This is a genomic window from Ruminobacter sp. RM87, from assembly GCF_000701925.1.
GTDB classification, from domain to species: Bacteria; Pseudomonadota; Gammaproteobacteria; order Enterobacterales; family Succinivibrionaceae; genus Ruminobacter; species Ruminobacter amylophilus.
In genome coordinates, this window is sequence record NZ_JNKD01000009.1 from 1 (window position 1) to 57,671 (window position 57,671).

General features: G+C 36.7%; 49 protein-coding genes and 1 tRNA gene (1 of these 50 running past the window's edge). 19 read left to right on the forward strand and 31 right to left on the reverse strand.

The window, feature by feature from the left end; genetic code table 11:
- Positions 1–519: 519 nt before the first annotated feature.
- The 5 genes from dnaA to T489_RS0103710 all read left to right on the forward strand — a co-directional run bounded on the left by dnaA (position 520) and on the right by T489_RS0103710 (position 7,498).
- Complete coding sequence (dnaA, locus tag T489_RS0103690) at positions 520–2,277, forward strand: chromosomal replication initiator protein DnaA (protein ID WP_031578696.1); 1,758 nt, start codon at positions 520–522, stop codon at positions 2,275–2,277.
- A gap of 26 nt (positions 2,278–2,303) precedes the next feature.
- The gene (dnaN, locus tag T489_RS0103695; RefSeq protein WP_031578697.1) at positions 2,304–3,509 is read left to right on the forward strand and encodes a DNA polymerase III subunit beta; all 1,206 of its coding nucleotides are present in this window, start codon (positions 2,304–2,306) and stop codon (positions 3,507–3,509) included.
- Between the two features lie 101 nt (positions 3,510–3,610).
- Positions 3,611–4,717: a DNA replication/repair protein RecF gene (recF, locus tag T489_RS0103700; protein ID WP_084155390.1), complete on the forward strand. Its 1,107-nt coding sequence runs from the start codon at positions 3,611–3,613 to the stop codon at positions 4,715–4,717.
- Positions 4,718–5,339: 622 nt separating this feature from the next.
- Positions 5,340–6,641: a glucose-1-phosphate adenylyltransferase gene (gene glgC, locus T489_RS0103705; RefSeq protein ID WP_031578699.1), complete on the forward strand. Its 1,302-nt coding sequence runs from the start codon at positions 5,340–5,342 to the stop codon at positions 6,639–6,641.
- 779 nt (positions 6,642–7,420) lie between these two features.
- Positions 7,421–7,498: transfer RNA gene (locus T489_RS0103710), tRNA-Val, on the forward strand.
- Positions 7,499–7,526: 28 nt separating this feature from the next.
- On the opposite strand, the gene hemW is transcribed toward T489_RS0103710, so the two are convergent.
- From hemW to T489_RS0103730, 4 genes are all read right to left on the reverse strand, one after another.
- Positions 7,527–8,669: a radical SAM family heme chaperone HemW gene (gene hemW / locus T489_RS0103715; protein ID WP_031578700.1), complete on the reverse strand. Its 1,143-nt coding sequence runs from the start codon at positions 8,667–8,669 to the stop codon at positions 7,527–7,529.
- Positions 8,670–8,671: 2 nt separating this feature from the next.
- Positions 8,672–9,286, reverse strand: coding sequence for an RdgB/HAM1 family non-canonical purine NTP pyrophosphatase (gene rdgB / locus T489_RS0103720; RefSeq protein ID WP_031578701.1), 615 nt, complete (start codon positions 9,284–9,286; stop codon positions 8,672–8,674).
- 166 nt (positions 9,287–9,452) lie between these two features.
- Complete coding sequence (locus T489_RS0103725) at positions 9,453–12,704, reverse strand: efflux RND transporter permease subunit (RefSeq protein WP_031578702.1); 3,252 nt, start codon at positions 12,702–12,704, stop codon at positions 9,453–9,455.
- Between the two features lie 17 nt (positions 12,705–12,721).
- Positions 12,722–13,852 carry an efflux RND transporter periplasmic adaptor subunit gene (locus tag T489_RS0103730; protein WP_031578703.1) on the reverse strand — a complete coding sequence of 377 codons (1,131 nt, stop codon included), beginning with the start codon at positions 13,850–13,852 and terminating at the stop codon, positions 12,722–12,724.
- A gap of 320 nt (positions 13,853–14,172) precedes the next feature.
- On the opposite strand from T489_RS0103730, the gene T489_RS0103735 reads away from it, so the two are divergent.
- Entirely contained in the window at positions 14,173–14,793 is a 621-nt protein-coding gene (locus tag T489_RS0103735) for a TetR family transcriptional regulator (protein WP_031578704.1), read from the forward strand.
- A 321-nt stretch (positions 14,794–15,114) separates the two neighbouring features.
- Positions 15,115–16,158: an OmpA family protein gene (locus tag T489_RS0103740; RefSeq protein WP_031578705.1), complete on the forward strand. Its 1,044-nt coding sequence runs from the start codon at positions 15,115–15,117 to the stop codon at positions 16,156–16,158.
- Between the two features lie 140 nt (positions 16,159–16,298).
- Here the strand turns inward: T489_RS0103740 and gyrB are convergent, their stop codons facing one another.
- Positions 16,299–18,731, reverse strand: coding sequence for a DNA topoisomerase (ATP-hydrolyzing) subunit B (gene gyrB / locus T489_RS0103745; protein WP_031578706.1), 2,433 nt, complete (start codon positions 18,729–18,731; stop codon positions 16,299–16,301).
- A 200-nt stretch (positions 18,732–18,931) separates the two neighbouring features.
- On the opposite strand from gyrB, the gene T489_RS0103750 reads away from it, so the two are divergent.
- Positions 18,932–19,912, forward strand: coding sequence for an agmatine deiminase family protein (locus T489_RS0103750; RefSeq protein WP_031578707.1), 981 nt, complete (start codon positions 18,932–18,934; stop codon positions 19,910–19,912).
- 53 nt (positions 19,913–19,965) lie between these two features.
- Here T489_RS0103750 and T489_RS0103755 read toward each other — a convergent pair whose 3' ends face one another.
- The 12 genes from T489_RS0103755 to glnA all read right to left on the reverse strand — a co-directional run bounded on the left by T489_RS0103755 (position 19,966) and on the right by glnA (position 32,159).
- A complete protein-coding gene (locus T489_RS0103755; protein ID WP_031578708.1) occupies positions 19,966–21,021 on the reverse strand; it encodes a CobW family GTP-binding protein in 1,056 nt (351 codons plus the stop codon).
- Complete coding sequence (locus T489_RS0103760) at positions 21,014–21,694, reverse strand: hypothetical protein (protein ID WP_031578709.1); 681 nt, start codon at positions 21,692–21,694, stop codon at positions 21,014–21,016. Before T489_RS0103760 ends, T489_RS0103755 begins: the two co-directional genes overlap by 8 nt.
- A gap of 2 nt (positions 21,695–21,696) precedes the next feature.
- On the reverse strand, positions 21,697–21,936 hold the full coding sequence (locus tag T489_RS0103765; RefSeq protein ID WP_031578710.1) for a hypothetical protein: 240 nt from the start codon (positions 21,934–21,936) through the stop codon (positions 21,697–21,699).
- Positions 21,933–22,892, reverse strand: a complete 960-nt coding sequence (locus tag T489_RS0103770) for an alpha/beta fold hydrolase (RefSeq protein WP_031578711.1) — start codon at positions 22,890–22,892, stop codon at positions 21,933–21,935. The genes T489_RS0103765 and T489_RS0103770 overlap by 4 nt, the downstream gene beginning before the upstream one ends.
- Positions 22,893–22,900: 8 nt before the next feature.
- On the reverse strand, positions 22,901–25,039 hold the full coding sequence (gene spoT / locus T489_RS0103775) for a bifunctional GTP diphosphokinase/guanosine-3',5'-bis pyrophosphate 3'-pyrophosphohydrolase (RefSeq protein WP_031578712.1): 2,139 nt from the start codon (positions 25,037–25,039) through the stop codon (positions 22,901–22,903).
- A 188-nt stretch (positions 25,040–25,227) separates the two neighbouring features.
- Entirely contained in the window at positions 25,228–25,515 is a 288-nt protein-coding gene (gene rpoZ, locus T489_RS0103780; RefSeq protein ID WP_031578713.1) for a DNA-directed RNA polymerase subunit omega, read from the reverse strand.
- A 153-nt stretch (positions 25,516–25,668) separates the two neighbouring features.
- Positions 25,669–26,310 (reverse strand): guanylate kinase, encoded by a 642-nt coding sequence (gene gmk / locus T489_RS0103785; protein WP_031578714.1) that lies wholly within the window; start codon positions 26,308–26,310, stop codon positions 25,669–25,671.
- Positions 26,307–27,008 (reverse strand): ribosome biogenesis GTP-binding protein YihA/YsxC, encoded by a 702-nt coding sequence (yihA, locus tag T489_RS0103790; protein ID WP_031578715.1) that lies wholly within the window; start codon positions 27,006–27,008, stop codon positions 26,307–26,309. The genes gmk and yihA overlap by 4 nt, the downstream gene beginning before the upstream one ends.
- 446 nt (positions 27,009–27,454) lie before the next feature.
- Positions 27,455–28,900, reverse strand: coding sequence for a nitrogen regulation protein NR(I) (gene glnG, locus T489_RS0103795; RefSeq protein WP_031578717.1), 1,446 nt, complete (start codon positions 28,898–28,900; stop codon positions 27,455–27,457).
- Positions 28,901–28,902: 2 nt separating this feature from the next.
- A complete protein-coding gene (glnL, locus tag T489_RS0103800) occupies positions 28,903–29,970 on the reverse strand; it encodes a nitrogen regulation protein NR(II) (protein WP_031578718.1) in 1,068 nt (355 codons plus the stop codon).
- A gap of 83 nt (positions 29,971–30,053) precedes the next feature.
- On the reverse strand, positions 30,054–30,563 hold the full coding sequence (locus tag T489_RS0103805) for a DUF4124 domain-containing protein (protein ID WP_198020410.1): 510 nt from the start codon (positions 30,561–30,563) through the stop codon (positions 30,054–30,056).
- Positions 30,564–30,734: 171 nt separating this feature from the next.
- Positions 30,735–32,159: a glutamate--ammonia ligase gene (glnA, locus tag T489_RS0103810; RefSeq protein WP_031578720.1), complete on the reverse strand. Its 1,425-nt coding sequence runs from the start codon at positions 32,157–32,159 to the stop codon at positions 30,735–30,737.
- Between the two features lie 476 nt (positions 32,160–32,635).
- Here glnA and cysS point away from each other — a divergent pair, with 476 nt between their 5' ends.
- On the forward strand, positions 32,636–34,018 hold the full coding sequence (gene cysS / locus T489_RS0103815) for a cysteine--tRNA ligase (RefSeq protein ID WP_031578721.1): 1,383 nt from the start codon (positions 32,636–32,638) through the stop codon (positions 34,016–34,018).
- Between the two features lie 81 nt (positions 34,019–34,099).
- Here cysS and T489_RS0103820 read toward each other — a convergent pair whose 3' ends face one another.
- Complete coding sequence (locus tag T489_RS0103820; RefSeq protein WP_031578722.1) at positions 34,100–34,978, reverse strand: YicC/YloC family endoribonuclease; 879 nt, start codon at positions 34,976–34,978, stop codon at positions 34,100–34,102.
- Positions 34,979–35,076: 98 nt separating this feature from the next.
- Between T489_RS0103820 and pyrE the strand changes: the two genes are divergently transcribed.
- Positions 35,077–35,721: an orotate phosphoribosyltransferase gene (pyrE, locus tag T489_RS0103825; RefSeq protein ID WP_031578723.1), complete on the forward strand. Its 645-nt coding sequence runs from the start codon at positions 35,077–35,079 to the stop codon at positions 35,719–35,721.
- A 90-nt stretch (positions 35,722–35,811) separates the two neighbouring features.
- Here the strand turns inward: pyrE and T489_RS0103830 are convergent, their stop codons facing one another.
- Together T489_RS0103830 and coaBC are read right to left on the reverse strand one after the other, a co-directional pair.
- Complete coding sequence (locus T489_RS0103830; RefSeq protein ID WP_051621764.1) at positions 35,812–36,693, reverse strand: mechanosensitive ion channel family protein; 882 nt, start codon at positions 36,691–36,693, stop codon at positions 35,812–35,814.
- Between the two features lie 149 nt (positions 36,694–36,842).
- Positions 36,843–38,063 (reverse strand): bifunctional phosphopantothenoylcysteine decarboxylase/phosphopantothenate--cysteine ligase CoaBC, encoded by a 1,221-nt coding sequence (coaBC, locus tag T489_RS0103835; RefSeq protein WP_031578725.1) that lies wholly within the window; start codon positions 38,061–38,063, stop codon positions 36,843–36,845.
- Between the two features lie 415 nt (positions 38,064–38,478).
- Between coaBC and rpmB the strand changes: the two genes are divergently transcribed.
- The 3 genes from rpmB (at position 38,479) to mutM (ending at position 39,802) form a co-directional block, all read left to right on the forward strand.
- Positions 38,479–38,715, forward strand: a complete 237-nt coding sequence (gene rpmB / locus T489_RS0103840; protein ID WP_031578726.1) for a 50S ribosomal protein L28 — start codon at positions 38,479–38,481, stop codon at positions 38,713–38,715.
- A gap of 15 nt (positions 38,716–38,730) precedes the next feature.
- Complete coding sequence (gene rpmG, locus T489_RS0103845) at positions 38,731–38,901, forward strand: 50S ribosomal protein L33 (protein ID WP_031578727.1); 171 nt, start codon at positions 38,731–38,733, stop codon at positions 38,899–38,901.
- Positions 38,902–38,974: 73 nt separating this feature from the next.
- Positions 38,975–39,802, forward strand: coding sequence for a bifunctional DNA-formamidopyrimidine glycosylase/DNA-(apurinic or apyrimidinic site) lyase (gene mutM, locus T489_RS0103850; protein ID WP_031578728.1), 828 nt, complete (start codon positions 38,975–38,977; stop codon positions 39,800–39,802).
- Positions 39,803–39,870: 68 nt separating this feature from the next.
- Here mutM and coaD read toward each other — a convergent pair whose 3' ends face one another.
- The gene (coaD, locus tag T489_RS0103855) at positions 39,871–40,329 is read right to left on the reverse strand and encodes a pantetheine-phosphate adenylyltransferase (RefSeq protein WP_031578729.1); all 459 of its coding nucleotides are present in this window, start codon (positions 40,327–40,329) and stop codon (positions 39,871–39,873) included.
- Positions 40,330–40,337: 8 nt separating this feature from the next.
- Positions 40,338–41,237, reverse strand: a complete 900-nt coding sequence (locus T489_RS0103860) for a glycosyltransferase family 9 protein (RefSeq protein WP_198020411.1) — start codon at positions 41,235–41,237, stop codon at positions 40,338–40,340.
- A gap of 446 nt (positions 41,238–41,683) precedes the next feature.
- On the opposite strand from T489_RS0103860, the gene T489_RS0103865 reads away from it, so the two are divergent.
- Entirely contained in the window at positions 41,684–42,445 is a 762-nt protein-coding gene (locus T489_RS0103865; protein WP_051621765.1) for a 3-deoxy-D-manno-octulosonic acid kinase, read from the forward strand.
- A 74-nt stretch (positions 42,446–42,519) separates the two neighbouring features.
- On the opposite strand, the gene T489_RS0103870 is transcribed toward T489_RS0103865, so the two are convergent.
- Positions 42,520–43,788, reverse strand: a complete 1,269-nt coding sequence (locus T489_RS0103870) for a 3-deoxy-D-manno-octulosonic acid transferase (RefSeq protein ID WP_084155392.1) — start codon at positions 43,786–43,788, stop codon at positions 42,520–42,522.
- Positions 43,770–44,813, reverse strand: a complete 1,044-nt coding sequence (waaF, locus tag T489_RS0103875) for a lipopolysaccharide heptosyltransferase II (protein WP_031578733.1) — start codon at positions 44,811–44,813, stop codon at positions 43,770–43,772. Before waaF ends, T489_RS0103870 begins: the two co-directional genes overlap by 19 nt.
- Before the next feature lie 92 nt (positions 44,814–44,905).
- Between waaF and T489_RS14100 the strand changes: the two genes are divergently transcribed.
- Entirely contained in the window at positions 44,906–45,535 is a 630-nt protein-coding gene (locus T489_RS14100; RefSeq protein ID WP_051621766.1) for a rhomboid family intramembrane serine protease, read from the forward strand.
- Positions 45,536–45,541: 6 nt separating this feature from the next.
- Here the strand turns inward: T489_RS14100 and plsB are convergent, their stop codons facing one another.
- Positions 45,542–48,031 carry a glycerol-3-phosphate 1-O-acyltransferase PlsB gene (plsB, locus tag T489_RS0103885; RefSeq protein ID WP_031578735.1) on the reverse strand — a complete coding sequence of 830 codons (2,490 nt, stop codon included), beginning with the start codon at positions 48,029–48,031 and terminating at the stop codon, positions 45,542–45,544.
- Positions 48,032–48,212: 181 nt separating this feature from the next.
- On the opposite strand from plsB, the gene T489_RS0103890 reads away from it, so the two are divergent.
- From T489_RS0103890 to rraA, 3 genes are read left to right on the forward strand one after another with little or no spacing between them, the layout of a single operon-like run.
- Positions 48,213–49,133, forward strand: coding sequence for a cation diffusion facilitator family transporter (locus T489_RS0103890; protein WP_051621767.1), 921 nt, complete (start codon positions 48,213–48,215; stop codon positions 49,131–49,133).
- A gap of 17 nt (positions 49,134–49,150) precedes the next feature.
- Positions 49,151–49,924 (forward strand): serine O-acetyltransferase, encoded by a 774-nt coding sequence (gene cysE, locus T489_RS0103895; protein WP_031578737.1) that lies wholly within the window; start codon positions 49,151–49,153, stop codon positions 49,922–49,924.
- Positions 49,925–49,942: 18 nt separating this feature from the next.
- Positions 49,943–50,431, forward strand: a complete 489-nt coding sequence (gene rraA / locus T489_RS0103900; RefSeq protein ID WP_031578738.1) for a ribonuclease E activity regulator RraA — start codon at positions 49,943–49,945, stop codon at positions 50,429–50,431.
- A 3-nt stretch (positions 50,432–50,434) separates the two neighbouring features.
- On the opposite strand, the gene T489_RS0103905 is transcribed toward rraA, so the two are convergent.
- The 6 genes from T489_RS0103905 to T489_RS0103930 all read right to left on the reverse strand — a co-directional run bounded on the left by T489_RS0103905 (position 50,435) and on the right by T489_RS0103930 (position 57,438).
- Entirely contained in the window at positions 50,435–50,671 is a 237-nt protein-coding gene (locus T489_RS0103905; RefSeq protein ID WP_031578739.1) for a hypothetical protein, read from the reverse strand.
- Positions 50,672–50,688: 17 nt separating this feature from the next.
- Entirely contained in the window at positions 50,689–52,032 is a 1,344-nt protein-coding gene (hslU, locus tag T489_RS0103910) for an ATP-dependent protease ATPase subunit HslU (protein ID WP_031578740.1), read from the reverse strand.
- Positions 52,033–52,069: 37 nt separating this feature from the next.
- A complete protein-coding gene (gene hslV, locus T489_RS0103915) occupies positions 52,070–52,594 on the reverse strand; it encodes an ATP-dependent protease subunit HslV (RefSeq protein WP_031578741.1) in 525 nt (174 codons plus the stop codon).
- Positions 52,595–52,611: 17 nt separating this feature from the next.
- Positions 52,612–53,298: an SPOR domain-containing protein gene (locus T489_RS0103920; protein WP_157608049.1), complete on the reverse strand. Its 687-nt coding sequence runs from the start codon at positions 53,296–53,298 to the stop codon at positions 52,612–52,614.
- Between the two features lie 92 nt (positions 53,299–53,390).
- Positions 53,391–55,130: an arginine--tRNA ligase gene (argS, locus tag T489_RS0103925; protein WP_031578743.1), complete on the reverse strand. Its 1,740-nt coding sequence runs from the start codon at positions 55,128–55,130 to the stop codon at positions 53,391–53,393.
- Between the two features lie 109 nt (positions 55,131–55,239).
- Positions 55,240–57,438, reverse strand: a complete 2,199-nt coding sequence (locus T489_RS0103930; protein WP_031578745.1) for a primosomal protein N' — start codon at positions 57,436–57,438, stop codon at positions 55,240–55,242.
- 160 nt (positions 57,439–57,598) lie between these two features.
- On the opposite strand from T489_RS0103930, the gene rpmE reads away from it, so the two are divergent.
- Positions 57,599–57,671 carry the 5' end (the start) of a 50S ribosomal protein L31 gene (gene rpmE, locus T489_RS0103935; protein ID WP_031578746.1) on the forward strand. Its footprint extends 143 nt past the window's final position, so the window shows 73 of its 216 coding nt (coding positions 1–73); the start codon lies at positions 57,599–57,601; its stop codon lies beyond the right edge, outside the window.

Below are 57,671 nucleotides of genomic sequence, written 5' to 3' on the forward strand. Positions count from 1 at the left end.
AATTACCGATTCAAATAACTGGTATTTTTAAAAGTGAATCACGATGGCAAATTCTTTAGTAATTTTAAAAGTTCTCACAATGATTTGGCGAAAAACTCGAAAGTCAGGTTATATAGAGTTAGCATTTAGTAGTCAAGCTAGAAAGTTTAAGAAAATCACATTTTTGCATCAACTTAAACGATTGTTAATTACGTTATAGCTACCTCGATTTGTGTATAAGTAGTTTTGTGTTGTGTATATATATGGATGGATAACCATTAATTCTGAATAAATAATATGTATTTATACAAACTTGATAAAATTCAATTATTCAATAGCATACGATCACAAATAGAAATAAATGCAAAGAAGAAAATGATTTTAGTATGTTTTTGGGAAAAATTGTGCGTAAGTTACTTGTTATTCAGGTATAAATTTAGCGTTCAAACTGTGGATAAGTTACTTGTGTTGTTGTATAATCCCATACTGCTTTTTTAAGTAACTTTAGCTGAAATTGCACATTATTAAAGAGGTTGTATCTTGGCTAGTCTTGAACTTTGGGAAAATGTAAAAAGATACTTGTTTTCCCTGCCTTTGAACAGGTCACTGGCAAAATTAAAAATTTTTCTGAGAACTGCAAACGTAGTTATTCAAGATAATACTTTTTCAATTCTTGTACCAAATAGAATGATAAAGGGATTATTAGTAAATGAATTTATGGATTCTATCGTGGAAGCTGTACGTTATGTTTCCAACAAGAATTACAATGTTGCCATTGAAGTTCAGTCTGAATTTAGCGTTAATAAGAGTGTTAATTTAAATTCTCCTGTACGCGTGGGAGGCAATATTGTTAATAACATGTCTCGTCAAGTTCCTGAACCTCAGGTAGAGAACAGAGCTCATTCATATCAGGATAATCAGTTCAACAACTCTGGAATGAGACTGAGTCAAAATGTCGGTGGAACGTACGCCAATAACAGAATTCTGGAAAGTGAAGTTTATCAGAATAATTATCAGCAAATAAAACCAAGGGGAAACTATTCTGATTTGCAAGAATTGAATGCCTCAGAGATACTTCCTCATAATGTCATTGAACAGAACGCAAATTGTGCTCCTGAAAATAATGTAAATGATATATATCCATTGGAAAACAACAGTCTGTATGAAAATAGTTCTGTCGATTTTGATCAGACCGAGTCATACTCCATGGATGATTTCAAGAATAATATATTCTATAAATCTGTAAACATTCAAAAGGACAAGAATTTTGATAACTTTGTTGAAGGTCCAACAAATCAGAATTTATGCACAAATGGTAAACTTGTTGCTAAAGATCCAGGTAATTCGCAACGTAATCCTTTCTTCATATGGGGGGATTCAGGTTTAGGAAAGACTCATATTCTTAATGCTATAGCCAATGAAGTTGCCAGTAGACATCCTGAAAAGAAGATAATTTTAGTAACATTAGACAGGTTTTATCAGGATTTTCTGCGCGCTGTGAATGATTATAAAAGAGGTGGAATAAATTCAGCTACCTACAACAACTACAAGTCTTTTTACAGAAGTGCAGATGTTTTTTTCATAGATGATATTCAACAGTTAGAAAATACTGTAGGACTTACCAAGGATTTTATTACATTGTTTGATGAAATCGTATGTTCTAATGTTCAGCTTATATTTGCAGCAAGTCAGCATCCTGCTAATTTCAGAAAACTGGATAGTCGCATCAGAAACAGAATTTCATCAGGTGTAGTTATAAAAGTTGAACCTCCTGATAAAGATACAAGAGAGAGAATCATTGTTGAAAAGATTAAAGAAATGAATCTCTCATTTGATAATCAGAGTATTGTTTTCCTTGCGAATAAATTCCAAACAAATATACGAGTTCTTGAAGGTCATATAAAAACTATAGGAGCTTATGTAACTGGTACTGCCGGAAAAATACAGACGGTTACTGTTGATGTTGTAAAGGAAGCATTGAAAGATTCACTAAATGCCCATGCAAAGCTTCAGACTGTAGATAATATTAAACAGGTTGTAGCTGAATATTATGGAATTACTGTTAAAGATATTGATTCTTCAGCAAGACCAAAATCAATTGCTTACGCTAGAATGATGGCTATGGCATTGGCCAGAGAATTAACAAAGGCAAGTTACCCTAGTTTAGGAAAACAATTTGGCAATAAAGATCATTCAACTGTTATTAACGCATGGAATAAAGTTAATAAAATGATTGCAGAGAACGACCCTCAGTACAGAGAAGACTGGGAGAATCTGAAATTACAGTTAACAGAGTAAAAAATTAACAAAAGGAAGAAGTAATAATGTTTAAGTGTAGCATTGGAAGAGAAGATTTATTAAAGCCTTTAGGACATATTTCTGGTGTGGCCGGAAATACTGCTAATAATCCTATTACTTCTAACGTTTTGCTTGAAATTTTGCCGAACGACGGAACCGTTATTAAAGATGCAAAATATAAGTTACGCATGGTTTGTACAGATACAGAAATCCAAATGTCTACTGAAGTAGGTTTATTCTGTGATGATATAAAGGAAGGGAAAACTACAGTAAATGTAAAAATTCTTCTCGAAATACTGAAGAAATTGCCTGACGGAGCTTATGTTAATTTTGTTGATGACGGTACTGATGACAAATTACTTCTATCCTCAGGCAAGTTCAAGTCAAATATGGTTACCATAGACGCAGAATACTTTCCAGCAATAGAGTGTCTTGATCCTTTATATGAATTAAAGATTGAATTAAACGAACTGTTGAATGTTATGAAGACAACAAAGTTCTCCATGGCTGCAGAGAGTTATCGTGTATTTTTGAAAGGAATGAGATTTGCTGTAGTAGGCTCAGACAATATGGGACTTGATATAATTACTGCTGATGGTCATAGAATGAGTTTACAGAAGGGGAGATTGGTTGAACCTTGTAATATACCTGTTACTGTCGATGACAATGGTTTTATTTTCCCTAAGAAAGGTGTCGATCAGTTAATTTCCATGATGTCTACTATGAAGGAATCTGTTGAAGATGATACAGTAGTGACGCTCAAGATTAACAAGAATAGCCTCCAGACTACAGTAAATGGAATCTCATTATTAAGCATTCTGATAGATGCTAAATATCCAGATATTACTTCTATTTTACCTAACAACTGTAATCGTGTTCTTGTTGTTGACAGAAAACTATTCCAAGACACAGTTATGCGTGTTTCTATTATGAGTAATTCACTAAATAAAGCTGTTGAAATGGTTATTAATAATGGCCTCTTTACTATAAAAGCAAAGAATTCAAACCATGAAGAAGCTAAGGATGATATTGATTACGTGAGTTATACCGGTGATAACTTTGAAATTGCATTTAACTCTGAATATTTAAATAATATCTGCAGTGTAATATCAACTTCAAAGATGAAGATTTCATTATCAAAATCTTCCAATAATCTTCTTATTGAACCTATGGCTGATGAGAATGAAGAACAAAGTTATGCCAAGTATATTGTAAGTAGAATTATTGTTTAATATCCTTTTTTAATATATGTTTTTAAAGATGTTGGTTGTTTGTATTTTTGAGCAGCTGACATCTTTTGTTTTTATATATTCAAATTTAAAATCACAATGATATGTTTATACGTAAAGTAAAATTAACAAACTTCAGAAATTTTATATCAACCTCGATAATGGTGGGGAAGGGGGTTAATTTTTTTTACGGCGAAAATGGTTCCGGTAAAACATCCATCTTGGAAGCTATTAATTATATTTCACAGGCAAGGTCTTTTAGGGCTAATAAAAATTCCACAATCATAAATCATGAGGCTAAGGAGTTTGTTTTATTTTCTGAGTTATTTAAAGAATCAAAAGATTTTGTTTCTCGTTTGGGAATAGTAAGGAATTATTTAGGAGATATAAAAGTTAATTTTAATGGTGTCCCATTAAATAGAGTGGCTGATTTGGCCAATAACGTCTGTATACAAGCAATTGTTCCAAACGGATTATCGTTGCTTGAAGCAGGGCCTGCTATTAGGCGTAGTTTCATAGATTGGGGATGCTTTTATCATTTTAATGATTTTTCGGAAATAAGTTCTGACTTCAGAAAAATTATTAGACAGCGAAACATTCTATTAGCCAATAAATCTTCTAAAGATTACCTTGAATATTGGAACAATTGCTTTGCTGAGATATCTCAAAGAGTGACTGAAAAAAGAGTTGAATATTTAACTATATTTAATAATTATGCAAATGATATTACAAGTAGGTTTTTACCAAATATAAAAATCTCATTGGAATTAGTTCCGGGACATAAGTTAGGAATTTCTGATTTTTTATCTCAACTATCATCTCATTCAGGTCGTGAATATGCAATGGGTTATTCGTTATTCGGACCTCAAAAAGCAGATTTGTGTATTAAAGTAAACAACAAACCTTCACTCGACATTCTATCAAGAGGGCAGCAAAAGCTATTAGTTATTGCATTAAAGTTTGCTCAGGGAATAGTTTATCAGAATCTAATGAATACCAATTGTGTTTATATAATCGATGATATAGCCTCTGAACTCGATACGAATAGTCTGTATAAAGTTTATGAGCTTGTAGATGAGCTTTCAGATAATAACCAATTTTTTATTACTAGTTTAGATAAAGATCATCAGAAGTTTACATCAAAATTTCATAATGAAATAAAAATGTTTCACGTGGAACATAATGATATTCATGAAAGTGATTTGGTGTGAAAAATTCAACTTTTTTGCAGTAATTATTAAATTAGGGATAGTCAATAAAATACTTTATTTAATTTTTTTTAATTTAATGATTTTACGTTTAAAACAGATGTTGTGATGCAATAATCTCTTTTTTTATTTGCTTTCTTGATAGTTTATTCTTTTTTTAGATTAGGCTGTATTTACCTAATTTTCCAGGTATCTGTGTTATATCTTAGCTGTGATTATTATTTTGAAAAAATAGATACACCAATTGCAGCAGATATGGGATTACGGATAGTTAAGGATCTATTTACTCATAAGAACTTACCATTCATTTTATGATAAATAGGTTGAGTTGAAATTTCTATAATGGAATGATTTTAAATCCGGTTATACCCTTAGCTAGAATTAATATTTCACGTGAAACAATTGTTGAAGCATAATTAGGTAACATATAAGTCTGCAGATAGGGGAGGGGAGTATATTAGTGTAATGTGAGAAATTGAAATAGGTAGAATTAAAAATAATTTAATGATCTGTTTTTGAGTGTTGCTTTGTAAAATTGTACTAAAATACTTTTCATAATAGAAGCGTGAATTTAGCATATAAATATTAAAATTTGGCAGGGAATTATTATTAAAGAGGATTATCTATGGGGACATCCGGAAGGGTATCAAATCAGCTTTTAGCAGTGAAGAAGACAACCGCATTGATACTTGCTGGCGGTAGGGGATCTCGTTTGCGAGAGTTAACTGATATTAGGGCAAAGCCTGCTGTTCATTTTGGAGGTAAGTTTCGTATTATTGATTTTGCGTTATCTAACTGTTTGAATTCTGGTATAAGAAAGATGGGGATAATGACTCAATATAAATCTAATTCTCTTCTTAGTCATATTCAAGATGGCTGGTCCTTTCTTAATAATAACCATATGGGCGAGTTTGTTAGGGTTTTACCTGCACAGCAAAGAATTGATGAAGTTCATTGGTATCAGGGAACTGCTGATGCCGTGTATCAGAACATAGATATTCTACAATCTTATAATAATGAATATGTACTGATTTTGTCGGGTGACCATGTATATAAGATGGACTATTCTCTTATGCTCATGGATCATATTAAGAGTATTTGTCCTTGCTCAATTGCCTGCATTGAAGTTCCAAGAAACGAGGCTACTGCATTTGGATGCATGCAGGTTGATGATAATAATATGATAGTTGATTTTATAGAAAAACCAAAAGATCCTCCATCAATACCAGGCAATTCAGACAAATCACTTATCTCAATGGGAATATATATGTTTGAAGCTTCTTTCCTATATAATCTATTGGAAGAAGATCATAATGATCCGAATTCATCTCATGATTTTGGTAAGGATATTATTCCTAAAATTGTAAAACAAGGAATCGTTCATGCTCATAATTATTCCTTAAGCTGTGTTAGAAATCAGTCTAAGGAACAGATTTGCTATTGGCGTGATGTCGGAACCGTAGATAGTTTTTGGAGTGCAAATCTTGATTTAACAGATGAATCTCCGGATTTGGATATATATGATGAAAATTGGCCAATATGGACAAAAGCCTCCCAATTACCACCAGTAAAATTTATTAAAGATTCCTTGGGCAATAGATCTGTAAATGTAAATTCAGTAATATCCGTTGGATGTGTAGTATATGGTTCTGAAATATTAAACTCCGTGCTTTTCGATTCTGTTACCGTTGAACAGGAAAATCTTCTTGAGCAGGTAGTAATATTTCCATCGGTAATTATTCATAAAGGGTGTCGTATACGAAAAGCTATAATTGAACGTGGATGTGAAATACCTGAAGGCATGCAAATTGGCTATGACTTAGAAGAGGACAGAAAGTTCTTTTACGTATCTCCTAAAGGTGTGGTTTTAGTAGATATGAATATGCTTAAGAAATATAAAGAACATTTTTCTACATCAAAAATTTAATAAATAAAAAAACAGGCATTATGTTTCACGTGAAACAATAGGTGTCGTTAACTGAAGTTTGTAAAAATTCAAAAGGTCTGAAATTGTCATTTCAGACCTTTGTTAATATGTCATTATTAATGACATGGTATTATCTAACTTCTAAAAAGGAATGATATTTTATTTTTAGAAGTTGTTACACTTTTATCTCATAATTTTAAATTTATTCGTATAAAGTCATTGCTGCAATGTCTGTCATATAGTTTATGAAATTCACTCTATGCATTTTTATTTTTCTTACTTCATACAACAAAAAGTAGTTAGGTATCGAGGACTAATCTGTGGTATAACTGATGTTAGTTACTATTCTTTGTTCTTGATTAAGAGTAAAACAGTAGATATCAAAATTTAAGAATCTCGTTTAACTCAACGTAAGTTAACTCATGGTACTTATCATCTGAATATTTCTAACTTAAGTGTCACGTAGGAGTGATATCAATACTGCTAAGGTTTAATCATTGGGTAATTACATGCTGATAGCAAATTACAATCATTCCAGATAGAAATGTATTATCTTTTTGTTAGCTTCGGTAGGTATCTTATTGATTTAAAAAGAAGAGTGAATAATTAAATTGAACATTATGTTAAATTCTAAAATAGGGAACAATGTTCCACGTGAAACAAATAAATTAGAGCAATAATTGTTCTACATTAGAACAATAAGAGTTTTTAATTATAATTATTCAAATTAATTGTTGAATTTTAAAAATAATAGTGTAAGATAAAACTGTTATTTCAATGCGTCTTTAGCTCAGCTTGGTTAGAGCATCACCTTGACATGGTGGGGGTCGTTGGTTCGAGTCCAATAAGACGCACCATTTCTTCATCAGACTTTCAAAAGTTATTTCATAAAAAATCTTCAAGCATTTGATTGATAAATAATTGACCTTTTTCTGTTATTGTGATTTTATCTTTTTCAATTGTTACAAGATTATCTTCAGAATATTTTTCGAATAGATACCTAATATTGTTAAATGACAAACCTGTGTAGTTTTCGTATTCATTTATGGATAGAGGAGTGAATAATCTTAATCTGTTAAGAAAATATTCAAATGGTATATTCTGCTCAGGAATTATTTCATTGGATAAATATATCTCCTGAGGTTGATTTTCTAATAGATTGTTTATATATGTGCAGGTATTCTCAATCCTGGATTGTCTGCGTATTTTATTGTTTATAGTCAATTTACTGTGAGCACCGGCACCAGCTCCCAAATAATCACCAAAAGTCCAATAATTAACATTATGCTTACATTGATATTCTTTCTGAGCAAATGCACTGACCTCGTAGTGATGATAACCGCTAGATTTTAGTAAATCATAACCTTCGATGTAAATTGAATCAATAACATCCTCATCAGGAAGAGAAGGTATACTTTCAGCATAAGCGGTTCCTTCTTCTATGGTAAGCTGATACCATGATATGTGTCTAGGGTTAAGGGATATTAATTCTTTTAAATCATTTATCGCATCAGCATATGTTTGTCCAGGTAGAGAATGCATTAAATCCAAATTAAAGTTGTCATAGTATTTGCTTACGGTTTCCGCTACCTTGATAGCTTCTTTTCGTGTATGAATGCGATGAAGTATTTTTAGAAATTTATCGTTAAGACTTTGGATGCCAATACTGAGTCTGTTTATTCCGATTTCTCGATAATTTCGAATATCGTCAGATGATACGGTACCTGGATTTGCTTCCATACTGATCTCAGCATCAGCGGAAATAGTAAACAATTTATTTACTGCATTTAAAATCTGATCAATTTTCTTGGGTGAGAAAAGGGTGGGGGTGCCTCCGCCTATATAAATTGTTTCAACTAATCTATTGCTAGTTAGTTCTGAGTATAAACTGAGTTCATGAATCAAAGCTTCAACGTATTTATCTACAATTTCTTTTGAAGATATTTTTTCTGAAAAGAAATCACAGTACGGACACTTTCGTATACAGAATGGAATGTGTATGTATAAACCCAGTTTAGGAATGATCATATCTATGCACCAAATTTCTTTAAAAGAACGTCAAGCATATCATGCATTGCCTGACCTCGATGGCTCAATTTATTTTTTAGTTCAGGAGATATTTCAGCTGCAGTTTGTCCTAGTAGAGGTATAAGGAAAGAAGGATCATATCCAAAACCATTTTTACCTTTTTTTTCTAAAATGATTTTTCCTTCCCATGATCTCTGGCAGATTACAGGGGTAGGATCAAATTCATTTTTCATAAAGACCAAAACGCACCAGTATCTTGCCGTTCTTTGATTTTCTGGAAAAGCAGAAACTTCCTCAATTAGTTTATTTAGATTTTCCTCATCTGTTGCATGTTCACCACTGTATCTTGAAGAATATACACCTGGTCTTCCGTTAAGACAGTCAACTTCAATTCCAGAGTCGTCAGCGATAGCAGGAAGACCTGAGTATTTTGCTGCATTCCGTGCTTTAATTATCGCATTCTCTACAAAGGTAGTTCCGGTTTCTTCTGGAGTAGGAACGTTGAATCTGCTCTGCGGAATTATTTCAATATCAGTCAATTCCAACATTTTATTGAATTCTGCACACTTGGCTTTGTTTCCTGTTGCCAATACAATTTGTTTTCCTAAAGTACTCAATTTATTTCTCTTTAAATTATTCTACGTAGTCACTCTTGTATTCATTATCAAAGAATACTATTTGCGATTAGTATACGCATAAAAGATAGTAATTTCTATAAAAAAGGGAATCACCATATGTAGTGATTCCCTTTTACCAATCTAATTCAGACTATAGATGTTTAATTTAAACAGCTTCAGTTTCAGAAGTTTCTGAAATCTTTTTTCTTGGCTTGTATTTAGTAAAGTATCTCATTACCAATACAAAGAAAATTGGAACGAAGAATACGGCTAAAACTGTTGCTGACAGCATACCACCTATAACGCAGATACCTATTTCATTACGACCTGCAGCACCGGCACCTGTACTTATTGCTAAAGGCAGAACACCAAGTATAAATGCAAATGATGTCATGAGAATAGGGCGCAAACGTATGCGGGATGCTTCTACCACTGCGTCTGTCAGACGATGTCCTTTATCATATAATTCTTTGGCGAATTCTACGATAAGAATAGCATTCTTTGCTGATAAACCGATAGTGGTTAATAAACCAACTTGGAAATAAACATCGTTCTCAAGAGGCTGGCTCCAAGGAATTAAGAATGGGAACATCTGAGTCAGGAAGGCTGCACCAACGGCACCAACCACACCTAAAGGTACAACAAGCATTACAGCGAATGGGATGCTCCAGCTTTCATAGAGAGCTGCCAGACATAAGAATACAAACAGTAGTGAGATGGAGTAAAGGGTTAAGGAATTTGAGCTAGCCTGTCTTTCCTGGAATGATACACCGTTCCAGGCTATGCTGTATCCAGGAGCTATTTCTTCAACCAGCTTTGTCATCTGATCCATTGCCTGTCCGGTAGATATTCCGTTGGCTGCTTCACCCTGAATTTCAACTGCTGATACGCCGTTGAATCTTTCAAGTCTTGGTGAACCGAAATCCCAGGAAGACTTTGCAAATGATGAGAAAGGAACCAGCTTACCTGAATTGTTCCTTACGTACCATTTCTGGAGATCTTCTTCGCTCATACGTGAAGAAGCTTCAGACTGTAAGTAAACCTTTTTAATACGGTTTCTATCCATGAAGTCGTCTACATATGAAGAACCCCAGGCTGCAGATAAGGTATGGTTGATACTGAGAATAGATAATCCCTGAGACATTGCTCTAGGGTAGTCAACATCAATTTTCAGCATAGGAGTGTCATCCATACCATTGGCTCTCACTCTGGTTAAGAGTTTTGCTGATTCACCTTCAGTGGTTGCTCTAACAATCTTTTGTCTTACGTCCATTAATGCCTGATGACCATTCTGTGACTGGTCCTGAATGAACATATCGAAACCAGCAGCGGTACCTAATTCAGGTATTGCTGGCAGGTTGAACGCAAAAACAAGACCTTCACGAATTTCCATAAGTCTAGGAAATGCTCGTTGAACAATCTGTCTTACATGCTGATCGTTACGTTTTCTTTCTTTCCAGTCTTTGAGTTTTATAAAAGCCATACCAGCGTTCTGGCCACTACCTGCGAAAGAGAAACCTACAATACCCATTATGGATTCAACATTTTCTTTTTCTTCGTCAATAAAATAATCTGATAACTGGTTGATTACTTCTCTGGTTCTTTCCATTGTCGCTCCGGCAGGTAACTGAACCATTGCCATCAGAACGCCTTGATCTTCTTCAGGGACGAATGATGTTGGAATGCGAACAAACATGGATACAGTTGCAATACAGATTGCTATATAAAGAATAACATACAGGTAGAGCGACTTAACAACTATACGAACGCATTTAACATAAAGATCTGTTGAGAATAGGAAAATTTTATTAAAGATGCTGAAGAAATTATTAAGAATTACTTTGTTTAAAAAATTTCCGATAGCATCTTTCAATTTAAGAAGAACACCTGTAAATCCTTTATATTCAGGTTTTGCTGTTTCATCTTTTAGAATTGTGGCGCAGAGTGCGGGTGTTAATGTTAAAGCTGAAAATACAGACAGAACCATTGCTGAAACAATAGTTATTGAGAACTGTCTGTAAATAACACCTGTAGAACCACCAAAGAAAGCCATTGGAATAAACACTGCTGAAAGCACCAGAGCAATACCAACGAGAGCACCGGTAATCTGATCCATTGATTTCTGGGTAGCTTTATACGGATTCAACCCTTCGTTGTGCATAATACGTTCGACGTTTTCAACCACAACTATCGCGTCGTCAACTAACAGACCTATAGCAAGAACGACACCAAACATGGTTAGGGTGTTAATTGAGAATCCTAATACAGACATTATTGCAAATGTACCGAGCAATACAACAGGAACAGTTATGGTTGGAATGATGGTTGCTCTGATATTCTGCAAGAATACATACATAACCAGGAATACTAAAATAATAGCTTCAAACAAAGTATGCATTACTTCGTTTATGGATATTTTTATGAATGGTGTTGTGTCGTAAGGATAAACGATTTCGTAACCTGCAGGCATGTATTGTTTCAGTCTTTCAACTTCTTTTACAACTCTTTCTGCTGTTCCGATTGCATTAGCACCTGAGGCTAGACGAATACCGATACCAGTTGTAGGCTGTCTGTTATATTCACCTGCAAACTGATAATTTTCAGTACCGATTTCAACAGTGGCCACATCCTGAAGCTTAACAAAAGAACCATCTTCGTTCATGCGAATTATGATATTTCTGAATTCTTCAGGAGAGGTTAATCTTGATTGACCTCTGATGGTATAGTTATACACCTGACCAGGAACTGCAGGGGCATTACCTAAAGAACCATAGGTAACCTGAGCATTCTGTTGCTGGATGGCTGATTCTATTTCAGAAATTGTAACGTTGTACTTGTTTAACTTATCAGGAGAAACCCAAATACGTAAAGCGTATTCCGCACCGAAAACTGTAATATCACCTACACCTTCCAAGCGGCTTAGAGGTTCTTTCATTACAGAGTGTGCGTAGTCAGAAAGGTCATATTCCTTAATAGAAGGATCTTTGGAAATCAGACCAACAACCATAAGGAACGCATCAGTACTTTTTTTAACATCAATACCATTTTGCTGAACAACTGTAGGGAGCTGTGAGGTACACTGATTAAGTTTGTTCTGTACCTGAACTTGTGCAATATCTGGATTGGTGCCTGGTTCAAATGTAATTTTTATTTCTGATGAACCGTAACCATCGGATGATGAACTCATATACATGTATCCATCAAGACCGATCATGTTCTGTTCTATGATTTTGGTTATGGTATTTTCAACTGTTTCAGCATTTGCACCAGGGTAGTTAGAGCGTATTGTAACAGTCGGAGGGGCAATAGTAGGATACTGCGAAACAGGTAATGTATTGATGGATAGAATACCTGCAAGCATAATTACTATTGCCAGCACCCATGCAAAGATGGGGCGATCAATAAAAAAGCGAGCCATTTGGAAATTCCTTTATTTTATTTATCTGGATTATTGGCTGGTTCAGGTTTATTTTCAATTGGAGTTACCGGAGCTCCTGGACCAATTTTCTGCAGATTTGACGTGATAACTTTGTCATTGGCATTGATGCCGCTTGTAACAATGTAATCATGATCATGTTCGCCACTGATGGTAATGTTATGCTGTTCAACAACATTCTTATCTCCATCCTGTTTTATGGTATAAACCATATTAGTGCCATTGTTCTGTCTGAGCACTGCAATTTGAGGAACTAGAAGGACTCCTTTCTGAATTCCCTGATTAACATTGGCTTTTATATACATGCCCGGAAGAATATCCTGATTTGGGTTAGGTACTTTTACGCGAACATTAACCATACCAGTTGATTCGTCAACTGTTACTTCAGAGAACTCTAAAGAACCTTTTTGCTCGAGTTTTTCACCATTTTCTAGGAATAATTCAACCTGTTCATTACTTGAATTGGATTCAAATAATCCCTTGGCCATGTTTTTCTTTAGATTAAGATGTTCAGTAACTGAAATTCCAAGATCCACATAAATAGGATCAAGTTGCTGAATAGTAGCCATTGGGCTTGCCTGACTGTTTGTAACAAGAGCACCTTCCGTTACATTGGAACGTCCGATAGTCCCGGTTATCGGTGCGTAAACTTTAGTATATGCTAAATTGATTTCTGCAGATTTAACTGCTGCTTTTGCGGCGAGAACTTGAGCCTGGGCTGCCTTATTATTAGACAGGGCGTCATCATAATCCTGTTTGCTTATTGCATTTGTATTGACCAGTTTACTGAATCTGTCATATCTGAGCTGGGTTGCATAAAGGTTTGCCTCAGCCTGTGCCAGGGATGCTTTTGCACTGGCTAACTGAGCTTCATAAATCGAAGGGTCGATCTGATAAAGCTGATCGCCTTTGTTAACAACTGAACCTTCGGTAAAAAAACGCTGAAGAATTACACCGGACACCTGTGGTCTTACCTCTGCGGTTCTGACGGCTGTTGCTCTGCCAATCAATGATGATATTACAGGAACATCTTTAGTTTTGATTTCCTGATAATCAACAGGGGCCGCAAAACCTTGTTGATGCTGTTCTTGTGCTTTATTGCATGCAGTTAGCGATGAAGCTGCCAACATACATACACATAATGCCGACAAATTTATTATTTTTGATTTTATATGCATTTGTGTGCTCCAAAATATGTGTGTTTAGTTTTAATTATATAGTTTTTTTGTTTAATTTTCTATACATACATGTGAGAATGTATATATATTTTAATGTATAATATAAATGAGTTTGCATCGTTTATTTCTTAAAATTACCGTATATATGAACTAAAATTTTTATATACAGTCATTGTTTTTGGTCTGAAGATGTTTAGTGTTTTTATTCGTGTTATACATTGGTTTAGTCTTATTCTGAATTTGAAGAATATTTGAGCAGAGAGTTTACAGAAATGGTTAGAAAGACAAGAGAGGAAGCCCTTAAAACAAAGTTGAAAATTATGGATGTTGCAAAACAGCTTTTCTGTGAAAAAGGGTATGAAAAAACCAATCTTAGTGATATTGCTGATGTTGCTGGCGTAACCCGTGGAGCTATATATTGGTATTTTCAGAATAAAGATGATTTGTTTGTTGAAATATGCAAGGCGATGGTTAACACAGAGTCTAATCTATTCCATTCGATTGAAAATATAGATTCAAGCGTTTCTCCACTCGATAGTTTAAGGCAATGGCTGTATACCATTAACGTATCGTTGAAAAATGAAGACAATATTCTTTTTTCAAAGATTATTTATAATGTGTTGTGGGGAAATCATGGAAGCAAACGTGTAAAAAAGATGCTGATGGATATAAACAACAGTTTTAACAGGAACTATGTTTTATTAATCAGAGAAGCTATAAAGAAGCATGAACTTCCGTCTAATGTAGACGCAGAAAAAGCAGCCAATTTTCTTTGTTCTGTAATTACAGGATATATTATCAGATATGTGGATGGATCGCAGGACGATATCATTCATTATAATAAACAGATAGTTGACCTTATATTGGATCAGATACCAAAGTTTGTATTTTAAGATTTTTTCTCTGTCTGCCGAAATGATTTATAGAATAATTCACAGATTATAAAAAATTTTTTACAATATTTGTGTTTGATACTTTTGTACAGAAAAACGTTATCATTATTAGGAATTAGATATAATATATAATTTTTAATATATAATTATTTGTTATTTATTAAAAAATAGTGTTATTTTTGTTAATTTTTGTTGTTTGATTTTTAACTATCCTTAATATATAATGATACTGTCTAAATATATTTAAATATAATAGAATCGTATAAAAATTTTTAATTCTTTTATAGTTAAATGAAATTAATAACGAAGGAAGATATTATTATGAAGAAAAGTTTATTAGCTGTTGCTGTATTAGGCGCCTTTTTAGGTGGTAATACATTTGCTGCTGAAGCAGAAACTGGTTACATCGGTGTTAAGGGTGGCTGGAGCCATGTAATGGGTCATCAGGCACGTTGGGCTGATACCGTAGATCGTAAGACCAGCAATGATTTTGATGCTGGTTTATACGCAGGTTATAACTTTGCTGACTTCTTAGGTGTTGAAGCTGGTTATGACTATCTCGGTAAGTTCGCTAACAAGGGTATCAGCGAAGGAAAGGCTCTCAACGATTACTATGTTCACGGTGCTGAATTAGCTCTCGTTCCATCATATCCTATTACCAAGTCTTCAGACATTTTCCTCAAGGTTGGTGCTTTATTCGCTACTGTAAAGGATGATGCATATAATCACAGTTCATTCAACACCGCTCCATTACTTGGTGCCGGTACCCGTATTGGTTTAGGTGATGACTTCACCCTCCGTCTTGAATATTTATATGCTCACAAGATCGTAGACAGCGTTTCAAAGTTTGGTTATGCTCCAAACCTTCAGAACGTAAACTTAGGTCTTGAATGGAAGTTCGGTGGTGCTGCTCCAGCTCCAGTAGTTGCTCCAGCTCCAAAGGCTCCAGAAACTGTAGTTGTTAACGAAACTATCTCTTTAGACGCTGAAACTTTATTTGATTTCGGTAGTGCTAATTTATCTTCAAACGGTAAGAACCGTATCGCTGCTGAAACTCAGAAGATTCGTGACAACGACCTTAAGGATGTTTCAATCCGCGTTGAAGGTCACACTGACCGCATCGGTTCTGACAAGTACAACATGAACCTTTCTAAGAAGCGTGCTGAATCTGTAGTAGAAGAATTCATTGCTAACGGTGTTGATCAGTCTGTTATCAGTGCTGAAGGTTATGGTAAGACCAGACCAGTAACTGGCACTGCTTGTGACAATATCAAGAATCGTAAGAAGTTAATTGAATGTCTTGCTCCAGACCGTCGTGTAGAAGTTAAGTTCAACGGTGTAAAGCAGATTATTGAAACTAAGTAATATCAAGTAGCTTAAGTTTTATAATAGACACTAAAAGAGGAAAAACTTTGTTTTTCCTCTTTTTATTTGTATTTAGCAGATTTGAAAAAAGCAAAAAAAGGGAGAAATTTTATATTTCTCCCTCTAACGATTATAATTGATTAAGCATCTATTTCGGCTAAATGTGCATTTTCAGAAATAAACTCTTTACGAGGAGCAACTTCTTCGCCCATAAGCTTAGTAAACGCTTCGTTAGCCTCTATAGCATCGTTTAATGTTACCTTAAGGAATACGCGATGATCAGGATTCATTGTAGTATTAAACAATTCATCTGGATTCATTTCTCCTAATCCTTTGAATCGCATAATCTTAATTCCACTTAAGCCTTCTTTGAGAAGGAAATCGTGAACCTGACCAAAATCGGTTACAGTCTTAGTCTTTGCACCACATCTTACGTAGGCATTTTCTTCCAAAAGCCCATTGATGATTTTTGATACTTTGGCGATTTTACCGTAATCCTGACTTACAAAGAATTCGTATGGTAAGTCATACTCCTTGGTCACACCATAGTGAAGAACACTAACTTCAGGGTAGAATAACTGCTTATCTTCTCTAAACTTTGTATGTACTGTGTAAACTAAGCCTGGAACCTCTTTCTGCTTTAACCTTGATTCAAAACTGTTTTTCCAGTTTTTAAATTTGGCAGAGTCCTTCATGTCTTCTTCTGTTAACGGATCAACAAAGACGAGTTCGCTGGTAAGCATTTCTGGTATACGTCTATCAATACGTCTGTAGAGAGGGAACAGATTTACGTATTGAAGGAATATATTCTCCAGAGGTTCACCAAAAATAGGTGGAGCGTCAGGGTTAACGAAAAGCTGAGCTTCGTTCAACGCCAATGAAGTTTCGTATTCATTCTTCTCAACTTCATCAGTAATGTATCTGAAATTCTTTTCTGATTTGCTGTATTTATAAAGCGGAGGCTGAGCAATGTAAATATGACCTCTTTCAATCAGATCCGGCATCTGTCTGTAGAAGAATGTAAGCAGAAGAATTCTGATATGAGCACCATCCACGTCCGCATCGGTCATGATAACAATGTTATGATATCTGAGGTTGTCAGGATTGTAAGCATCTCTAATGCCACATCCCAATGCGGTAATTAGTGTTCCTATAGTTTCAGAACTGATAATTTTATCAAATCTGGTTTTTTCTACGTTGAGAATTTTTCCGCGTAACGGCAATATAGCCTGATATTCAGGTTTTCTACCCTGTTTTGCACTACCACCTGCGGAGTCACCTTCCACTATATATAATTCGCATTCTTCAGGCTTTTTGCTTGAACAGTTTACAAGTTTACCTGGAAGATAGGAAATAGCATCTTTTTTGTTCAGGCGTTCTCTGATCTTCTTAGCTTCTTTTCTGTATTCTGAAGTTGAAAGAATTCTTTCAACAATAAGTTTGGCTTCAGTTGGATTTTCATTTAAAAATTCTAAGAATTTTTCACTTACGACTGAACTTACACAGGATGAAACTTCGGATGATACCAGCTTATCTTTGGTCTGTGATGAAAATTTAGGATCTGGCACCTTGACGGAAACAATAGCTGTGATACCGTCGACAGCGTCACTGTGCAAAATATCAACGTTTTCTTTATCTTTCTTAGGAAGGAATGAACACTCTTTGATGTATTCCTTAACAGCAGACACCAGACCTCTGCGGAATCCATCACGATGGGTACCGCCGTCTTTTTGCGGAATGTTATTGGTAAAGCAGAATGTATTATCTGCATAAGCATCAGTGTACTGTACTGCAACTTCTACGTTGATACCTTCTTTCTGATCGAATTTGGTACAGTAGAATAATTTTTCAGTAAGCTTGTTTTTACCGTTATTCAAGTATTCAATAAAAGACTGAATACCACCCTGGTAATGGAATTCGTCGTGTTTATTTTCTACTCGTTCATCAGTGATGTTAATTCTTACACCTGAATTAAGGAAAGATAATTCTCTTAACCTTGTTTGTAATTTATTGTAGTCAAATTCGGTAATTGCAAAGATTGATGGACTTGGCCAGAAATGAATTTTGGTTCCAGTCTTATCTGTATCTCCAATAGCTTTCAACGGAGCAGTAGGATGACCACCATCTACATATGTCTGCTGCCATACATGTCCCTGTCTCTTGATGGTTAGCTCAAGCTTATCTGATAAAGCATTTACAACAGAAACACCTACACCGTGCAGACCACCAGAAACCTTGTATGAATTCTGATCAAATTTACCGCCTGCGTGAAGTATAGTCATAACAACTTCAGCTGATGATACACCTTCTTCAGGATGAATATCTACAGGTATACCTCTACCATCATCTTCTACGGAAACAGAACCGTCAGCATGAATTACAACGTTTATGTTCTTGCAGAATCCAGCCAATGCTTCGTCAATAGCATTGTCAACAACTTCGAAGACCATATGATGCAAACCTGAACCATCGTCTGTATCACCGATATACATACCTGGTCGTTTGCGAACAGGATCCAATCCTTTTAAAACCTTGATGGAATCCCCATTATATTCTTTATCTTGTTCGCTCATAGTTATATTGTTCTCGTTTAAACTCCATGTAATCTGATACACAAAGGAGTTTTGTTTATATAATATTAAAATACTTGCGAATTATAGCATATTACAGCTTTTTTTTAAATTCGTACGCGTCTGATATGCGTTTACAGAGACATTTCAATATGCTTAAATGATTATGTCTGGATTGTCTACATTTAATCGGGGTGAGGGGTATGAATTGTATCTATTCTGAACATAATACTCAAAAAGCCGTTTGGGCTTTTTGGCCAAGCAGTTTATGCGATTATCATGATAAAGGAGTTCCCGTCCAGAAGTCTTTTGCTAGGTTTGTTTCGGCAATTTCTATGCATACACCTGTGTTTGTAGCTGTATCGGAACATGAATATGACAGAGCACGTTTTATTATCCCTAAACATATAACGATGTATAAGATATCGTATGATGGTGTTTATTCAGATGATTTAAATCTGAAATGGCTTAGTGAAGATGGAGAGCCTCGTGTTTCTATCGGAAAGAGCATTTCACACTTGGCAAGAACAGTGTTAGAGGATTTAAATAAGAATCATAGTATCAGTTTTTCAGAGAATGAATTTCCGTCTCAATTGGATTTTGAAACTGATGGGGCTGGAACCTTTGTTATTCTAGAAAGCAGTTTGAATAAATGTGGATTTGATTCTGAATCAGTGGCAGACAGATTAAAAAAATTTGGGGCAGTTAATAAAATTCTTATTGTGAAGGATAATGAATTTCCTGACATAAGAATTGATTCTGTGAGGAATTTGCTAAGATTTGTCATTCCTGGAGTGGTTATTGTAAATAATATTCCAAATAATGAGAATAATCCGTTATATCGTCTTTTCAGTTATGTATATACGTTGATTGCGGGAGAGAAAAATATCGACGGAAAAGAGTTCAAAATACTCACAATTCCTTTTGGCAAGTATGAAGGAGTTGTTTATCATCCTGATTCAGAGCAATATAAATACAGTGTAAATAGCAGCTATCTGAATTTTTTAATTACTAATCAGAGTATTGTTCTTCCTTTAATCAATCCAGAAAAAGATAATCAGATACTGATAAAAATGCACGAAATAATGGGGGACTTCGGTGTGGACGTTAATGGAGTAGAAGCCTGTGATTTATTGGCAGACGGGTTGGATTTTCATAAATTAACCATGCCTGTGTATAAATAGATGATTATTAAATTTGTTAATTTCCCCCTGTTAACAGGGGGAAATTAATACAATTATTCAGAATCATCCAAAGGTCTAATCATCTGTTTTAACATATGTTCAACCTGCTCAGCAATTCTCGGTGAAACAATCACTACCATCTGAGAGAATGGTTTTCCTTCCCATTCGAGCTGATTTGTTACAGGATAACATTCCCCCTGTACTCCATGTATTACGAAAGGATAACCTTCGTCAAAGTCGAAAATACCTTTTAATCTGATAATCGATTCTCCAAACTGTGAATTAAGCGCATCAAAGGCGTGGACTACAGTAAATCTGTTTAAAGGTTTATCAAATGAAAGGGCTATTGTCTGATAGTTCGAATGAGTTGGTAAAGTTTTATTCATTACACCTGATAATTTCACAGGAGCCATACCTGATGCAAGTTTATAATCACTTCTTTTTGAATTAATCCATTTCATTACTGTCTTCAAATCTTTAGGCGTATTGAATATATCAAAAGAAGTAAATGCATCCATTGGTGGATTATCCAGAGTACTTAAAAATACGTCAGCTGACTGATTCAGGTCTTCAGCTGTATTTTTTAATGCTTCAATTTCATCCTGAGATAATCTGTCTGTTTTGCTGATAATGATTTTATCAGCCATGGCAATCTGTTTTACAGCTTCGTAATTTTTAGCAAGTTCTTCTTTTGCGTTTACACCATCGATGACAGTGATTGTTCCTGCAAAGCTGTAATTCAGTAATATTTCTTCATAATGGAAGATCAAATCAATGATTGGGGCTGGATCAGCGATACCTGTGGTTTCAATGATTACTCGGTTAAAAGAGAATTCAGGATTATTGTCTTTTTCTTCAATCAGATAATGTAAAACATTTACGAGACCATCCTGAACGGTACAGCATATACATCCAGAGTCGAGAACAATAACAGGATTGTCACCTGAAATGAGTTTATTATCTATAGGAATTTCTCCAACTTCATTGATAATAAGAACTGTTCCTTTCATTTCAGGTCTGTTAACAACCTTGTTTAAAAGGGTTGTTTTTCCACTACCAAGAAAACCTGTCAGTATCTGTAATGGAATCTGATTAAATATGTTACTCATTTATAAATTCCGATGTTTTTAATAAAAATTTGGACGCCTGAATAATGTTTTTCTCTATATCTATCCAATTGTTGTCGTTTTGCAGTTGCAGGGAGGAGATATGAGATGTGCAGCAGGCGGCTACATTAGGTTCTTTGATGTAAGCAGGAACCTTATTCAGTGTTATACCTCCTGAAGGCATGAATCTTACATCGTAATCATTGTAAACTTTACGCAGGAAATCTAAGCCACCACATTTTTCCGCTGAGTAAAATTTTAGCACAGAAAAGCCCATGGAATGAGCAATATTTAATGTGTCTATGGAATTCACACAGGGAATGTATGCCAGATTGTGTAAGCAACAGAATTCCATAAGCTTACTGTCAAATACAGGAGATATCAGGATATCCAGTCCCATGTTTTTAGCTCTGACCATATCATCAGTAGATAAGCAGGTACCTGCAAAAATATACATGTTTGGATATGTTTTCTGAATGTGTGTGACGATTTCGTTTATATGCAAAGAATTCATTCTGACTTCAACAGTTCTAAATCCATATTTGTAGTATAAGGATATAAGTCTTTGGTAATCAAAATCGTCAGTTATATCTATTATTGGTATTATTTTGCTACTGGCAACAATTGACAGAATATTATCGGCAAAACATCCTTTGCTTTTTGTCAATTCCCTCATGATTATTCCTCAGAATCGTCGTCTAAAGAATCTTCATCATCTGCAAAATCATCATCTTTGTATCTGTAGGAATCTTCATCGTCCAAAGGATTTCCATCTGCATCAATAGCGATTCCATCTTCGTTAAATACAACATTTCGATCCCAGACTACGAAATCATCTTCATTAAAATTTCCTTCGTTGGTGTAATTTCCGTCATCATCCGAAAAAAAATCATCTTCATCAAAATCATCTGGTCTCATGATAATACCCCTTGTGTATTCTGTTGATTATCATCTAACTGCAAGAATTTCATTATTGACTGTATTGCCTGTTTTCGGTATGGATCATCTTCAATGAGAATATCATGCAGGCAGTCAGATATGCAGAGCATTTCCGGTGGAAAAGCACTGTTTTCAGCTGTTTTTTGTACAAACCTGAGAGCGTCAGGAGATGAAACTATATTATCATTTCCTGCAATTACGAAAAGAGATTTGAATTTGAAATTGTATCTGTATGACCGTACATCATTCAGACATCTTAAGGCTGCTCTGAGCCATTCGGTTGTTATGCCTCCAAGTTTTGCTTCTGGGTATTTTTGATAGAGAGCATAATATTCTTTATTTTTATCTTCACTGTGAGTATTGGCATCTACGCCTACCACTCTTTGTCTAAAGTAATCGTTAAAATAGAAAAAACTAACTTTTTTGGATGAATTCAGACGATTGATAAAGTCTCTTAGGTGAGTGATTGCTTTGATGAAACAATATGGTAAATGCTGTTTAAGGCCTAGAAATGGTGAAATAAAAATACATTGTTCAATTTTGTCTGCCATAGCCTTATTCTGCAGTGCTTTTAAAGTAATCAGGCCCCCCATAGATATACTGATTACTGTCAGAGGCATATGGCCGTACAGTGTATCTACTACATCCACCAGATCATCCGCATAAGTATCAAATGTATCAATATGACACATCTGACTGTCTTCTGTAATGCGGGGACTAAAACCTTGTCCAATGTGGTCATAAATGATGACTTTTATTCCGCAGGCCGACAGAAGTTTGTAAAAATCCTGATATTTATATAGCATTTCATTCCTGCCCGGAACAATCAGCACCTGACGATTTATAGGATTTTTAGGATGGTAGATCATCCCCTCTAAAGAATGCTTTCTGGTGCTGATTGTAACTCGTTCAGGAATAATATTTTCTGCTAACATATTGGATTTTATCCTTTACGGCGAACTACACGATTAATATTATTCAATGCCTTGATTTTTCTGATGATATTAGCTAAATGCAGTCTGTCTCGTACGGTTACAACCAAATTTAGGATATAAACCTTGCCTTCTTTGGTTTCAGAGCTGATTTGGGATATATTGGCCCCGCACACGGAAACGGCATTACTGATTTCGCCTATCATTCCCTGAATATTAACCATTTCAATTCGGAGCCCGGCTTCAAAAACTTCGTTACAGGCATTATTCATATCCCAGCTCACAGGTAAGAACTGTTCATTAGGATTGGATGTTTTTAAATTTGCACAATTGCTTGTATGAATTACAAGTCCTTTACCAGGATTAACGTGAGCAATAATTGCATCTCCAGGTATAGGGTGACAACAGTTTGCAAATACGTAGTTGAGCCCGCCTGTTCCGTTGATCGAAGAAGGTGGAAGGGTTGCATGAGGCTTTTTGCCTGTAGGAAGGTTCATGGCATCATTATTAAGAAGCTTGTTTGCTACGATGACCGTAAATAAATTGCCTAAGGCAATATCCACATAAAGTTCATTAAGATTATTTTTGCCAAATTCCTTCAGAACTTTATCAATGGTTTCCTGAGGGATATTCTCAATTCTCGTGGAGCCCATTGCGTTACGTAAAAGTCTTTTTCCGAGAAGTTGACATTCTTCCTGCTTAAGTCCTTTAAGGTACTGTCTGATTTTACTTCTTGCCTTGGAGGTCACAACGCTGTCTAACCAGATTGCATTTGGCTGTGATACAGGAGATGTTAGTATCTCAACACTTTGGCCTGATGACAGAGGCCTGTTAAGAGGAAACGGGTGATGGTCAACTCTTGCACCTATACAGTGCTGCCCAATATCACTGTGAACTGCATAGGCAAAGTCAACAGGAGTAGCCCCGTTTGGTAGCTCATAAATTTTACCCTCTGGTGTGAATACGTAAATTTCTTCAGGGAAGAAATCTGTTTTAACACTTTCAATAAATTCAAATGAATTGCTTGCACTCTGCTGCAGTTCCAACAGACTTTTGAGCCATCTCTGTGCATGAATCTGAGCAGAAGAATCAACAATCTCTGAACCGTTTGTTTTGTAATACCAGTGAGCAGCAACACCTTGATTTGCCATCTGATCCATGAAATCTGTGCGAATCTGAATTTCTATTGGAATGCCATGAGGACCAACGAGAGAAGTATGTAGAGACTGATAACCATTAATTTTAGGAATAGCTATATAATCCTTAAATCCGCCAGGACGGGGCTTAAACAGATTATGCATCTGTCCGAGAACACGGTAACAGGTGTCAACATTATTAACAATAATTCTAAACCCGTAGACATCCATAATTTCATGAAACTGTATTTCTTTTTTAACCATTTTCATGTAGATTGAATACAGATGTTTTTCTCTTCCCTGAATTCTGTATTTGATATCAGTTTCTTCAAGTCTGCCGTTTATATCGGCGAGAATTGATTTGATGATTTCTTTCCTATTGTTTCTTGCATGCTTCATAGCATCCTTGAGAATGCGATAACGCATGGGGTACATTGCCTCAAAACCTAATTCTTCAAGTTCGTTTTTTATACTGCTTATTCCTAAACGATTGGCAATAGGGGCAAAAATTTCCAATGTCTCCTTTGCAATTCTTCTTCTCTTGTCTGGTCTTAAGGCTCCAATGGTTCTCATATTGTGCGTGCGGTCTGCAAGTTTTATCAGAATAACTCTGATATCACTTGTCATGGCCATAATCATTTTTCTGAAATTGGCAGCCTGAGCCTCTTTGTGATCATGAAACTGAAGTTTATCAAGTTTTGTGACACCTAATACTAGATGAGTAATAGTTTCACCAAAAAGAGAATTAAGCTGCTCAGCATTGATAGGGGTATCTTCGACAACATCATGAAGAAGAGCAGCCATTATTGTTTCGTGATCCAGCTTCATATCAGCCAGAATATGAGCAACAGCTACAGGGTGAGTTATATAAGGTTCTCCGCTAGAGCGAACCTGTCCTTCGTGAGCGTTCTTTGCCGTAGTGTATGCCTGCTCAATTCTGGCAATCTGTTCAGGAGGCAGGTATGTTTCGAGAGTTTTTTTTAGATTATCAAATAAATAGAGAACCGTACTCATTGTGGATATTCCTTTAATTTATAAGATTATTATATCATCAAAATCAGCCTGCAAATTTACATTGTATGCGTTTAATATGATGAATATCCATCAATACGACACAAAAATAAAACAAGGAAGATTACATCGGTAATCTTCCTTATGTCGTAAACTTAAAAACTTGTTCCATGCGGAACAGGTTTGCAATATTAATCGAAAAGACTGGTGTTTTCTAAAGGAGGAACATCTACCATTTCTGCAAATTCTTCTGAATTCTTTAAGCGTCCCTTCTGATCCTGCTTATCCATGAATTCTTCAGAAATTAAGCCTTCTTCGATTTCACGAAGAGCTATTACTGTAGGTTTGTCATTTTCGATCTCAACTAAAGGATCGCAACCATTTACTGAAATTTGACGAGCACGACGAGCAGCAGTTAAAACAAGGTCAAAACGATTACCAACCTGTTCTACAGCATCTTCAACAGTAACACGAGCCATAAAAATCTCCTAAAATTTTTTTCAGTCCACACATTTTATCACGCACGATGAAATATGACAACATAATACAAATTTTGTGATGAACAAAATAGTTTTTTCATTTCTGATAAATACTATCCAAATATTCCGAAATGAAATTTCGGATATACATGATTAATTATTCTGTTCAGTGTAATTTGCCAACAAATTATCAAGTATGGCTTTTTCATTGTTTTCTATAATTGTGCGTGAATGACGATTTGCATTAATGATGCACCACAAATCATTAAGGGCTTTTTCGAAATTATCGTTAATCAAGCAGTAATCGTATTCGTTATAGTGAGAGATTTCTCTTTGGGCTTTGTTCATTCTGTTAGCAATGACCTCTTCAGAGTCCTGAGCTCTTTTAACCAGTCGATCGTGCAGCTCTTCAAGACTAGGAGGGAGAATGAATATGCTTTTTGCTTCAGGCTCCATTTTTCTCATCTGTCTGGCTCCCTGCCAGTCAATATCCAGAAAAACATCCTGTCCGTTATTCAGTGCTTGCTGAACCAGTTCTTTTGAGGTTCCGTAATATTTGTCGAAAACCTGGGCCCATTCGTAAAAAGCGTTTCGATTAATCAGATTTTTGAATTCATCAACAGAGACAAAGTGGTAATGCAGATGGTCTACTTCGCCAGGTCTTGGAGGTCTCGTGGTATGGGAAACTGATAAATACATGGAGTTGTCATTATTATGCTGCTCAAATAAAGCCTTTAATAAGCTAGATTTACCTGCTCCGCTAGGAGATGAAATTATATATAGGGTTCCTTTCATTGTTCTTCCTTGTAACCTTTTGTCCAAGCCTGCTCGTCAATATCCAGTTCTTCATCAGATTCTTCGTCATTATCAGGAAAATCAGGGAATGCAGTTGTTTCTTGAAATTCACTGTAAAAACGGTTGAGAATTTCCTTAATTTCGTTTAGTCCCTGTTTGCTGAGTGCTGAAAAAGCGACCAAATTATATGTGCATCCAAATTCTATTAGCTGTCTTTTGACATCATTTATGGCATTCTTTCTTGCATTATTGGCAAGCTTGTCACTTTTAGTCAAAATAATGAGTACTTCAATGTTGGCCAGTGCTGCCCAGGTGATAATCTGTCTGTCCAAATCCTTAAGCGGATGTCGTATATCCATCAGAACAACGACTGCCTTTAGAGATTTTCTTTTTTGCAGATATTCAGTAAGTGATCGTTGCCACTTCTTTTTTACTGTTAATGGAACTTCGGCATATCCATATCCTGGAAGATCCACAATTCTTTTATTTTCTTCAATTTCAAACAAATTGATAAGTTGGGTTCTTCCTGGTGTTTTACTTGTTTTGGCAAGATTCTTCTGGTTTGTAATACAGTTAAGAGCAGTTGACTTTCCCGCATTTGATCTGCCAACAAAAGCTATTTCAATACCGGTATCATCCGGAAGCTTGGTAATGTCAGGTGCACTTGTAATAAAGTGTGTTTTCTGAAAATTTATCATTTGTCTGTTCTCTGTGGAGGTATGACAGCCAAAAGCTGTTAAGTTTTAGGTCTGTATTTCAAAATTTCATAAATATAATATGCCTGATAAGGAATAATAAGACTAACGCCTCCAATTAGGAAAAAAGGCATATAAATAGGGGGAATTTCAGGAAAACCAAAGAAATGACAGCATATACCAACGAGAAGGAAACAAATGCCTATCCCATACAATATTTTTGTCCAGAATGGTGCTTTTACTACAACTTTCAAAATATTCTGTCCATTAAATTATTTGTGAATATGAATTTGAATGATCAAACTTAAGCATTCAAATAATAAAATCTAATAACTACTGTACAATTTTACTCTATTTCCATGTACTTTGTAAAAAGTTGATAGAATTAGGAATAAGTTCAGATTGTGTATGAGGAAAACCGGCATCATGTATGATACCGGTTCTTGAGATTATTCAAGATTTAAATCTTTAAGCTTTCTTGTGAGAGTGTTTCTTCCCCAGCCGAGAAGTCTTGCCGCTTCCTGTTTATGATCGTGTGTGTAACGTAAGGCAGTGGTAATCAATGCTTTTTCAAATTCAGGCTGAGCTTCAGCAAGAATGTCGGTAGATCCCTCATGCAGTTTCTGACTGACCCAATCTTTTAGCAGATTCTGCCAGGACAGATCTAAAGGCAGTTTATTTGACATATCACCATATTGTTTTTCTGCTACACTGGAAGAATTATCTTCTTTTTTCTTTAATTCCTCAGGCAGGTCGTTAACAGAAATTTCTTTTCCTGATGCCATTACTGTCAGCCAACGACACACATTTTCAAGCTGTCTTACATTACCAGGCCAAGGAAAATTACATAAGTAATCTTCTGCATCGGGGGTAAGAATTTTTGTTTCTACATTTAATTCCTTTGCTGAAACATTTAAAAAACGTCGTGCAAGGCGAGGAATGTCCGTTTTTCTTTCCTTAAGTGGTGGGATATGTATGCGGATAACGTTGAGTCTGTAGAACAGATCTTCTCTGAATTTTCCTTCTGCTACCATTTTTTCAAGGTTTTGGTTGGTAGCTGCAATTATACGTACATCAACGGAAATGGAGCGATGGCCACCGATTCTGTAAAATTCTCCATTAGCCAAAACTCTCAGTAATCTAGTTTGAGCTTCAAGAGGCATGTCTCCGATTTCATCCAGAAATAGAGTACCACCATTAGCCTGTTCAAACCTTCCCTGATTTGAAACATTCGCTCCTGTAAAGGCTCCTTTTTCGTGACCAAACAGTTCTGATTCGATAAGTTCTTTTGGTATGGCGGCCATGTTCAATGCAATGAACGGTTTATTGGCTCTGATGCTGTGTTTGTGGAGCGCATGTGCGACTAATTCCTTGCCTGTACCGGACTGTCCATTGATTAGAACACTAATGGATGATTTAGAAAGACGTCCGATAGCCCTGAAAACTTCCTGCATTGCAGGTGATTCTCCGATAATTTCAGACTCAAGATTTTCATGAATCTCATCGTTAGATTCGATATTCATTTTTTCTTTGTAACTTGCTTCTGCCTTTTTGACAATATCAAGTACTTCGTCAATGTCGAAAGGTTTAGGCAGATATTCAAAAGAGCCGCTCTGATATGAATTTACAGCACTTGTGAGGTCACTGTGAGCAGTCGTAATAATGACTGGTATGTTGGGGTTTTGTTCATGAACAATTCTCAACATCTCCAGACCATCAATACCTGGCATACGGATATCTGAAATAATTACTTTAGGAGATGATGTCTTAAGAGCCTGTAATAGTTTCTCCCCATTTTCAAAGCATTGGCATACATATCCGTCCTGGGTGAGAGCTCGTTCCAAAACAAATCTGATTGAGCTGTCATCATCAACTATCCATACTTCCTTATTCATACTTACTCCTTTATTGGAATGTAAATTGTGAATTCTGTATAACCTTTCCAGCTATTACATTCAATTTTTCCGTTATGCTGATTAATTATATTTTGTGCTATGGCAAGTCCCAGGCCCGTACCTCCTTCCCGTCGTGTTACCAGAGGGTAGAATATTTTATCCTTTATGTCAGGAGGAATTCCAGGACCATTGTCGGATATTTTTATTACAAGAGCCAGTTTGACTATGGTATCGTATATGCTTACTCTGTATGCTGTTCTTGTCTTGAGAGTGATAATTCCGTTAGCCGTGTTATCTTCCTGCAGAGCTAATATTGCATTACATACAATGTTTATAAGTGTCTGCTCAATCTGTTCGGGATCAACAGAGAGTTCTGGAATGGAAGGATCGTAATCTCTAACTATTTTTATGTTTTCCGGCAAATTTACCTGCACAAGCTTACGGACTTTCTCAAGGATAACATGGATATTAGTCATTACATGAGGGGAAGCTTTCTGGGGGCCAAGGAGTCTATTGACAAGGTTTTTTAATCTGTCAGCCTGCTCAATAATGATAGAAGTGTATTCTTTGACATCGTTTTGTCCTTTGAATTGTCTTTCGAGCAGTTGAGCGGCTCCTCTTAGTCCTCCTAGAGGATTTTTGATTTCATGGGCAAGATCTCTGACAAGCTCTCTTGCTGCTTCCTGCTGAGAATACTGCTCTCTATCCTTGTTCATTCGACGTTGAAGTTCAACTTTTCTGAACTCAAGGAGAATATCACATTGAGGATTGTTGTCGGTTATGGGGGTTACTGTGACTTCGACTATGACAGGCGACGCTTCAATGACAAAGGTAACTTCGTAATCTGTGTATCCCATGTCTTTGGAATGACATGCGAGAAGTCTAGAAAAATCAAAATTGGTATAATCAAAAATTTCATCAAGTTTTCGTCCAAGAAACTTTTTTGGACTCATTCTGAATATCTGTTCGGTAGCATTGTTGGCGTACTTTACCTTAAGCTTATGATCCAGCATTATTACAGCCGTAAACATATTATCCAAGGCGCAAACTGCAATGTTACTATCTGTCATTGTTTTTAATTCTCACAAAATAAAAGCACCATAATAAAACATTGTTGCCTTATTATGGTGCCCATAAAGCAATTTGTAAGTTACTAATTTTTGGCAACGACACGTAATACGACAACATTGATCGGTTCTGATGCAATTATTTTGCCATCTTGAGTCTGAAGTTTCACCATTATGGTGTGTTCACCACGAGGAACACCTTCGACTTCTACGCGCTGAGTGTTAGATGAGGAGGCGTAAAGAGAATTGTCAATGAATACACGAATGGCATAATTTCCCTGTGGTTTAGGAGTTACGTTTGCAGAAACAACAATTGTGCCGTTGTTTGCTCTGATTTCTTCACCATTTGATGGAGAAGAAATACTAATGTTGTAATTTAAGTTCTGATTACCAAAATCAGCTCTGACTGGTGGTCTTTGAGGTGTGTAGCTAGTAGAACTGCTACTTTGCACAGATACGTTTCCAAGCTTAGGAGTCTGTACATTCACCATGGTTGCTTTTTTATTGCTGTTCTGAGGGTTGTCGCCATAGTGTGTAACACCATTACTGTCTACCCATTTGTAAACGTCTTCAGCCTGCACGCAGGAGATACCCAATAATACACATGAAAAAATGATAATCTTTGTTAAATTCATTTTTTTATCCTCTTCGGAGAAATACAATGACTGCTATTATTCTAAATTCGATTATGCAAAAAAAAAGAGCCGAAAAACAGCTCTTTTTTATAATTATTAAAATATTTTCAATTAATATCCAATATTCTTATATTAGAGTGAATAGTAAAGTTCAAATTCTGCTGGATGCGGAATCATGTGAAGTTTATTTACGTCGCCCTTTAAAAGCTGAATGTATGACTGAATGAATTCTTCAGAGAATACACCACCCTTGGTTAAGAACTCGCTATCCTGTTCAAGACTCTTAAGAGCTTCATCAAGAGAACCGCAAACCTGAGGAATCATTGCTTCTTCTTCTGGAGGAAGATCGTAAAGGTTCTTATCCATTGCTTCACCCGGATCAATGTGATTGATGATACCGTCGAGACCGGCCATTAACATGGCTGCGAAAGCGAGGTATGGATTTGCAGTACAGTCTGGGAATCTAACTTCGATTCTTACTGCCTTAGGGCTTGATACACATGGAATACGGATTGAGGCAGAACGGTTACGTGCTGAGTATGCAAGCATTACCGGAGCTTCGAAACCAGGAACAAGTCTCTTGTATGAGTTGGTTGAAGGATTGGTAAATGCGTTAAGAGCCTTTGCGTGCTTCTTAATACCGCCAATGTACCATAAAGCCATCTGAGAAAGACCGCCATAGAGGTCACCGGAGAAGAGGTTAACCATCTTGCCGTTTTCATCGTACTTACCGAGTGACTGGTGAACGTGCATACCTGAACCGTTATCACCTGCGATAGGCTTTGGCATGAAGGTTACGGTCTTACCAAATTCATTGGCAACGTTCCATACAACATATTTTTCAATAAGCACTTCATCAGCTTTCTTGGTAAGAGTATTGAAAACGGTTGCAATTTCATTCTGACCGCATGTAGCCACTTCATGGTGGTGAGCTTCAATCTTAAGACCAAGTTCTTCTAAGGTCTGACACATTGCAGATCTGATATCTTGAGAGGAATCTACAGGAGGAACAGGGAAGTAACCACCTTTAACGGCTGGACGATGTCCCTTGTTGCCGCCATCGTATTCAGTGGCTGAGTTCCATGCTGCTTCAGGATCATCGATTGATACCATGCAACCACTCATGTCTGTCTTGAAACGGATGTCTTCAAATATGAAAAATTCTGGTTCAGGTCCAAACAAGGCATAGTCGGCAATGCCGGAAGACTTAAGGTATTCTTCTGCTCTCTTTGCAATTGATCTTGGGTCGCGGTCATAGCCCTGCATTGTGGTAGGTTCAAGAATATCACAACGGATAAACATGGTCTTATCGGCATAGAATGGATCAATTAATGCAGTGTCGGCATCAGGCATGAGAATCATGTCTGATTCGTTAATTCCCTTCCAACCGCATATAGATGAACCGTCAAACATTTTACCGTCAGTAAAGAAATCTTCATCGATACATGAGGCAGGAATAGAGATGTGCTGTTCTTTACCTCTGGTGTCAGTGAAACGTAAGTCAACAAATCTTACGTTTTCTTCTTTAATTTTATTTAATACGTCAGCTACTGCCATTAAAAAATCCTCCAGTTAAGGAAAAAGTAAAATTATAAAAAAGTTCATAAGTACAAATGCGAGAAATGTGCCACATTTCACATTTGACTAGAAATATGTGTTTTATTTCACTTAAACGGCATTCCGTCCGTATTGTGAACCAAAATAAAGCACTTAATGAGTGCATTTGTAATAAGATGGAGCAATTTTAAACTCTCCTACAAATTAAGGCAAATGTACATAAGACTTTTTTTGTCATTGAAGATGCAAGAATGATGCATTGTTATCAGTAAAGTTACTGTTATCACTGTATTTTGGCGATTTTTACAGAAATATAAAAAAATTCAAATTATCTAGACAATTTTGTTTCTTGCAAAATAATGTGGTAAAAAAATATAATTAGCGAATAATATCGTGTGATACAAAGGATGAAGGATTTTTATATCAGTACATCCTAATTTCACAAACTGAAAAAAAGAAAAGCAACTGAGGTTTTTATGTTGGAAATATATAACTCACTTACTCACAAAAAGGAGAAGTTTGTTCCTTTATCTGAAAACAAAGTAAAAATGTATGTATGTGGGGTAACCGTATATGATTTGTGTCATATCGGCCATGGCAGAACTTTTGTTTGCTTTGATACTATTGTCAGATATCTTCGCTATTCCGGATATGACGTTACCTATGTTCGTAATGTTACTGACGTAGACGACAAGATTATTAAGAGAGCCAATGAAAATCACGAATCATGTGAAAGTCTTACAAACCGTCTTACTGAAGAAATGTATAAGGATTTCGAGGCTCTTCATATAAAGCGTCCAGATATAGAACCGAAGGCAACACACAATATTGATGTTATTATCGATATGGTGAGCAAACTCATTCAAAATGGTAATGCCTACGTTGCATCCAATGGCGATGTAATGTTTTCAATAGATTCATTCCCTCAGTATGGCAGATTATCTGGTCAGAATCTTGACGAATTACAGGCCGGTATCCGTGTGAATATTGAGGATGCAAAGAAGAATCCTTATGATTTTGTTCTGTGGAAAATGTCCAAGCCTGGCGAACCAATGTGGGATTCTCCTTGGGGGAAAGGTCGTCCTGGATGGCATATTGAGTGTTCTGCAATGAATTATAAGTATTTGGGTGAAGTATTTGATATTCATGGTGGTGGTTCAGATCTTATTTTCCCTCATCATGAAAATGAAATAGCCCAGAGTTGCTGTGCATTACATTCTGATTATGTGAAGTACTGGATGCATTCCGGTATGATGATGATCAATAAGGAAAAAATGTCCAAATCTTTGGGCAATTTCTTTACTATTCGTGAATTGTTAGAAAAATATGACGGTGAAGTTCTGCGTTATTTTCTTCTGAGCGCTCAATACAGAAGTCAATTAAATTATTCTGTGGATAACCTTGATCAGGCAAAGGCAGGTTTATCAAGATTGTATACAGCATTAAGAAATGTTGATGTACTGGAGCCTGATCATGATTCAGAATATCTTGTCCGCTTCAAGCAGGCTATGGATGATGATTTCAATACACCTCTTGCCTATGCCGTTTTGTTTGATCTAGCAAAAGAAATCAACACATTAAAGAGTTCTGACAAGGAAAAGGCAGGAAAACTTGCTGGTCTGCTGAAGGAACTCGGTGACGTACTTGGTTTATTGGCAATGGATCCTGAAGAATTCCTTAAGGGTGCTGTTGATAAGTCTGACGTTGATGTAGATTTAATAGAAGCTATCATCAAGGAACGTAATGACGCAAGAAAGGAAAAGAATTGGGCAGTTGCTGATGCTGCAAGAAAGAAACTTGCAGATATGGGGGTTGTAATAGAAGATGGCCCTAATGGCACAACCTGGAGAAAGAATTAAGTCTTAGTTATTTTTGCTAAAAACCATGTTACATACTATGCAACATGGTTTTTTTATGACTTGTTCTACATAAATATTTTTTTATTCTATGTTCTGAACCTGTTCTCTCATCTGCTCTATTTGGACCTTGAGCTCTATTGCACTGTTTGTTATCTCTGTATTGATTGACTTTGATGCAATGGTATTTGTTTCTCTATTAAATTCCTGCATTAAGAAATCGAGACGTTTGCCACAGATACCTCCTTGTTTGAGGATATGTTTAGCCTGTTCAATATGAGAACTTAGACGATTAAGCTCTTCAGCTATATCCATGCGCTGACATAGTAATATGATTTCCTGTTCCAAAAGACTGCCGTCAACTTTTACCTGATGCTGCTGAATAAAATCCTCGACCTTTGTCTTCTGCCATTCAACGATTTCTGGCATTCTGTTGATTATATTCTGTCTCATCAGTTCTATAGAATCCAAATGGCCGTTGAGGAATACGCTAATTTTATCTCCTTCCAAAGTTCTAGCTTCGTTCAGTTTCTTCATACATTCTTTAACAGCATTGATGACAAGTTCGTGAATAGAATCATTGCTGTTTGAGGTGTTGGCAATTACTCCCGGATACATAAGAATATCTAGAGCCGAGAAATTTATTGCGGCATTAGGATCTTTTGCCCTGTAGGCATTATTAATTTCACTGATTTTGGATGTTAATGCGGCAACAAGATTATTGTTGATTTCAAGTCCGTTACTTGCAACTTTAGGTGTCAGATTTATGGAAATTTCAAATTTACCTCTGTTAAAGAAATCTTTAAAACAGTTTCTGATTTCCATTTCATACAATTTAAGTTTTTCCGGAATCTTTACATTTATTTCCATATAGCGTGAATTAACGGTTCTGATATTAACTTCTGTTATATATTCATTGTTCTGGTCGGCATATGTAGCAAAACCGGTCATACTGTGTATCATGGTGATTCCTTATGTAAAATTATCAATCTCTATGATATTATACATTCTAATTCTGTGTGGTTAAAAGACAATATATCAACTTGACAGTGGTGTAAAAAATGAAGGATTACAAAAAGAATTTTATTGAATTAGCTCTTAAGAGAAATGTTTTGCGTTTTGGCAGCTTTACTTTGAAATCAGGAAGAATAAGTCCTTATTTTTTCAATGCCGGTTTGTTCTGCACTGGAGCTGATTTAGCTCAGCTCGGAGAGTATTATGCTGATGCCCTTCATGACAGTGGTGTTGATTTTGATGTTTTATTCGGACCGGCTTACAAAGGAATCCCTATTGTTGCTGCCACCTCTATTGCCTATTCAAGAAAGTATGGCAGTGAAGCTCCTTGGGTGTTTAACAGAAAGGAAGCTAAGGATCATGGTGAAGGTGGCAATCTTGTAGGTTCACCATTAACAGGCAATATTGTACTATTGGATGACGTGATTACTGCAGGTACAGCTATTCGTGAATCTATGCAGATTATTTCTGCGCAAAAGGATGCAAAGCTTGCAGGAGTTTTAATTGCTCTAGACCGTCAGGAAAAAGGTAAAACAGATTTAAGTGCAATTCAGGAAGTTGAAAGAGACTATAATACAAAGGTTTTCTCAATTATTACTTTGTCTGATCTCATTACCTATATTGCTCAGAATGATAATCTTAAGGAACATCTGGCTTCAGTTGAGGAGTATCGCAATACTTACGGCATTTAAATGTCTTGCCGGTTAGAAACGGCTTCATGTTCGAGAAAGGGGACTGACATAAAATCAGTCCCCTTTAGTTTTATATAAACGTAAAATGAATTACTTTTCGTTGATAACCGTAAAGGTTTGGAATGGAATACCAATGCCGGCACTTCTCAGCGCATTATATACTTTTTCATTAGTATCAAAGAAAACTCCCCAGTAATCAGAATTGTTTACCCATACACGACAGGTAAAATCAACTGAAGATGTGTTCAGAGCTCCTACAACCACTGTAATTCCTTTATCTTTTAAGATTCTTTCGTCAGCATTAAATACTGATTCCAAGGTTTCTTTTACTTTTTTAAGGTCAGAACCATATTCAACACCAAATACGAAGTCAACACGTCTGGTATCCATTCTTGAATAGTTCACAATACTACCAGAACTTACTGAACTGTTAGGAATGATAATAACCTTGTTGTCTCCTGTGATTAATGAAGTTGTAAAAATGGTGATCTCTTCAACAACACCCTGATGGCCTGCAACTTCAACAAATTCACCAACCTTGATAGGACGGAAAATCAGTAAAATTACACCAGCAGCAAAGTTTGACAGCGAACCCTGCAAGGACATGGCAACTGCAAAAGAAGCGGCACCGATAATGGCAACGAAAGAAGCTGTCTGTATACCAAGCTGACTTAAACATGCAGTAACAGCAAAGGCTATAACTGCATACTTAAGAATGTTGGAGATAAATTTTGAAATGGTTGGTTCTACTTTTGCTTTGTTCATTACTGAAAAGCATATTTTGGCTACAATTTTTGCCACAAGCCAGCCAATAACAAGAATTAAGATCGCAATGACGATATCAAGGCACACGTTAGTAATGACTTCCTGATGTTCCTGTATATAGCCGATAGGATCACTCCATAACTGTTTAGGAAGAATTTCAGTAACTGGTTTTGCCACATCTGCGGCTTCAGTAGTTGGTTCTGACATATATTTTAGTCCTCATTAAAAACATATAATTATAGAGTTACAGTTGAGTCTGCAACCCGAGTGATAATTTGATTATAAAAAATTTTAATGGATATACAATCCCTTAAAGCAAAAGAAAATAAACACCAATACAATTGATTAGGGGATTATCAATCGTTGTGATTTAATCCATTCATGTAAACAATACAGTGGTTAATAATGTGGTATCCCAACTCTTTTTTGGAGGTGTTAAGATAATTTACAGGATTACTATCTCTGCTATATATAGTAATACTGTTATTTTCACTGTTAAAACCTATTGATTTATCTGAAACGTCATTTGCAATAATCATGTCTGCGTTCTTTGTGCTAAGTTTTTTTAGAGCATTCTCTTCTATATTTTGGGTTTCGGCGGCAAAACCAATTACTAATTTAGGGCGTTTCTGATGATGACCTACAGTTGCCAGAATATCAGGGTTTTTTATCAGATCAACGGTCATTGAATCGGTGTCACTTGTTTTCTTTATTTTTTGGCATGCGATATTTTTACATCTGAAATCTGCAACGGCGGCAGATGATATGAATATATCGCAATCTTCAAGATTGTTTTCAACAGCGTCAAGCATTTCCTGAGCGCTAGTGATTTTTACAGTAGTTATTGACATAGGGGGGGCTAAATTGACCGGACCGCTAATGAGTACTACTTCTGCACCGAGATTTTTAGCTGCATCTGCAATGGCATATCCCATTTTTCCAGAACTGTAGTTTGAAATATATCTGACCGGATCGATGGCTTCTCTGGTAGGTCCGGCGGTAATAACCACCTTTTTCCCTAAAAGAGGTTTCTCGGATAGCAGTTTATTTAAAAAATCAACAATTTGTTCAGGTTCGGCCATTCTTCCTGGACCGGTTGCGCCACATGCCTGAAATCCGATTTCTGGGTTAATGACATTAAAACCATAGTTCACTAACGCTTTCAGATTGTCCTGAGTAATTGGATTTTTCCACATGTTTTCATTCATGGCAGGAGCAACAGTGATTGGACATGTTGCGGCAAGAACTATGGCAGTCAGAAGATCGTTTGCCATGCCTGCTCTCATCCTGGCTAAAGTGTTGGCAGTGGCGGGAGCAACGATAATGGCATCTGCTTTCGTTGCAAGTTCAATATGTTCTATGCCACTGTTACTTTGTGGCGCTAGAGTGTCAGACAAAACAGGATGTCCGCTCAAAGCCTGCATGGTAAGCTCAGTTATGAATGACTTTGCTGCTTCCGTCATTATAACCTGTACATCAGCTCCCTGTTTTTTTAGGGCTCTAACCAAATAGGCTGCCTTGTAGGCCGCAATTCCGCCGGTAATTCCGACAATAATAAATTTATTTTGTAAACTCATGGCATTCATTAAAGCTGTAATTAAAATCTAATGATGTTTTGTACCAACATTTAAGTCAATTATGGAAAATATCCAGAAAAAGTTTTATTTTTTGTTATTTTCACCCTAGTGATTATAATGGAAGTGAAAAAATAATTGTGATTTATATACTATTATTGATTCCTTTGTGTTAGAATATTGCAGTTTTTTAGCTTAAGAGACTGTATTACAGGAATGTATTATTTCTCTTGTGTCTTGAAGCTAAGCCTATCAGGTTCCAGGATCTGAGGGTTTTTTTACGCATTTTAACGATAAATTATTGCAAATTTTGCATAAATATTGTATAAATTCGCAAAATTAAATTTGATTGCACACCTTGAAGTTCTCTTCTGGGTTGTTAAAGTAAGTTATATTTTAAAATTTGGAGTGACGGACAATGTCAAGAGTATGCCAGGTTACGGGGAAGCGTCCAGCAGTGGGTAATAATCGTTCTCATGCTAAGAACGCAACTCGTCGTCGTTTTCTCCCAAATCTTCAGACACACAAGTTTTGGGTTGAATCAGAAAACAGATTTGTAAGATTACGTTTAACTACTAAAGCAATGCGTACCATCGATAAGGTTGGTATTGATCAGGTTTTAGCAGATATGCGTGCTCAGGGTATCGCTGTATAATAGAGGAGTATTAAGATGGCTGCTAAGGGTGGACGCGAAAAGATTCGCTTAAATTCTACTGCTGGTACTGGTCATTTCTATACCACTACCAAGAACAAGCGTACAATGCCGGAAAAGATGGAAATCAAGAAGTTTGATCCGGTTGTTCGTAAGCATGTAATTTATAAGGAAGGCAAGATCAAGTAATCTTGACTGCTTTGTTCTTTTAGTTTAAACCCGGGATTTTTCTCGGGTTTTTTTGTATGTGGTTAATATTGTTATGCCAGAATTACCAGAAGTTGAAGTAACCATGCGTGGAATATCCGGTTTTTTAAAAAATTCGCGGATAACAGACATCAATGTTTATTACCCAAAATTAAGAGAACCTATTTCAGAGAAATTTTCCAGTCTCCATGATCTTAAAGTTTTATCTCTTGCAAGACGGGGAAAATACATAATTATAGAGACAGATCAGGGGACAATTCTGATTCATCTCGGTATGACTGGACATTTACTTGTCTGTGACAGTGATTTACCGATGAAAAAACACGATCATGTTGAGATGGTTCTTAGCAATGGAAAAACGATTAGGTTTAATGATCAGCGAAGATTTGGTTTATTTTTGTGGTTTCCGCTGGGTGAAGATGTATACGGGAGTAAATATCTGGTGAATTTGGGGTATGAACCACTGACTGATGATTTTACACCAGAAGCACTTTATTCTTCTTTGGTTCATCATGGGAGAAAACCTGTAAAACAAGCACTGATGACTAATGAAATAGTGGTTGGTATAGGTAATATATATGCAAGTGAAATCTTATTCAGCTGTAGAATCAATCCACTAACACCAGCAGGTCATGTCACATTAGCAGATTGCGAAAAGATGGTGCCTATTATTAAAACAACATTACTGAATTCAATTGAAAACGGCGGAACAACGATTAGGGATTTCAGTGGTGCAGATGGTAAAAAAGGATATTTTGTTCAGAAGCTGAATGTTTATGGCAAATCTAATGAAAAATGTCCTGTATGCGGATGTTTAATTGAAAGCAGGGTAATAGGCGGACGAAACACGTATTTCTGCAGCAACTGTCAGAGAATAAAGTGATTTTATAAGATATTATCTGTGTTTACCGATAATACAGAAATGACTCTGGTTGGAGTCATGTACGGATGTTATTTAAAGTATGATGATATTTCATCGGGAATGTAAGGTTTGATATCTCCGCCATGTTTATATATTTCTCTCACAAGTGTTGAAGATATATAAGAGTATTTATGGTCTGTAGGCAGCATAACAACTTCAAGATTAGGCAAAAAATCCCTATACATGGCGGTAAGGCTTAATTCATACTCAAAATCAATTGTATTTCTCACTCCTCGTATTAAAAAATCAGCATTAAGTTCCTTTAGAAGATTAGGTAAAAGGCCACTGAAGCCGATTACATTGATTTTCGGGTTATGTATACACTGTTTTACCATTTCAACACGTTGTTCTAAGGTGAATAATGTATGTTTAGACGGGCTTTCACAGACGGCAATGGTGATATTTTCGACCATTTTGGCAGCCCTGTTTAAAATATCAAGATGACCTTTAGTAAAAGGATCAAAGGTTCCTGGAAAAACTGCTAACATTTTTTAACCTAAAGGTGATAATCAATAATAACGTCATTCATGGCCTTTTTAACTTCGGCGGATGTTATAGTCATCATTGCATGCTTATTTCTTACTCTGGTTCTCCATTTCAGATTTGATACATCTGAATGTTCTTTTCTTATTTCTGTATCGTAAACTGAAACGGCATATTTCATAAAATTACAAGGACCTACGCGTGCAGGATTATGGTGTGCATAGATGCCAACAACAGGTACATTAAGTGCATTAGCCATATGAACGGCAGCTGAATCAGGAGAAACGACCATACCTGCATGATGAATAACTCCAAGCATTTCTCTTAGTGAGGTTTTTCCAGACAGATTGATAATCTTATCGATTGTATTTGTACAGCCTTCAATAATCATATCAGCAATGGCTTTTTCCTTTTTGCTTTTTCCTGTACAGATTGCAACCTTTAAACCTTTTGAAATAGCAAAGCGACAGATTTCTATGTAACCGACAATGGTCCAGTTTTTGTAATCCTTGGAACTGCATGGAGACAGGATAACGGTTGATTTATCAATTTTGTATTTGTTAGCCACTGAGTAATCACTGTCAGTTAGATGAAAATCCCATACTGGTTTTTCAGTCGTACATCCGATTTCTTTGGCAAAAGCCATGAAACCATCTATAACATGGGGAGAATCAGGAGATTTTACTTTGATATTTGTAAAAACCTGCTGCATGTCCATGGCTCGTTCTTTGTCAAATCCCATTTTTTTTGGGGTTTTTACAAGTAATGACAGTAAACTAGCCTTAAGTGAACTCTGCATATCCAACAGGCAGTCAAAAGATTGGTTTTTGAGTATGTTTTTTATTCTGAGATACTCTTTTAAACCGCCTTTTTTGTTGTATGTGATTAAATTAATCCCTGGTATGCCACTCATCAAAGAGCTTTCGGTTTTTCCTATTAGCCAAGTGATGTTTGCTTGCGGTTGCTGTTTTTGTATTAACTGTATTGTTGCCAATGCATTAATACAGTCTCCGATGGAGGATAATCTCAAACAGCATATATTCTTTGGTTCAGATATTACAGGCATAACTTAACAATCCACTAATTCACAATAACATGATTATAAAACACATTTTGATTAAAAGTATCTATAAGCTGAGGTTATCTTGAATATTTTTGTGATAACTCATTTATTTGGTATTTTTGATTCTGTAATGAATTTTTAATTTTGATTTTTCAGTGGCACCAGTTGATTTACGATAGTTTTCAAACCAAAAATCACATAAATGTTTGTTAGTTTTGGAGATAATCATTTTACATTGCTATAATTTTGAATGAAGATTTGCATATTTAAAGAATTACGAGTGGTTAGGGTGAATTATGGCTTCAATTAAAGATAAATTTACAGTAAAGAAAAAGGGAATATCAATAATAGCTAACCCTGAATTCATTCCCGAAACAACAGAAGTTGATGAAATAATTAAATATTTTGACATTCAACAATACAAGACTGATGCTAAAGTAATAGATGTTCATTACGGTAGGGGGAAGACCTATTTAATTCAGGATTCGTATAATCGTCGGGTTATTTTCAGACATTATTGGCGCGGTGGTCTTATTGGCAAGGTGCTTGGGGATAAGTTTTTGTCTTTCTTCGGCAGTTCACACAGATCTTTCAGAGAGTATGATCTACTGCAGACTATGAAAAAGATGGGATTACCCGTGCCTAAGCCAATAGCTGCAAAGGAAGAGAAAAGTCTCTTTTTTATCAGAAACGATATAGCCCTGCAGGAAATTCCAGGTACTAAAAATTTAGGTGAAATTCTTGCGGATCGTCGACTTACCGATGTCGAGATAGTTAAAATCGGGGATGCTATCGGAAGATTATTTAAGGCTGGCATTTATCACAGTGACCTGAATATTACCAATATACTGTTTGACGGTGCTGATAATGTCTGGATTGTTGATTTTGATAAGTGTGTTCAGCGAACCATCAGTAAAAAGCAGTATCACGAGATGGTAAACAGACTTAAAAGGTCTTTTGATAAATTTAAGGAAAATCGTAATAATTTCCATTGGTCTGAGTATGACTTTACCAAGCTGTTACCAGCGATAAAAAGCTCATATGAAAAGAATTACTAGAGGATTCTTGAATGAGATTCATAAGCGGAAAAGATTTCTTTTCCGCTGTTTTATTTTGATGTGATAGTTACTTGCTACTTTCCACATTCTTCAAGAAGGTTTAAGGTTTTATCAATTGCTCCTCTGTTGCTGTTTAAAACATTCTGGGCATTTCTTTTAAGCTTTTCTATGTCTTGTTCGTTATTAAGCAGTGTTTCTATAATATGGGGAAGTTCACTGTTTTCAGCTACAATGCTGGCCTGATTATTAACGAGGTCATGAAAAATTTTTTTGAAATTTCGAACATGCGGGCCACTGATAACCGGTGTATTTACTGCTATAGCCTCCAGGGGATTGTGTCCTCCTATGTCAACCAGACTTCCTGCCATAAGTACCAGTGTTGAAGCACTCAGATATATAGGCATTTCTCCCATGGTGTTTCCTATAATAACGTCTGTGTTCTGACTGATTTCAGGATCTGTTTTTCTAGCGGTATTAAACCCTGCTGCTTTCGCTAGGTTAAATACTGATTCAAAGCGTTCCGGGTGCCGAGGTATAAGCAGAAGCAGAAGGTTTGGAATGGAATTTTTTACCTCTTTGAATATATCCAGGGCAATTTCATCCTCTCCCTGATGGGTGCTGGCAACACAAAGAATCTTTTTTTCTGGAAACAGTTTTTTAAATTTTTTACCTAACGCAATTTTTTCTGGATTGACATCAATATCAAATTTCAAAGAACCAGAAATGCTAAGTTTATTCGGCGGAATCCCAAGTTTCTCGAAATTGTTTCTGTCATCAACAGTTTGGCAGATAAGCATTTTAAGTTTATCGCCTATAAGAGTATTGAACGTGCTTTTCAGCATGGCGTACCTTGAGGCACTTCTTTCCGAAAGTCTAGCATTAATCAGGTAAACCGGAACATCCTGTGATTCCAGCTCCTGCAGAAGATTTGGCCACAGTTCTGTTTCCATAATGATTAAGGCAGAAGGCTTTAATTTTTCTGTAAATTTTTTAACTGCAATCGGGGAGTCAAGAGGAGCATAATGATGTTCAACGTAAGAAAGGTTCTTATATAGAGCCGCTCCGGTTGGTGTTGATGTTGTAACTACAATGTGTTTATCAGGCCATCTTTCATGAAATTTTTTTATTAGTGGAAGAGCGCCCATTGTTTCCCCCACACTTACAGTGTGAAACCACACAGGAGAATGATAATCTTTTTCTGGAATATTCCCCAAAAGTTCGTTTATTCGTTCTCCGTAGGCATTACCTTTGGCTGAAAACCGGATTTTCTGGTATATGACTGGTGCAAGAACAGCCGTGACTACTTTATAAATGAGGCTGAGGATCATTTTATATCCTCCCATTTGCTGCAGATTTTATTCCATACCATTTCAGCTGTCAGTTTCTTGAGACAGTCTGTGGTGCCATACCGGCATTGACGCTTGAAGCAGGGGTGACATGGTTCTGTTGATTCAACGAGCAGTGCATTTGTCGTTGTTGGTGGGGTATAAAGAGTGCTGGTTGAACCGAAAATAGCAATAACTCTTACTCCTACCGCCGCACTTATGTGCATAAGTCCGGAATCATTGCAGATTACAAATTTACATGCGGCAAGCAGGTCTATTGCTTCCTCGATAGTTGTCCGACCGGCAAGAATATGAACTCTCTTCTGATAATCAGGGGATACTGATTTTTTAAGTTTTTCAGCAGTTTCAACATCTTTATTCGAACCGAATATCCATACTTCTCTGCCACTGTCTGATGATAAATACTTATCAGTAATTATTGCATAATATTCAGGAGGCCATTTTTTGGTAGGACCAAATTCTGCTCCAGGACATATCCCAAGTACATCAGCCTGAATATTTATCGAGAATTTTGATGAGGCAGTGGAAGTGTCAGATTCATGAACCGTAAGTTTAGGAGTTGGGATTTCCTTTAAATCTTTTTCGGATTTTATTTCTGAATTTGAATGTGCAAGGGACGTGTATCTGGATATGAGTTTCGGAAAATCTTTTTTGTTTCTGCGATAATCGGTAAGAATAAAATAACGTGATTCACCGATCCATCCTCGACGATAAGGAATCCCGGCAAAAAGCGGAATTAAGGCGCTTTTAAATGAATTTGGAAGAATATATGCCTGATCATAATGATTGGCTTTTAATTCCTTTCCTAATCTGTATCTTTCTTTAAGATTGAAAACACCGTGTCCTATGGGCATTAAAATGGCATTAGATACTTCAGGCATTCTTTTAAGAACATCCAGACACCATTTAGGAGCCATAACATCAATTATAGAATCAGGATAAATTTTCTTTAATTCCATGTACAGACACTGTGACATGACCAGGTCACCGATCCATGAAGGTGCTATAACCAAAATGCGCATAAAAAATCCTTATTATTCTGAATATACATTTGATATTATAAGACAAATCTGTATTAAACCCATGTTGTTTTGTCTCGGTTAGGTGGTTTTTAATGAGGAATCTAAAATATCCGTTGGTAACATATTCAGTGGTTGTTACATGTGTTGTTGTTTATCTGTTGCAGTTGATTTCTCATAACAAAATTGATTACAGCCTTTTTTTCATACCTGAACGAATAATTGATAATTTCGAAGTATGGAGATTGTTTACTCCCGCGATTATGCATTTTGGGGTAATGCACATTCTTTTTAATGTGATGATTTTTAATTTTTTCGGTAGTATGATTGAGAGGGATTACGGCCCCTCTAAGTTATTGCTGATGTTTTTCGGATTTTCAGCAGTATCAGACTTTTTTCAATATCTGTTTACTCAAAATTATTTATTTGGCGGGTTGTCCGGTGTTGTTTCCGGTGTTGTCGGTTACAGCATGATAATTTCAGTTATCCCGGGAGTGGATTCAAGATTCAAAATGGCCGTTGGTTTATGTCTGATTAATATCGTTTTTAACATCTATGAATATTTTGCTCAGAGTCATGTCGCTTTTGCGGCACATGCAACTGGACTGATAGCCGGAATTGCATGGGGTGTTTTCGAATATAATCTTATTATGCACAGAATGGGCAGAAAATTTTCGGCAAAAGATATAGTAAACGGGATTATCAATACTTTGCGCAACAGATAACAGTCGTTATTTTACGGTGTATCTGAGATTGGATGGCAACAGAGGTCCCACTGCATTTACCAGCTTCTGCAGTTTGGCTATATTTTTCTTTATGGTGCCAGGAATTATTTTTTTCTTCTTAGAAGCAGATTTTTCCACGGTGTCTGAACCAACGGTGTTTTCTGCATTTTCTTCAGCGATAAATATGTACTGATGTCTGATAAATGTTTCACTCATAACCCTGAAGGTAATAGGATCGGAGAATTCAGGGGAATTGTCTGTAATTTCTACAGGAAGTTCCTTACTCTTCTGGACACATCTGTCAATAAAGTCTTTTATTGTTATGGTATTATCCTTTTCAGCGCTGATAATTCTTACTGCCAACAGGTATCTAATCAGATTGAGGTATATACAGCTGCTTAGAATTCCCATTAAATCAGAATACTTCTTATTGATAAAATACATGTCATCTTCTGTTCTTATGTATTCAGCAAGTTTGAATGATTTGAGGTAATCTGAAATTGTCTGATCAAGAATATCTTCGGATATAGGTGAAAAGAGCTCATGTCTCAGGAAATAAAACACATTTCTGGTATGTACGATAATATCCTTGTAACAGATCTTTTTGTGTACCATGACGATGGTGGCTATCAATGCCGGCAGAACAAAGAAATGCTGTATATTATTTCTGAAGTATGTGAGGTAAATTATCTGCTTAGGATTTGGTTTTGCGTATTTTTCCCCATCAATTTTTTCTATGTGGAAAGGATGCAGCTCCATGGCCTGATGTAGCAGAATTTGCCCAGGAGTTTCCGGAATAATGTCCTGTTTGATTGCAGAACTGCTTTTGAGTACCTGAAGGTAGAAGTTAACCACTTCATGAAGTTTTCTGATGCTCAATGTATGTTTGTGTGCTGACAGGATGGCCAGAGCACTTAAATTCAAACCATTGATTGCGGCGGAAGCATTAAGATTGATAATAATCTGATCAGAAAGCTGGTTAACAGTGTCAAACAGCCACGAAGGCTTGGAGTTTGCAGTAATTCCAAGAGAATCCTGCTTCCATGTTGGAGCGTTCTGGTCAAGAAAATCATTTATGGTAACCGGATCACCAAAGCTTATGTATCCTCGTCCATAGTACTTGAATCTTTTATAGATGTTAAAAAGCTGCCAGAAACTTTCTTTTTCCTTTTGTTTTGTTCCTGTTAATTCATCCATGTAAGAATTAACTTCCAATACTTTTTCATATCCCAGATATATCGGAACAAAGGTGATAGGCTTGTTTGGGCTAATAAGCTGATTTTGAACAGCCATGGAAACAAGACCTGTGCGTGGAGGCAGGGTACGTCCGGTTCTGGATCGTCCACCCTCAATGAAAAATTCAATGCTGTATCCTTTTGCACACAATGTGTGTATATATTCTCTGAATACGGCAGTATAAAGTTTGTCGCCCTTGAATTTGCGACGCATAAAGAAAGCACCGCAGGCACGCAGATATCTGTTTATTGGGAAGAAGTTCAGGTTGTTTCCTGCAACTACATGGGGAACAACAAGACATTCATTGAAGAGAGCATAAAAGAGTAACAGATAGTCCATGTGGCTTCGATGACAAGGAACATATATTATTTCATGCTCTTTTCTGATTAGATCATGAACCTGCGCAGCACCTTTAATGGTTATACCCTGATAAAGTTTATTCCAGACCAGATGAAGCAGAATGGACGTAAAACGCAGAGATGAGTATGAGATGTCAGCAAGTATTTCATCAAGCATGGCATAAGCATCAGACTCTATCTCAGAGTAGTTTTTGCCCGTTTCAGTACTTATCTGCTTTATTGTTTCTTTAATATTATCGCTTTGAAGAAGTTCTTGTATAAGATACTGTCTGTTAGGTAGTCTAGGCCCGATAAATTCAAGATGTTTATTCTCAAAGTCTGCTCTGGTATGGCTAGCAAGCTGATGAATAATTTTATCGTCAGAGTATTTACTAATCATCTTGCTGAGGCTGATTGGTTCGGACAGAACTGTAAGGTTGTCTAGCCCAAGAAATAGAACTCTCAGAAACTTTCTAACGATACTGCGGGGGCGATTTATCGGATCCTTATACGGTTCACCTACGTGACCGGGATTTCTTCCCCAAAAGATGCTTACCGGAATGATCTGCAGATCTTCTCCAGTCTTTCTGGTATAAAGGATCCATTCTCTGAATGTTTTTTCAAAGTTGTAATCCTTTGCCTTACCTGAAAAAATCCAGTTAACCTTTTTCATGTATGTCGTTCTTGGAATCTTGTGTCCGTCAAGTTCGATATATGAAAATGGATTTGGCAGCCGCTGGGCTCTTGTTAATTTTTCAAGAGTAAGCATATCACTGATGGAATTAGACTGCATTACGTAGCATACACGTTTATTATCATCAAGTTTTATGCTTGATTTCAGGTTTTCTTTTTTGTAGTGGCAGGCTCCCAGAATTTTTACGGGAATATAGAATACTGCTCTAAGTATATCTTCTTTAAGCATTCTGTCCTCCCGTAAAACTTAGTACATCACCATAATTTAATTTTACTAACGATTATAAAATTTTAATGTGATTTAAATGAAAAAAGTTATTATGTTGCAATCTTTTAAGTTATTATAAACTCAATGGGTAGATGAGGAATGCTAATTCTTGGCATACCGCAATCTGTTTATTACGAAGTAAATGATGAAGGAAGGTCAGCGGGTTGTTATGGTAACAGAGGATTCAAAATATGCTCGTCTGGTTGTAATGGCGTCGCTTAGTTCAATTATGATGGCACTTCTGCTGGTAATAGCAAAGATGCTGGTATGGTTCTTTTCAAATTCCATAACAATACTTGCATCCATGACTGATTCCATGATGGATTTGGTTACGTCCGTGATTAACTATATTGCAGTCAGATTTGCCATTAAACCCCCTGATGAAGACCATAATTACGGACATGCCAAGATTGAGGCCTTAGCCGGACTGGCTCAGTGTGCTTTTATATCCGCGTCTGCAATATTTCTTTTGGTTAGCAGTATAAACAGGTATTTTAATCCGGTTCAGTTGACGAATATAGATCTGGGAATATATGTTACGGTTTTATCTCTTATTCTTACCCTTTTTGTTGTAGTTTTTCAGACGTACGTCATTAAAAAAACCGATAGTCAGATTATAGCTGCTGATCGTCTGCACTGTCAGAGTGATCTTTATTCAAATCTGGCTATAATCGTGTCTCTGCTCATCTGTTCGACAGGATACGAAATAGCGGATGTTATTTTCGCTTTGTTAATTACGGTGTACATTGCTCATGGTGTTTATGGTATAGGTGTCAGATCTCTTAATGTGCTGTTGGATAAAAAGATTTCAAATCATCTGATAAACGACATTACCTCAATAATGTTGGCTACCCCTGGTGTGCTTGGACTTCATGAAATGCGTACAAGAAGAGTAGGTAACTATATCTATATTCAGGTTCACATGTGTATAGATCGGAATATTTCTCTTGAAGAGGCTCATGCTATTGCCTCCACTGCTCAAAAAGCTGTATTATGCAAATATTCACAGGCTGATATACTGATACACATGGATCCTGTTAATAAAACAGATTTAAGTGACTAACATAAAGGTTGTAAACAGTGATTATAGAACAAATCTGGGATGCTATTAGGACAGAGGCTACGGCAATGATGGTTAAGGAACCGATGCTTGGTAGCTTTTTTCTGCAGGCCATAATCAACCAGAAAAGCTTTGCTGATGCTTTAAGTTTTCAGTTATCAAACAGACTTAGTTCTTCCGTTATGCCTGCAATTGTGCTGAGAGAAATTTTCGATGAGGCCTTTGCCAGTGATGGAGAGATAATAAAAGCGGCAGCAATAGATCTGGAAGCTGTAAAAGAGAGGGATCCTGCCGTCCTGTACTATACAACACCTATATTGTACCTTAAGGGCTATCAGGCTATTCAGGCGTATAGAATATCGCACTGGCTCTGGGTTAATCAGCGTCATGAAATTGCTTATTTCCTGCAGAACATTATATCTGTTACATTTGGAGTTGATATTCATCCTGCCGCCAAGATGGGGGCAGGCATAATGTTTGACCATGCTACTGGTATAGTCATTGGTGAAACAGCTGTGGTTGGTGATGATGTTTCGTTTTTGCATAACGTTACTTTAGGCGGTACCGGACACGAGCATGGAGATCGTCACCCAAAAATATGCAGTGGGGTAATGATTGGTGCAGGGGCCAGCATTCTCGGTAATATCATAGTAGGTACTGGAGCAAAAATCGGAGCCGGCAGTGTTGTACTGCATGATGTGGAGGCTCATACGACTGTAGCCGGGGTTCCGGCAAAGGTTGTCGGTAAATGTTCCTGTGACAAGCCTAGTGCTGATATGGATCAGCGCATCTAATGTAGGGAGATTGATTCTATGTATCTCAGTACTTCAAAAATCTGTTCTGTTTACGGTGATTCTGTTGATGTTATGGAACCTTTGTTTCAGTCTTATGGCGGAAGAAAGGAATTCTATGGACAGGTTGTGACCATTAAGTGTTTTGAGCAGGTGGGGGTAATCCTTGATACGTTGCGTCAGGATGGAGCTGGAAAGGTTCTTATCATTGATGCAGGTGGTTCCCTGAGAAAAGCCGTATTATCTGAAGACATAGTTTCGCTTGCCACTCATAATGCCTGGGAAGGTATTATCTGCTATGGTGCGGTATGTGATGTGAAAGAACTGGCAGATTTTGATATTGGTATCAAGGCTGTCGGGGCTTTTCCCGTCATTGCTGAAGAGAATGATCAGGGAGAACAGGATTGTCCTGTGAATTTTGCAGGTGCAACCATTTATTCCGGTGATTATGTGTACGCTGATGAAACTGGCATTGTGTTGAGTCAGGAGCCGCTTGATCTGAATAGTTAAGAATTACTTGTCAGGACGGATCATTCCTATTGAGCTGGCAATTCTTTTTTGCCAGCTTCCTAGATTTTCCTTAAGAGTAGAATTTTCCTTGCTGAGTTTTGCTATTTCATTTTGAGCAGTAACTAATTGATTTTCCTTTTCTCTCAGTTTGTTGTTGCATATTTCCTGATATTGGCTGATTTTATCTTTGAGATTATCAAGTCTTTGAATAAGATCATTCTGCTGAGAAAAATCGCTCATAGGTTCACCTGCAATATTTAAAGAATATACCTGCTTAAATCTTCATTTTCTATAATATTTCCAAGATGTTCAGAAACATAAGATCTGTCAATTGAGAATGAAGAACCTCTGTATTCTGACGCGTTGAAGGAAATATCTTCCATCAATTTTTCCATAATGGTGTGTAAACGGCGAGCCCCTATATCTTCAACGGATGAGTTGACTGAATAGGCGGCCTCAGCGATAGCATCGATTCCATCCTGAGGGAAGGAAATATTAACACCTTCCGTTTCCATAAGCTTTATGTACTGTTCTGTGAGAGATGCATGCGGTTCTGTCAGTATTCTGGCAAAATCTTTGGCTGTAAGTGATTCAAGTTCAACTCTAATTGGAAGTCTGCCCTGCAGTTCAGGAATCAGATCAGATGGCTTGGATAATTGAAAAGCTCCGGAGGTAATAAACAGAATATGGTCGGTTCTGATTACGCCGTATTTAGTTCTGACAGCACATCCTTCAATCAATGGAAGAAGATCTCTCTGTACCCCTTCTCTGGAAACTCTTGTCTGGGTATCCTTCTGGTTTTCACAGATCTTATCGATTTCGTCGATAAATACAATACCATGATTTTCAACAAGATTAACCATGCTGTGTTTAATGTCGTTTTCATTAACCAGTTTTGATTCTTCGTCTTCGGTAATGATTTTAAGGGCATCTGTTACTTTAATGTGAGTTCTGCTTATTTCAGAATTGAACTGATTGTATATGTCTCGCAGTTTTCCCGGTAAACTGTCTACATCAGGAGCGAGCATTATTTGAATATTGCTTGCAAGGTCGTTCGTTTTAGGGAGATCTATAAAAATTTCTTCTTTGTCATAGAGCCCTTTTCTTAAGTTATCCAGAATCTCTTCTCTCGTTGGAATGGTGGAAAATGATTCGTCATCTTTTTCAGAATTTGATTCTTCTGAGAATTTTGAAAAAAGTGCTTCCACAACTTTCTTTTCAGCCTGTTCCGTTCCCTCCTTCTGATATTTTTTCTGCTGTTCTTCTCTGAGCATTTTCATGGCCACTTCAGCAAGTTCATCAATAATAGAATCAACTTCCTTACCAACATATCCGACTTCAGTGAATTTAGTGGCCTCTACCTTGAGGAAAGGAGCATCAGTTAATTTAGCAAGACGTCTTGCGATTTCTGTCTTACCGACACCTGTCGAACCAATCATCAGAATATTTTTTGGGGTTGTCTCTTCTCTTATAGATTCATCAAGCTGCATGCGTCTCCATCTGTTGCGCATGGCTATGGCAACGGAACGTTTTGCTTTATTTTGTCCAATAATATGTTTATCCAGTTCTGCGACAATTTCACGAGGTGTCAAATTTTTCATTCTTAACGGATTCCGTAACTGTATTCTAGGAATATGACTAGATTGCTATTGATTCGATGGTGAACTGCTTATTTGTGAATACACATATATCACTGGCAATATCAAGTGATTTTTTCACGATTTCTTCAGCATCAAGTTCTGTGTTTTCAAGTAATGCTCTAGCTGCGCTATACGCATAATTTCCTCCGGAACCTATAGCGAGCAGGTCGTTATCCTGTGTAACCACATCACCAGATCCACTGATAAGAAAAGATTTGCTTTTATCAGCAACAATTATCATTGCTTCAAGCCTTCTGAGAATTTTGTCCGTTCTCCATAATTTAGAAAAGGCAATTACGCTTTTTTCGAAATTGCCATTACAGGATTTAACCTGTTCTTCAAAAATATCAAGTAAAGTGAATGCGTCTGCAGTTGAACCTGCAAAGCCGACAATGATATCTCCGTTGTTCAGTTTCCTTACTTTTCTAGCATTGCCTTTAAGGACGGTGTTTCCTAATGAAACCTGTCCGTCACCGCCGATCACTACTTTTCCGTTTTTTCTAACTGATACTATAGTTGTCATTCGATGAACCTGCAGTATTAATATTTAAAGAAGGCGCATTCTGAACCCAGTTTGGCGTTTACAATTTCTGATCTTGCCTTTTCTGCTTCAGCCTGATTTGTATAAGGGCCTATGCGTACTGCATAGGCGTATCCACCACCTATCTGTTTATGATATATGGAGGATTCTTTTCCGTTAAATGCAAGTTTGGCCTTCTGTTCCTGAGCTTCTTTCTCTGTACGATAATTTCTTGCGCATTCGATATAGAGCTTACCTTTCTGTACAGGTTTGCTACTAACATTATTACCTGAGACAGTATTGGAATTAAGAGAATGCCCCATCTTTTTTTCCATGGCTAAACGACGTTTTTCTTCGGCTATGCGACGTTTTTCTTCAGCGATTCGTGCTTTTTCAGCCTCTACTTTACGACGTTCTTCTTCCAGTTTACGCTTTTTTTCCGCAAGGGCTTTTTTTCTTGCGTTTTCTCTGGCAATAGTCTCTGCTTCGTAATTTCTGGTAATAGTTACTCCAGAACCGGTGTCTATACTTCTGTTTTCCAGAATTTCAGTATATTGATATCTGGAATTACTATTAGACTGTGGTTTTGCAACCTGCGGCTTTGTTGTTTTCTGAGTCGAGGTTGCGATTGCTCTGCTGGCATTTTTATTTGACTGTAATTGCCATACAACAACCCCGAGCAGAGCAATAATGATCAGAGCCGCCATGATAATAATCCTGACCTGCCATCCCGATATCTGGTTTTTTTTAGAAGATTTTCGGGATGAGGATTTTTTTCTGTTTCTTACAGTCGCTACCATTACATTCTGTCCAGAACATTGATACCAAGCATATTAAGACCTGTCTTTATGATTGATGATGTTGCCTTGCATAATGCCAGACGACTTGCCTTGACATCTTCTGCAACTTCATCCTTATTTATTGGGCATGCTTCATAGAATCTCATAAATAAGCCGGCAAGTTCATATACATATGTACATATGATATGAGGGGCAATCTTGTTGGCAGCATTGTTTACAACTTCGTTGAATTTTACAAATTGCTGAGCAAGAGCTTCTTCTTCAGGTGTTGTGATTACGATCTTGCCAGGTTTTGCTTCGCCAGCTTTCTTGAAAATAGACTGAATTCTGCTGTATGCGTATTGAAGGTACGGAGCTGTATTACCTTCGAATGTTAACATGTTATCCCAATCGAACACGTAATCGGTTGTTCTGTTTTTGGATAAATCTGCATACTTTACGGCTCCCATTGCAACGGTTTTGATTACTTCATCTTTCAGGTTGTCTGGAAGGTCGTTGTTTCTTTGGGAAATTAATTCAGCGGCTCTGGATTCAGCTTCATTGAGCAGATCCTTTAATTTTACGGTACCGCCGTCTCTGGTCTTGAAAGGCTTGCCGTCTTTACCCAACATCATACCGAAAGCACCGTGTTCCAATACCACTCCTTCAGGTACATAGCCAGCGAGTCTTGCAATTTCCCATGACATCATTAAATGTTCGTGCTGACGACTGTCTGCAAAACAGATTATTCTGTTTGCACCTAAAGTTTCACAACGATATTTTGTGCAAGCTATATCGGTAGTGGTATACAGGAAACCGCCATCTTTCTTCTGAACAATAACACCACGAGGATTTCCGTCCTTATCGGCAAAACTCTTCAGATAAACTACCATTGCTCCGTCATCTTTAACGGCAAGATTTTTGTTAACAAGATCTTCGACAAGAGGCTTCAGCATTGGATTGTACAGGCTTTCCCCCATAATATCCTTTTCTGTAAGAGATATGTTGAGTCTGTTGTATATTTCCTGATTCTGAACCATGGTAATGTTAACTAGCTTCTTCCACATTTTCAGACAGTATTCATCACCACTCTGAAGTTTAACTACGTAACCTCTGGCCTTTACAGCGAATTCTTCATCGCTTTCATAGCATTTCTTTGCTTCACGATAGAAAGCCTCAAGATCACTGAGCTCAAGATTTGAAGCATTTTCATTTTCTTTCTTTTCGAGATACGCAATCAGCATACCGAACTGGGTACCCCAGTCACCAATGTGATTGGCTCTGATAACTTTGTGCCCTAAAAATTCAAGAATGCGAACAACGGCATCACCTATAACTGTTGAACGGATATGATGAACGGCCATTTCCTTTGCTACATTAGGTGATGAGTAGTCAATAACGACAGTTTCCGGTTTATCGGTAACCTTGACACCTAAGTGGTCGTCACTGAGAATGGCTTCAACCTGAGCTGCAAGATAATTTTTACTAACAAAGAAATTAATAAAACCGGGACCTGCAATTTCCACTTTGGTAATTTCGTTGGATACGGGAATGCTGTTTACAATTAATGAAGCTATTTCCTGTGGCTTTTTTTTCATTGGTTTGGCTAAAAGCATGGCCAAATTAGTTGCATAATCACCATTTTTCTTATCTTTGGTGTTTTCAATCATTACTCTGACATTTGAGTCCTGAGGAATAAGATTGTCTTTTTTAAACTGTTCTACTATTCCGGTTAAAATATCTTGAATTTTCTGTTTCATAATTGCGATAGCTTTATTAGTAAAATAAACAAATTTTGCTAAATTTTACTCTGTCGGCATTTTTTTTTCCACTTAAAAAATTAATCACCGTTTCTGCTGATTATGTTATTTATTCGTTACCCAAAGGATCAATTTCTATAACAGAATGAACTGATGATTTGCATTGAAACCTGTCAATATTTGCAATAATCAGATCTACAAATTCTGATAAATCCCTTTTAGCACGCGAGTTGATTAGAACGTAGAAGTGATACCTGTTCTGTCTTCTGGTAATGTAGGCCGACGTCGGTTTCATAATGACAAGATTGCTGAATTTTGATGACTGACTGTTCATGAAATTATATGCATCGTATATAAACGATATGACCTTTTCACGTTCAGTTCCATCTGCTTTAAGAATGGCATAATTCGTAAAAGGAGGTAGCATCATCTGTTTTCTTTTCTTGAGGCACTCTTCGGCAAAAGTATGGTATCCGTAATTTAGCAGTGTACTGAGAACAGGATGATCAGGTGTGTGTGTCTGTAAATATACATATCCCTGTTTTTCCCCTCGTCCGGATCTTCCGGCAACCTGAACGATTAATTGAGCTAATTGCTCATGAGCCCTGTAGTTGTTGGAAAAAAGGCAGGAATCGATGTCGATTATGCCAACAAGCGTTACATTAGGAAAGTGATGCCCTTTTGCAAGCATCTGTGTTCCGATGATTATGTTGTACTTATTGTTATTTATGTCGTCCAGAATAGTATTGAGTACACCTTTTCTGTTGATGGCATCGCGATCAATTCTTACAGGATTTGAATTGGGAAATAACTGCTGTATATGTTCAAATATCTGTTCAGTACCATTACCTGTAGGGGTCAGTTCGGTAAAACCGCATTCTGGACACTGATGGGGAATAATGAATTTGGTTTCGCAGTGATGACAAACCAGTCTGTTTTCGGTCATGTGATATGTAAGGTTTGAATCGCAGTTCTTACACATGAATACATACCCGCAGTTGTGGCATATCAGTTTTTGTGAATAACCTCTGCGGTTAATTAAAAGCAGTACCTGATTACCTTTGCCAAGTTCTTCATTAATGTGCAGAGAAAGTTCTTTTGAAATACCATGGTTAATGATCTGCCTGCGCATGTCGATAATGTTAAAAATCGCATCTGATGCGTTTCCCGCTCTTTTGCTGAGTATTATTTCGGTGTATTTCTTCTTTTGGATATTGTTTACGGTTTCGATGGATGGAGTTGCTGTTCCCATTATGATGGGGATTTGTCTAATAAAAGCCAGCATTACGGCACAGTCTCTTGCGTGGTATCTGAAGCCGTCTCCCTGTCTGTAAGATGAATCGTGCTCCTCATCGATAATGATTATTCCTAAATTAGGAATGTTAGCAAACAGTGCGCTTCTTGTTCCTATCAGTATTGCAGCCTCATTTCGTTTCATCATGGCAAAAGATTCAAATCGTTCATTGTCATTTAAAGATGAATGAATACAGACAATAGGTACATTAAATCTGTCGTAGAAACGTTTGACAGTCTGAGGAGTCAGGTTTATTTCGGGAACTAAAACAAGAGCCTGTTTGCCCTGTTTCAGCGTTTTTGCAATCAGCTGAAGATAAATTTCTGTTTTTCCAGAGCCTGTCACACCATTGATGACAAAAGCATTGAATCCGTGAGAGGCGCTGATTACGTCGTATGCGTGCTGCTGTTCGTCATTAAGGATTTTGGCATCGGTAATTGATATGTTGTTTTTGTCCCATTCGTGTACCTCATCTCTCAGATTGCTTTTGGTTATCAGTCCCAGATTGAAAAGTTTGGTGATAATTGCCTGGTTTATTCCCAACTCTTTTAATTTATGAGATGTACACGGAGCTTCTCTGATAATGTTCAGGGCGGCCTTACAGGCCTTGGCTCTGCTTATGCATGATGTATCAGCATCACTGACGAATGTCCACAAATCTATTGGTTTCAGACCAGCCTTCTTGGGTTTTCTAAGTAAGAGGGGCATAGCTGTATAAAAAACTTCGCCAATAGGGTAGTGATAATAGGATGCCGCCCATTTAAGGAGCTGAATGTTATATTCGTCAAATATAGGAGAATCATCCAATATCTCTTCTATTTCTTTGACGGCTCCTTTTCCGGTATATGTCTGTTTTTCAGACTGCTCAATGACTATGCCAACGGTTTTCCTGTTGCCGAATTTTACAAGTGCACGGCAACCAATAAGGTTAACTCCTTCGATTTTTAAATCAAAGGATAATTTGTATTCAAATGTACGATATAAAGGGGTGTTTATAGCTAACTGTAGGTACATGGAATTATTAATTATAAAAAAATCAAAACTTTATCTTGCACAACATTGCTCAATAATATATCATTCGCTTGCATTTTTATATTTTTGTTTACATTTTACATCGTGTCTGACGCGAAAAGTGGTTGGAAGGGCGATGTAGCTCTATTTTAAGAGGTTTTCCATGAAAAAAGATATTCATCCAGCATACGACGTTGTAACCGTTAAGTGCTCATGCGGTAACACTTTCCAGACCC

Coding starts and splice junctions, on each gene's coding strand:
- dnaN (WP_031578697.1), top strand. CDS start 2,304: ATGTTTAAGTGTAGCATTGGAAGAGAAGATTTATTAAAGCCTTTAGGA.
- recF (WP_084155390.1), top strand. CDS start 3,611: ATGTTTATACGTAAAGTAAAATTAACAAACTTCAGAAATTTTATATCA.
- glgC (WP_031578699.1), top strand. CDS start 5,340: ATGGGGACATCCGGAAGGGTATCAAATCAGCTTTTAGCAGTGAAGAAG.
- hemW (WP_031578700.1), bottom strand. CDS start 8,669: ATGATCATTCCTAAACTGGGTTTATACATACACATTCCATTCTGTATA.
- T489_RS0103725 (WP_031578702.1), bottom strand. CDS start 12,704: ATGGCTCGCTTTTTTATTGATCGCCCCATCTTTGCATGGGTGCTGGCA.
- T489_RS0103730 (WP_031578703.1), bottom strand. CDS start 13,852: ATGTTGGCAGCTTCATCGCTAACTGCATGCAATAAAGCACAAGAACAG.
- T489_RS0103735 (WP_031578704.1), top strand. CDS start 14,173: ATGGTTAGAAAGACAAGAGAGGAAGCCCTTAAAACAAAGTTGAAAATT.
- T489_RS0103740 (WP_031578705.1), top strand. CDS start 15,115: ATGAAGAAAAGTTTATTAGCTGTTGCTGTATTAGGCGCCTTTTTAGGT.
- gyrB (WP_031578706.1), bottom strand. CDS start 18,731: ATGAGCGAACAAGATAAAGAATATAATGGGGATTCCATCAAGGTTTTA.
- T489_RS0103750 (WP_031578707.1), top strand. CDS start 18,932: ATGAATTGTATCTATTCTGAACATAATACTCAAAAAGCCGTTTGGGCT.
- T489_RS0103755 (WP_031578708.1), bottom strand. CDS start 21,021: ATGAGTAACATATTTAATCAGATTCCATTACAGATACTGACAGGTTTT.
- T489_RS0103760 (WP_031578709.1), bottom strand. CDS start 21,694: ATGAGGGAATTGACAAAAAGCAAAGGATGTTTTGCCGATAATATTCTG.
- T489_RS0103765 (WP_031578710.1), bottom strand. CDS start 21,936: ATGAGACCAGATGATTTTGATGAAGATGATTTTTTTTCGGATGATGAC.
- T489_RS0103770 (WP_031578711.1), bottom strand. CDS start 22,892: ATGTTAGCAGAAAATATTATTCCTGAACGAGTTACAATCAGCACCAGA.
- spoT (WP_031578712.1), bottom strand. CDS start 25,039: ATGAGTACGGTTCTCTATTTATTTGATAATCTAAAAAAAACTCTCGAA.
- rpoZ (WP_031578713.1), bottom strand. CDS start 25,515: ATGGCTCGTGTTACTGTTGAAGATGCTGTAGAACAGGTTGGTAATCGT.
- gmk (WP_031578714.1), bottom strand. CDS start 26,310: ATGAAAGGAACCCTATATATAATTTCATCTCCTAGCGGAGCAGGTAAA.
- yihA (WP_031578715.1), bottom strand. CDS start 27,008: ATGATAAATTTTCAGAAAACACACTTTATTACAAGTGCACCTGACATT.
- glnG (WP_031578717.1), bottom strand. CDS start 28,900: ATGAATAAGGAAGTATGGATAGTTGATGATGACAGCTCAATCAGATTT.
- glnL (WP_031578718.1), bottom strand. CDS start 29,970: ATGACAGATAGTAACATTGCAGTTTGCGCCTTGGATAATATGTTTACG.
- glnA (WP_031578720.1), bottom strand. CDS start 32,159: ATGGCAGTAGCTGACGTATTAAATAAAATTAAAGAAGAAAACGTAAGA.
- cysS (WP_031578721.1), top strand. CDS start 32,636: ATGTTGGAAATATATAACTCACTTACTCACAAAAAGGAGAAGTTTGTT.
- T489_RS0103820 (WP_031578722.1), bottom strand. CDS start 34,978: ATGATACACAGTATGACCGGTTTTGCTACATATGCCGACCAGAACAAT.
- pyrE (WP_031578723.1), top strand. CDS start 35,077: ATGAAGGATTACAAAAAGAATTTTATTGAATTAGCTCTTAAGAGAAAT.
- T489_RS0103830 (WP_051621764.1), bottom strand. CDS start 36,693: ATGTCAGAACCAACTACTGAAGCCGCAGATGTGGCAAAACCAGTTACT.
- coaBC (WP_031578725.1), bottom strand. CDS start 38,063: ATGAGTTTACAAAATAAATTTATTATTGTCGGAATTACCGGCGGAATT.
- rpmB (WP_031578726.1), top strand. CDS start 38,479: ATGTCAAGAGTATGCCAGGTTACGGGGAAGCGTCCAGCAGTGGGTAAT.
- rpmG (WP_031578727.1), top strand. CDS start 38,731: ATGGCTGCTAAGGGTGGACGCGAAAAGATTCGCTTAAATTCTACTGCT.
- mutM (WP_031578728.1), top strand. CDS start 38,975: ATGCCAGAATTACCAGAAGTTGAAGTAACCATGCGTGGAATATCCGGT.
- coaD (WP_031578729.1), bottom strand. CDS start 40,329: ATGTTAGCAGTTTTTCCAGGAACCTTTGATCCTTTTACTAAAGGTCAT.
- T489_RS0103860 (WP_198020411.1), bottom strand. CDS start 41,237: ATGAGTGGCATACCAGGGATTAATTTAATCACATACAACAAAAAAGGC.
- T489_RS0103865 (WP_051621765.1), top strand. CDS start 41,684: ATGGCTTCAATTAAAGATAAATTTACAGTAAAGAAAAAGGGAATATCA.
- T489_RS0103870 (WP_084155392.1), bottom strand. CDS start 43,788: ATGGGAGGATATAAAATGATCCTCAGCCTCATTTATAAAGTAGTCACG.
- waaF (WP_031578733.1), bottom strand. CDS start 44,813: ATGCGCATTTTGGTTATAGCACCTTCATGGATCGGTGACCTGGTCATG.
- T489_RS14100 (WP_051621766.1), top strand. CDS start 44,906: ATGAGGAATCTAAAATATCCGTTGGTAACATATTCAGTGGTTGTTACA.
- plsB (WP_031578735.1), bottom strand. CDS start 48,031: ATGCTTAAAGAAGATATACTTAGAGCAGTATTCTATATTCCCGTAAAA.
- T489_RS0103890 (WP_051621767.1), top strand. CDS start 48,213: ATGATGAAGGAAGGTCAGCGGGTTGTTATGGTAACAGAGGATTCAAAA.
- rraA (WP_031578738.1), top strand. CDS start 49,943: ATGTATCTCAGTACTTCAAAAATCTGTTCTGTTTACGGTGATTCTGTT.
- T489_RS0103905 (WP_031578739.1), bottom strand. CDS start 50,671: ATGAGCGATTTTTCTCAGCAGAATGATCTTATTCAAAGACTTGATAAT.
- hslU (WP_031578740.1), bottom strand. CDS start 52,032: ATGAAAAATTTGACACCTCGTGAAATTGTCGCAGAACTGGATAAACAT.
- hslV (WP_031578741.1), bottom strand. CDS start 52,594: ATGACAACTATAGTATCAGTTAGAAAAAACGGAAAAGTAGTGATCGGC.
- T489_RS0103920 (WP_157608049.1), bottom strand. CDS start 53,298: ATGGCGGCTCTGATCATTATTGCTCTGCTCGGGGTTGTTGTATGGCAA.
- argS (WP_031578743.1), bottom strand. CDS start 55,130: ATGAAACAGAAAATTCAAGATATTTTAACCGGAATAGTAGAACAGTTT.
- T489_RS0103930 (WP_031578745.1), bottom strand. CDS start 57,438: ATGTACCTACAGTTAGCTATAAACACCCCTTTATATCGTACATTTGAA.